Annotated in this window: 57 protein-coding genes (2 of these 57 only partly in view); 23 read left to right on the forward strand and 34 right to left on the reverse strand. The window is 70.3% G+C overall.

Annotated elements, in window-relative coordinates:
• From C8E96_RS05950 to C8E96_RS05980, 7 genes are all read right to left on the reverse strand, one after another.
• Positions 1–220, reverse strand: the 5' end (the start) of a protein-coding gene (locus tag C8E96_RS05950; RefSeq protein ID WP_166657887.1) for a sensor histidine kinase. The gene continues 1,025 nt to the left of window position 1, outside the view; 220 of the gene's 1,245 nt are visible here — the first part of the coding sequence; it begins with the start codon at positions 218–220; the stop codon falls past the left edge of the window.
• A 291-nt stretch (positions 221–511) separates the two neighbouring features.
• On the reverse strand, positions 512–1,252 hold the full coding sequence (locus tag C8E96_RS05955) for a phosphoglyceromutase (protein ID WP_091375789.1): 741 nt from the start codon (positions 1,250–1,252) through the stop codon (positions 512–514).
• 486 nt (positions 1,253–1,738) lie between these two features.
• Positions 1,739–2,692, reverse strand: coding sequence for a DUF4349 domain-containing protein (locus tag C8E96_RS05960; RefSeq protein WP_091375792.1), 954 nt, complete (start codon positions 2,690–2,692; stop codon positions 1,739–1,741).
• Between the two features lie 69 nt (positions 2,693–2,761).
• Positions 2,762–3,283 (reverse strand): type III secretion system chaperone family protein, encoded by a 522-nt coding sequence (locus C8E96_RS05965; protein WP_091375796.1) that lies wholly within the window; start codon positions 3,281–3,283, stop codon positions 2,762–2,764.
• On the reverse strand, positions 3,280–4,572 hold the full coding sequence (gene mshA, locus C8E96_RS05970; RefSeq protein ID WP_091375799.1) for a D-inositol-3-phosphate glycosyltransferase: 1,293 nt from the start codon (positions 4,570–4,572) through the stop codon (positions 3,280–3,282). Before mshA ends, C8E96_RS05965 begins: the two co-directional genes overlap by 4 nt.
• Before the next feature lie 176 nt (positions 4,573–4,748).
• Positions 4,749–5,351 carry a hypothetical protein gene (locus C8E96_RS05975; protein WP_133794204.1) on the reverse strand — a complete coding sequence of 201 codons (603 nt, stop codon included), beginning with the start codon at positions 5,349–5,351 and terminating at the stop codon, positions 4,749–4,751.
• Between the two features lie 59 nt (positions 5,352–5,410).
• Entirely contained in the window at positions 5,411–6,577 is a 1,167-nt protein-coding gene (locus C8E96_RS05980) for a L,D-transpeptidase (protein WP_407642605.1), read from the reverse strand.
• A gap of 120 nt (positions 6,578–6,697) precedes the next feature.
• On the opposite strand from C8E96_RS05980, the gene C8E96_RS05985 reads away from it, so the two are divergent.
• On the forward strand, positions 6,698–7,429 hold the full coding sequence (locus C8E96_RS05985) for an SDR family NAD(P)-dependent oxidoreductase (protein ID WP_091375810.1): 732 nt from the start codon (positions 6,698–6,700) through the stop codon (positions 7,427–7,429).
• Here C8E96_RS05985 and C8E96_RS05990 read toward each other — a convergent pair.
• Positions 7,426–8,556, reverse strand: a complete 1,131-nt coding sequence (locus C8E96_RS05990) for a UDP-N-acetylmuramate dehydrogenase (RefSeq protein WP_091376938.1) — start codon at positions 8,554–8,556, stop codon at positions 7,426–7,428. The genes C8E96_RS05985 and C8E96_RS05990 overlap by 4 nt on opposite strands.
• Here C8E96_RS05990 and C8E96_RS05995 point away from each other — a divergent pair.
• From C8E96_RS05995 to C8E96_RS33110, 5 genes are all read left to right on the forward strand, one after another.
• The gene (locus tag C8E96_RS05995; protein ID WP_091376940.1) at positions 8,543–9,040 is read left to right on the forward strand and encodes a DUF2505 domain-containing protein; all 498 of its coding nucleotides are present in this window, start codon (positions 8,543–8,545) and stop codon (positions 9,038–9,040) included. The genes C8E96_RS05990 and C8E96_RS05995 overlap by 14 nt on opposite strands.
• Positions 9,041–9,043: 3 nt before the next feature.
• A complete protein-coding gene (locus C8E96_RS06000; protein WP_091375812.1) occupies positions 9,044–9,856 on the forward strand; it encodes an SAM-dependent methyltransferase in 813 nt (270 codons plus the stop codon).
• Between the two features lie 52 nt (positions 9,857–9,908).
• Entirely contained in the window at positions 9,909–10,664 is a 756-nt protein-coding gene (locus C8E96_RS06005) for a MerR family transcriptional regulator (RefSeq protein WP_091375816.1), read from the forward strand.
• A 460-nt stretch (positions 10,665–11,124) separates the two neighbouring features.
• Positions 11,125–11,802: a maleylpyruvate isomerase N-terminal domain-containing protein gene (locus C8E96_RS06010; RefSeq protein WP_228769925.1), complete on the forward strand. Its 678-nt coding sequence runs from the start codon at positions 11,125–11,127 to the stop codon at positions 11,800–11,802.
• Between the two features lie 190 nt (positions 11,803–11,992).
• Positions 11,993–12,190, forward strand: coding sequence for a hypothetical protein (locus C8E96_RS33110; RefSeq protein WP_176926773.1), 198 nt, complete (start codon positions 11,993–11,995; stop codon positions 12,188–12,190).
• Here C8E96_RS33110 and C8E96_RS06020 read toward each other — a convergent pair.
• Positions 12,187–12,933 carry a tyrosine-protein phosphatase gene (locus C8E96_RS06020; RefSeq protein ID WP_091375819.1) on the reverse strand — a complete coding sequence of 249 codons (747 nt, stop codon included), beginning with the start codon at positions 12,931–12,933 and terminating at the stop codon, positions 12,187–12,189. The two genes, C8E96_RS33110 and C8E96_RS06020, sit on opposite strands and share 4 nt — an antisense overlap.
• Before the next feature lie 177 nt (positions 12,934–13,110).
• On the opposite strand from C8E96_RS06020, the gene purU reads away from it, so the two are divergent.
• Positions 13,111–13,986 carry a formyltetrahydrofolate deformylase gene (gene purU, locus C8E96_RS06025; RefSeq protein ID WP_091375822.1) on the forward strand — a complete coding sequence of 292 codons (876 nt, stop codon included), beginning with the start codon at positions 13,111–13,113 and terminating at the stop codon, positions 13,984–13,986.
• Between the two features lie 916 nt (positions 13,987–14,902).
• A complete protein-coding gene (locus C8E96_RS06030) occupies positions 14,903–15,757 on the forward strand; it encodes a GNAT family N-acetyltransferase (RefSeq protein ID WP_091375824.1) in 855 nt (284 codons plus the stop codon).
• Here the strand turns inward: C8E96_RS06030 and C8E96_RS06035 are convergent.
• A complete protein-coding gene (locus tag C8E96_RS06035; RefSeq protein WP_091375828.1) occupies positions 15,754–16,755 on the reverse strand; it encodes an NADP-dependent oxidoreductase in 1,002 nt (333 codons plus the stop codon). The two genes, C8E96_RS06030 and C8E96_RS06035, sit on opposite strands and share 4 nt — an antisense overlap.
• A complete protein-coding gene (locus C8E96_RS06040; RefSeq protein WP_091375831.1) occupies positions 16,755–17,195 on the reverse strand; it encodes an SRPBCC family protein in 441 nt (146 codons plus the stop codon). Before C8E96_RS06040 ends, C8E96_RS06035 begins: the two co-directional genes overlap by 1 nt.
• 43 nt (positions 17,196–17,238) lie before the next feature.
• Between C8E96_RS06040 and C8E96_RS06045 the strand changes: the two genes are divergently transcribed.
• On the forward strand, positions 17,239–18,384 hold the full coding sequence (locus tag C8E96_RS06045; RefSeq protein ID WP_091375834.1) for an LOG family protein: 1,146 nt from the start codon (positions 17,239–17,241) through the stop codon (positions 18,382–18,384).
• Here C8E96_RS06045 and C8E96_RS06050 read toward each other — a convergent pair.
• Together C8E96_RS06050 and C8E96_RS06055 are read right to left on the reverse strand one after the other, a co-directional pair.
• Positions 18,355–19,047 (reverse strand): response regulator, encoded by a 693-nt coding sequence (locus tag C8E96_RS06050; RefSeq protein WP_228769926.1) that lies wholly within the window; start codon positions 19,045–19,047, stop codon positions 18,355–18,357. The two genes, C8E96_RS06045 and C8E96_RS06050, sit on opposite strands and share 30 nt — an antisense overlap.
• A 77-nt stretch (positions 19,048–19,124) precedes the next feature.
• On the reverse strand, positions 19,125–19,667 hold the full coding sequence (locus tag C8E96_RS06055; RefSeq protein WP_091375836.1) for a YbaK/EbsC family protein: 543 nt from the start codon (positions 19,665–19,667) through the stop codon (positions 19,125–19,127).
• A gap of 118 nt (positions 19,668–19,785) precedes the next feature.
• On the opposite strand from C8E96_RS06055, the gene C8E96_RS06060 reads away from it, so the two are divergent.
• From C8E96_RS06060 to C8E96_RS06070, 3 genes are all read left to right on the forward strand, one after another.
• A complete protein-coding gene (locus C8E96_RS06060) occupies positions 19,786–20,106 on the forward strand; it encodes a protease inhibitor I42 family protein (protein WP_091375839.1) in 321 nt (106 codons plus the stop codon).
• Positions 20,107–20,237: 131 nt separating this feature from the next.
• Positions 20,238–20,843 (forward strand): RNA polymerase sigma factor, encoded by a 606-nt coding sequence (locus C8E96_RS06065; protein ID WP_166657888.1) that lies wholly within the window; start codon positions 20,238–20,240, stop codon positions 20,841–20,843.
• On the forward strand, positions 20,840–21,325 hold the full coding sequence (locus C8E96_RS06070; RefSeq protein WP_407642606.1) for a carboxypeptidase regulatory-like domain-containing protein: 486 nt from the start codon (positions 20,840–20,842) through the stop codon (positions 21,323–21,325). The genes C8E96_RS06065 and C8E96_RS06070 overlap by 4 nt, the downstream gene beginning before the upstream one ends.
• 5 nt (positions 21,326–21,330) lie before the next feature.
• Here C8E96_RS06070 and C8E96_RS06075 read toward each other — a convergent pair whose 3' ends face one another.
• The 9 genes from C8E96_RS06075 to C8E96_RS06115 form a co-directional block, all read right to left on the reverse strand.
• On the reverse strand, positions 21,331–23,592 hold the full coding sequence (locus C8E96_RS06075) for a HelD family protein (RefSeq protein WP_091375846.1): 2,262 nt from the start codon (positions 23,590–23,592) through the stop codon (positions 21,331–21,333).
• Positions 23,593–23,659: 67 nt separating this feature from the next.
• Positions 23,660–24,799 (reverse strand): CapA family protein, encoded by a 1,140-nt coding sequence (locus C8E96_RS06080; RefSeq protein WP_228769927.1) that lies wholly within the window; start codon positions 24,797–24,799, stop codon positions 23,660–23,662.
• Positions 24,800–24,908: 109 nt separating this feature from the next.
• Positions 24,909–25,958, reverse strand: coding sequence for an SRPBCC family protein (locus C8E96_RS34580; RefSeq protein WP_091375849.1), 1,050 nt, complete (start codon positions 25,956–25,958; stop codon positions 24,909–24,911).
• A 12-nt stretch (positions 25,959–25,970) separates the two neighbouring features.
• Positions 25,971–26,825, reverse strand: coding sequence for an FAD binding domain-containing protein (locus C8E96_RS06090; RefSeq protein WP_091375852.1), 855 nt, complete (start codon positions 26,823–26,825; stop codon positions 25,971–25,973).
• Positions 26,822–29,254: a xanthine dehydrogenase family protein molybdopterin-binding subunit gene (locus C8E96_RS06095; protein WP_091375854.1), complete on the reverse strand. Its 2,433-nt coding sequence runs from the start codon at positions 29,252–29,254 to the stop codon at positions 26,822–26,824. Before C8E96_RS06095 ends, C8E96_RS06090 begins: the two co-directional genes overlap by 4 nt.
• Positions 29,251–29,793 carry a (2Fe-2S)-binding protein gene (locus C8E96_RS06100; protein WP_091375857.1) on the reverse strand — a complete coding sequence of 181 codons (543 nt, stop codon included), beginning with the start codon at positions 29,791–29,793 and terminating at the stop codon, positions 29,251–29,253. Before C8E96_RS06100 ends, C8E96_RS06095 begins: the two co-directional genes overlap by 4 nt.
• 169 nt (positions 29,794–29,962) lie before the next feature.
• Complete coding sequence (locus C8E96_RS06105; protein WP_091375859.1) at positions 29,963–31,066, reverse strand: XdhC family protein; 1,104 nt, start codon at positions 31,064–31,066, stop codon at positions 29,963–29,965.
• Positions 31,059–32,144 (reverse strand): vWA domain-containing protein, encoded by a 1,086-nt coding sequence (locus C8E96_RS06110; RefSeq protein WP_091375861.1) that lies wholly within the window; start codon positions 32,142–32,144, stop codon positions 31,059–31,061. Before C8E96_RS06110 ends, C8E96_RS06105 begins: the two co-directional genes overlap by 8 nt.
• Positions 32,145–32,160: 16 nt before the next feature.
• Positions 32,161–32,460 (reverse strand): PadR family transcriptional regulator, encoded by a 300-nt coding sequence (locus C8E96_RS06115; RefSeq protein ID WP_091375864.1) that lies wholly within the window; start codon positions 32,458–32,460, stop codon positions 32,161–32,163.
• Positions 32,461–32,707: 247 nt separating this feature from the next.
• On the opposite strand from C8E96_RS06115, the gene C8E96_RS06120 reads away from it, so the two are divergent.
• Together C8E96_RS06120 and C8E96_RS06125 are read left to right on the forward strand one after the other, a co-directional pair.
• Complete coding sequence (locus C8E96_RS06120; RefSeq protein ID WP_091375867.1) at positions 32,708–36,595, forward strand: Pls/PosA family non-ribosomal peptide synthetase; 3,888 nt, start codon at positions 32,708–32,710, stop codon at positions 36,593–36,595.
• An 8-nt stretch (positions 36,596–36,603) separates the two neighbouring features.
• Positions 36,604–37,935, forward strand: a complete 1,332-nt coding sequence (locus C8E96_RS06125; RefSeq protein WP_091376951.1) for a M1 family metallopeptidase — start codon at positions 36,604–36,606, stop codon at positions 37,933–37,935.
• Between the two features lie 112 nt (positions 37,936–38,047).
• Here C8E96_RS06125 and C8E96_RS06130 read toward each other — a convergent pair whose 3' ends face one another.
• A complete protein-coding gene (locus C8E96_RS06130) occupies positions 38,048–38,920 on the reverse strand; it encodes an AAA family ATPase (RefSeq protein ID WP_091375869.1) in 873 nt (290 codons plus the stop codon).
• A gap of 100 nt (positions 38,921–39,020) precedes the next feature.
• On the opposite strand from C8E96_RS06130, the gene C8E96_RS06135 reads away from it, so the two are divergent.
• Positions 39,021–39,242, forward strand: a complete 222-nt coding sequence (locus C8E96_RS06135) for a PspC domain-containing protein (RefSeq protein ID WP_091375872.1) — start codon at positions 39,021–39,023, stop codon at positions 39,240–39,242.
• A gap of 11 nt (positions 39,243–39,253) precedes the next feature.
• On the forward strand, positions 39,254–39,544 hold the full coding sequence (locus C8E96_RS06140) for a hypothetical protein (RefSeq protein ID WP_091375875.1): 291 nt from the start codon (positions 39,254–39,256) through the stop codon (positions 39,542–39,544).
• Here the strand turns inward: C8E96_RS06140 and C8E96_RS06145 are convergent.
• Both C8E96_RS06145 and C8E96_RS06150 read right to left on the reverse strand, forming a co-directional pair.
• Positions 39,524–40,237 (reverse strand): alpha/beta fold hydrolase, encoded by a 714-nt coding sequence (locus tag C8E96_RS06145; protein WP_228769928.1) that lies wholly within the window; start codon positions 40,235–40,237, stop codon positions 39,524–39,526. The two genes, C8E96_RS06140 and C8E96_RS06145, sit on opposite strands and share 21 nt — an antisense overlap.
• The gene (locus C8E96_RS06150; RefSeq protein ID WP_091375878.1) at positions 40,234–40,527 is read right to left on the reverse strand and encodes a DUF2516 family protein; all 294 of its coding nucleotides are present in this window, start codon (positions 40,525–40,527) and stop codon (positions 40,234–40,236) included. Before C8E96_RS06150 ends, C8E96_RS06145 begins: the two co-directional genes overlap by 4 nt.
• 170 nt (positions 40,528–40,697) lie before the next feature.
• Here C8E96_RS06150 and C8E96_RS06155 point away from each other — a divergent pair, with 170 nt between their 5' ends.
• On the forward strand, positions 40,698–41,144 hold the full coding sequence (locus tag C8E96_RS06155; protein ID WP_176926774.1) for a helix-turn-helix domain-containing protein: 447 nt from the start codon (positions 40,698–40,700) through the stop codon (positions 41,142–41,144).
• A 7-nt stretch (positions 41,145–41,151) separates the two neighbouring features.
• Positions 41,152–41,814 carry a hypothetical protein gene (locus tag C8E96_RS06160; protein ID WP_091375880.1) on the forward strand — a complete coding sequence of 221 codons (663 nt, stop codon included), beginning with the start codon at positions 41,152–41,154 and terminating at the stop codon, positions 41,812–41,814.
• A 519-nt stretch (positions 41,815–42,333) separates the two neighbouring features.
• Here C8E96_RS06160 and C8E96_RS06165 read toward each other — a convergent pair.
• Together C8E96_RS06165 and C8E96_RS06170 are read right to left on the reverse strand one after the other, a co-directional pair.
• The gene (locus C8E96_RS06165) at positions 42,334–42,843 is read right to left on the reverse strand and encodes an AAA family ATPase (protein ID WP_324187077.1); all 510 of its coding nucleotides are present in this window, start codon (positions 42,841–42,843) and stop codon (positions 42,334–42,336) included.
• Positions 42,844–42,953: 110 nt separating this feature from the next.
• Complete coding sequence (locus C8E96_RS06170) at positions 42,954–43,310, reverse strand: TFIIB-type zinc ribbon-containing protein (RefSeq protein ID WP_091375886.1); 357 nt, start codon at positions 43,308–43,310, stop codon at positions 42,954–42,956.
• A gap of 123 nt (positions 43,311–43,433) precedes the next feature.
• Here C8E96_RS06170 and C8E96_RS06175 point away from each other — a divergent pair, with 123 nt between their 5' ends.
• The 3 genes from C8E96_RS06175 (at position 43,434) to C8E96_RS06185 (ending at position 47,496) form a co-directional block, all read left to right on the forward strand.
• Positions 43,434–44,195 (forward strand): 3-hydroxybutyrate dehydrogenase, encoded by a 762-nt coding sequence (locus tag C8E96_RS06175; RefSeq protein ID WP_091375889.1) that lies wholly within the window; start codon positions 43,434–43,436, stop codon positions 44,193–44,195.
• Between the two features lie 32 nt (positions 44,196–44,227).
• Complete coding sequence (locus tag C8E96_RS06180) at positions 44,228–45,556, forward strand: MFS transporter (RefSeq protein ID WP_091375892.1); 1,329 nt, start codon at positions 44,228–44,230, stop codon at positions 45,554–45,556.
• A 71-nt stretch (positions 45,557–45,627) separates the two neighbouring features.
• On the forward strand, positions 45,628–47,496 hold the full coding sequence (locus C8E96_RS06185) for a helix-turn-helix domain-containing protein (protein WP_091375895.1): 1,869 nt from the start codon (positions 45,628–45,630) through the stop codon (positions 47,494–47,496).
• Between the two features lie 77 nt (positions 47,497–47,573).
• Here the strand turns inward: C8E96_RS06185 and C8E96_RS06190 are convergent, their stop codons facing one another.
• Both C8E96_RS06190 and C8E96_RS06195 read right to left on the reverse strand, forming a co-directional pair.
• Positions 47,574–48,536, reverse strand: a complete 963-nt coding sequence (locus C8E96_RS06190) for a zinc metalloprotease (RefSeq protein ID WP_091375899.1) — start codon at positions 48,534–48,536, stop codon at positions 47,574–47,576.
• A 107-nt stretch (positions 48,537–48,643) separates the two neighbouring features.
• The gene (locus C8E96_RS06195; protein WP_091375902.1) at positions 48,644–49,978 is read right to left on the reverse strand and encodes a tannase/feruloyl esterase family alpha/beta hydrolase; all 1,335 of its coding nucleotides are present in this window, start codon (positions 49,976–49,978) and stop codon (positions 48,644–48,646) included.
• A gap of 221 nt (positions 49,979–50,199) precedes the next feature.
• Here C8E96_RS06195 and C8E96_RS06200 point away from each other — a divergent pair, with 221 nt between their 5' ends.
• A complete protein-coding gene (locus tag C8E96_RS06200) occupies positions 50,200–50,907 on the forward strand; it encodes a phytanoyl-CoA dioxygenase family protein (RefSeq protein WP_166657889.1) in 708 nt (235 codons plus the stop codon).
• 54 nt (positions 50,908–50,961) lie between these two features.
• Here the strand turns inward: C8E96_RS06200 and C8E96_RS06205 are convergent, their stop codons facing one another.
• Genes C8E96_RS06205 through C8E96_RS06220 form a run of 4 tightly spaced genes read right to left on the reverse strand, consistent with a single transcriptional unit; the run spans position 50,962 to position 54,866 of the window.
• The gene (locus C8E96_RS06205) at positions 50,962–53,250 is read right to left on the reverse strand and encodes an FtsX-like permease family protein (RefSeq protein WP_091375908.1); all 2,289 of its coding nucleotides are present in this window, start codon (positions 53,248–53,250) and stop codon (positions 50,962–50,964) included.
• Positions 53,247–53,927, reverse strand: coding sequence for an ABC transporter ATP-binding protein (locus C8E96_RS06210; protein ID WP_228769930.1), 681 nt, complete (start codon positions 53,925–53,927; stop codon positions 53,247–53,249). Before C8E96_RS06210 ends, C8E96_RS06205 begins: the two co-directional genes overlap by 4 nt.
• Positions 53,924–54,448 carry a PadR family transcriptional regulator gene (locus C8E96_RS06215; RefSeq protein ID WP_091375911.1) on the reverse strand — a complete coding sequence of 175 codons (525 nt, stop codon included), beginning with the start codon at positions 54,446–54,448 and terminating at the stop codon, positions 53,924–53,926. Before C8E96_RS06215 ends, C8E96_RS06210 begins: the two co-directional genes overlap by 4 nt.
• A 58-nt stretch (positions 54,449–54,506) precedes the next feature.
• Entirely contained in the window at positions 54,507–54,866 is a 360-nt protein-coding gene (locus C8E96_RS06220) for a VOC family protein (RefSeq protein WP_091375914.1), read from the reverse strand.
• 83 nt (positions 54,867–54,949) lie between these two features.
• Between C8E96_RS06220 and C8E96_RS06225 the strand changes: the two genes are divergently transcribed.
• Complete coding sequence (locus tag C8E96_RS06225) at positions 54,950–55,414, forward strand: CGNR zinc finger domain-containing protein (RefSeq protein ID WP_166657890.1); 465 nt, start codon at positions 54,950–54,952, stop codon at positions 55,412–55,414.
• 292 nt (positions 55,415–55,706) lie between these two features.
• On the opposite strand, the gene C8E96_RS06230 is transcribed toward C8E96_RS06225, so the two are convergent.
• Positions 55,707–56,460, reverse strand: the 3' portion of a protein-coding gene (locus C8E96_RS06230; protein WP_091375917.1) for a DUF445 domain-containing protein. Its footprint extends 449 nt past the window's final position; only the last 754 of its 1,203 coding nucleotides appear in the window; its start codon lies off the right edge, out of view; the stop codon is at positions 55,707–55,709.

Below are 56,460 nucleotides of genomic sequence, written 5' to 3' on the forward strand. Positions count from 1 at the left end.
AACCGAGTTGCTCGGCGCGCGGGTTGTAGATCACCACGTCGCCGAAGTGGTTCAGGACGACGACACCGGAGTGCGACGAGTGCACCCAGCGCTGGACGAGATCCGAAACGGTCGGTCCGGCCGGCCTGCGGGCCGGATCCCCGTGTCGGGCGCGCCCGACCAGGTATCCGACGAACAGACCGACGAGCACTCCACACGACAGTGCGATCCACGCGGCCACAGGAGGATCGTAAGCAGGTGGGGAGGGGTTTGGACCAGCCCGACAAGCCGTTCAGTGACCGTGGTGACACCTATCGGCCCGCTTGTTCGCGCCCCAGCCGACCCCCGTTCACCCATTCGTGTCCTACCCACCAGTAACCCCAGGTCAACCGCGAGTCGCCCGCCCCAGCAAGTGAGTCGCCCCTCCAGGCAAGTGAATTCAACATTCGCGAAGGTTGAACTCACTTGCCGGAAGGGGCGACTCGGTTGCCCCGGGGGGCGACTCACTTGCCGGACGGGGCGACTCGCGGGTTTAGCGGCCTTGGTTGGCCACCTTGGCGATGGCGATCTTGGCGGCTTCGGGGTCGAGGTAGAGACCGCCGGGGGTGGTGGGGGCGGCGGAGTCGTCGAGGTCGTAGCGCAGAGGGATGCCGGTCGGGATGTTGAGGCCCGCGATGTCGGCGTCGGAGATGCCGTCGAGGTGCTTGACCAGCGCGCGCAGCGAGTTGCCGTGTGCGGCGACCAGCACGTTCTTGCCCGCCTTGAGGTCGGGGACGATCTCGTTCTCCCAGTACGGCACGACCCGGGCGACGACGTCCTTGAGGCACTCGGTCAGCGGCGCGTCGATGCCCGCGTAGCGCGGGTCGCCGTCCTGGCTGAACTCGCTGCCCTTCTCGATGGGCGGCGGCGGGGTGTCGTAGGAGCGGCGCCAGAGCATGAACTGCTCTTCGCCGAACTCCTCGAGGGTCTGCTTCTTGTTCTTGCCCTGCAGGGCGCCGTAGTGGCGCTCGTTGAGCCGCCAGTCGCGCTTGACCGGGATCCAGTGCCGGTCGGCCGCGTCGAGGGCCAGGTTCGCCGTCGAGATCGCGCGCCGCTGCAGCGAGGTGTGCACGAGGTCGGGCAGCAGGTTCGCCTCACGCAGGAGGTGACCGCCGCGGGCGGCCTCGGCGACGCCCTTCTCCGAGAGCTCAACGTCGACCCAGCCGGTGAACAGGTTCTGCGCGTTCCAGACGCTCTCGCCGTGCCGGATGAGCACCAAGGTTCCAATTGCCATGCCGATGAGCCTGCCAGATCCGGCGCCCGTCGCGGCCGTGAAGGACGTCTCCCCGCCCGCCGGGGGGCGTGGGCCAGGTGTCCGCGACCGATGGGCCAGATGATGTAACCGAAACCACACTCGCGCTGAACTATGCCCCAATCGGAGTAATCAAGTGGGCAGAGCAGGGCAAGCAGCAACCGATAGTCGCGAAAGTATGAGATTCCGTGACAAAACTGTTACTTACTGACAGCTATTTCCACGATCGGCGTACTACGTGGCCTTGTGCCGGTTGCTCGGGTCTGCCAAGTTGGCTCAAGCCACATCGGGTCTGCTCCCACGCACTCCCTGATCCGATGGGGCCCCGTGCGGCTCGACTCCCCTGCCGAGCCGCACCCCCGCGCTGGGTGTCCGTGGCCTCCCCCGCCACGTGACCGGAGCGGGTTTTGGTCGCGGGGCGGTCCAGATATGCGACTCCCCCCCTCGCTGAATCGCCCCGCGACCCTCTTAAGACTCCTGAGTCACCGGCTCCTGGGCGACCGGCTGCGCCTGCGCCGGCCGGGCCGACCGCCGCCAGCGGCGCCAGAGCAGGTAGGCGGGCACGCCGAGCACCACCGCGAACGGCAGCACCAGGGCGACGGCCCGCACGACGAACGACGTGGTGTCGACGAACGCCTTCCACCCGCCTGCGAGTGCCCCGAGCAGCGTGTCGTCGTCCGCCACGGGCGCCGGCGCGCTGTCGCGGGACAGGCGCAGGGTCACGGTGGACATGGCCACGCTGCCCGCGAGTCGCTCCCGACGCTTGAGCAGCGACTCCAGGTCGGCCTCGCGGCGGGTCACCTCGGATTCGAGCTGGACGATCTCGGAGATCTGCTGGGCCCGGCCCAGCAGCGCCCGCACCCGCTCCAGGCTGGCCCGCTGGGTCTGGATGCGGCTCTCGACGTCGACGATCTGCTCGGTGACGTCCTCCGCGGCCTGGCTACGCGACTCCTCCTTGCCCAACTCGGGCGCGGACAGCTTGCCCAGCGTGTCGTCGAGCTTGTCGCTCGGGACGTAGAGGGTCATCGTCGCGCTGCGGCTGCCCACGTCGGCCTGACCGGTGTAGCCGCCCGTCGCGACCACGATCGCGCGCGCCCGCTCGGCGCTGTCGCGCACATCCGGCGTGACCAGGACAATCGTGGCCGTGCGGACGAGCTTGCGGTCGACGCCCGGCTGCCCCACCTGCGCGGCCTGTTGGGGCTTCTCGCCGGTCGCGGCCTTGTCCGAGCCACCCGAGCCACCCGAGCCGCCCGAGGTGCCGTAGGAGCCGGTGCTCGCCGCCTCCGGCGCCGCGGCCGGCCGCTCGCCGCGCATATCGGCGGCGCTGCCCGAGTCCGACGCCGACCCGCAGGCGGTCAGCCCGCCGGTCGCGGCGAGGGCGAGCAACAGTCCTGCTAATCGTCTCTGCTTGGTCGAACGCATTCGGTGCCTCCCAGTTCCGTCGTCCTCATCAGACGTCGGCCGGGGTTCCTTACGTTGCCGAAATGCTGGTCACGACTCGGTTTCGGTCAGCCCCGGCCGGTCTTTGTGCTCGGGCTGCACCAAGTGCTCGAACGCTTTGAGGTTCGCCAACGACTCGCCGCGGGAGACCCGCCAGTCCCATTCCCGCCGGATCGAGGTGGCGAAGCCGATCTCCAGGATCGGGTTGAAGTCGCCGTCGGCGGCTTCGAGGACTTGGCCGAGCAGGCGGTCGAGCTCGTCGGCGGTGATCGAGCTCAGCGCGACCCGGCCGATCAGGTAGATGTCGCCGACCTTGTCGACGGTGTAGGAGACGCCGTAGAGCTTGGCGTTGCGGCGCAGCAGGTAGCGGTAGACGTCCTCGTGCGCCTCGTCCGGGCGGCGGCAGACGAACGCCTCCACCACCAGGCCGTGGTTGCCGACGATCAGCCACGTGTTGGTCTGCTGCTTCTTGATCCCCGGCAGCGTGACCAGGAAACGGCCCGGCGCGGGGTGGTCATAGACCAGTTCGCGCTCGTCGAGGGTCTTCTGGATCAGTGTGTCTAGCTCGCTCACACCGCCACCTCAGCACGCGCGAGCGAGTAGCGCAGCGCGTGGTCGGCGTCGATGTAGCCCGCGATGAGGGCGTCGGTGGTGCGGTCCCAGGAGAAGCGGTGGGCGTGCTGGACCGCGCCCGCGGCCAACTGGGCGCGCAGGACGGGGCTCATGGCGAGCCTGCCGAGGGTGTCGGCCCAGTCGTCCGTCGCGTGGCCCGCGACAAGCAGGCCGGAGAAGCCGTCGGCCACCGCGACCGGCAGACCGCCCACGGCGGCGGCGACGACCGGCGTGCCGCAGGCCTGCGCCTCCAGTGCGACCAGGCCGAAGCTCTCGTTGTGGCTGGGCACGGCCACGGTGTCGGCGGCGCGGTAGACATCCGCGAGCGCCTCGCCCGACTGCGGCGGCAGGAACCGGACGACGTCGGTGATGTCGAGCGCGACGGCCAGGTCCTGCAGGGCGGCGGGCTGCTCCAGGCCGGTTCCCGACGGCCCGCCCGCGACCAGCACGACGAGCCGCTCGCGGGCGATCTCCCCGCGCGCGAGCAGCGCGGCGACCGCGCGCAGCAGCACGTCGGGGGCTTTGAGCGGCTGGATGCGGCCGACGAAGGCGAACACGACCGCGTCGGGCGCGATGCCCAGCCTGCGCCGGGCGGCGTGCCTGCCACCGGGCCGGAAGCGTTCGAGGTCGACGCCGGGGGCGATGATGTCGACCTTCTCGGGGTCGGCGTCGTAGAGCGAGACCAGCTGCGCGGCCTCGACGTCGGTGTTGGCGATGAGCCGGTCGGCCTCGTCGACGATCTGCTGCTCGCCGATGACCCGCTCCCGCGGCTCGGGGGTGTCGCCCGCGGCGAGGGCGGCGTTCTTGACCTTGGCCAGGGTGTGCGCGGTGTGCACCAGCGGCACGCCCCAGCGCTTGCGCGTGAGCCAGCCGACCTGGCCGGAGAGCCAGTAGTGGGAGTGCACGAGGTCGTAGTAGCCAGGTTCGTGGCGGGCCTCGGCGCGCAGCACACCGGCGGTGAAGCCGCACAGCTCGGCGGGCAGCTCGGCGCGGTCGAGCCCCTCGAACGGGCCGGCGGAGACATGGCGGACGAGGACGCCCGGCGCCAGCTCGGCCACCGGGGGCAGGCCGGAGGAGGTGGCCCGGGTGAAGACCTCGACGGCGATACCGCGCTGCGCCATGCGGGTGGCGGTCTCGGTGATGTAGACGTTCATGCCGCCCGCGTCGCCCGTGCCGGGCTGTTCGAGCGGGGACGTGTGCACCGACAGCACCGCGACCCGGCGCGGCTTGCGCAGCTGAGTGGGAGTCACCCCGGTTCACCCCTTCCGGTCCGCCGCATGGCTGGCGGAGGACGCGGTACCTCGTCGACGCGTTCGGCGAAGGGCGGAGACCCACCCGGGAGATCCAACGCGCCGACGGCCCCGGAATCTTCCCGAGTGCGGTCTTCCCCAACCGATCGGTGAGCTAAGTCACACCGACGCTTCGATCAGGTGAAGACGCACCATTTGCCGCCCTCCAGGTACACCTCCATCAGCACGGGACCACCCCGACTGATCTTGACGGAGAGGACTACGCGGTAGCTCTCCACCATGTACGGCTCGGGCAGCAGGCTGGCGGGGAGGCGGTCGACGATGGCGGTGTACGCCGGGCCCGGCCGCTCCTTCTTGCAGGTGAGGCTGGTCGCGGTCGTCTCGTCCTTCGCGTTCACCGCGGCCAGGTACCGCTCCGCGTGCGCCTTCGCCTGCTCGACCTCGGCGGCCGACACGGGCGGCGGCGTGGTCGTGACCAGCACGGACGGGTCGGCGGTCGCTGTCGAGGAGTAGGTCGGGATGGGCCCGAACTCCGTGGTGTCGGTGACCGACAGGATGGTCATGACGGCGCCCACGGCGACCACCACACCCACCACGATCAACGAGACGAGCAGGGCGGTGTTGCGCTTCGGCGGTGCGGGCGGACCGCCGTGAAAGCCCGGCCCGCCCTGGAAGCCGGGTCCACCTTGGTAGCCAGGTCCGCCGGGCGGCGGGAACTGCGGGCCGCCCTGATACCCGCCGTTGTACGGGCCCTGCGGACCACCTTGCGGCATGCTCACTGTCGATCTCCCCCAGCGTTGTTCGGACGCCGAAAAACCTAGCGTCCCGCCCGGGTGGATCAGCGCAGGGCGGACATCTGCTGCCACTGGCCCCACGGGATCAGCCAGTCGTAGACATCCGACGTCGTGGGCATGTTCGCCTGCGAGCCGGTGACCTCCACCGGGTCGCCGATGATCGCGCTGTCGAAGTACGCCTTGGCGTCGGCCTCGAAGAGGTTCACGCAGCCGTGCGAGGAGTTGACCTTGCCGATGTTGGCCCGGTTCTCCTCGTTCTCGTGGATGAACTCGCCGTGGTTGGAGAACCGCACGGCCCACTTCTTCTTGACGTTGGTGTAGCCGTAGCGCGGGTTGGAGAAGTCGCCGATCGGGTCCTTCTGCATCACGATCATGGTGCCGTTGGGGGTGTTCAGGTTCGGGTCGGCGTCCTTGCCGTTGCTCGCCGGGTAGCTCGCGAAGAGCTTGCCGTCGCGGTAGACGTTCATCTTGTGGTCGGGGGTGTTGATCTTCACGACCTGGTTGCGCCCGATGGTGAACTTCGAGGACAGATCGGCCTTGCCGTAGGCGCCGCCGCCGTAGGCCAGGCCGTAGAGCTTCGCAGTGACCGTGACCTTCGTGCCCGCGGGCCAGTATTCCTTGGGCCGCCAGTCGACCTGCTGGTCGTGCAGCCACGCCCACGAGCCCTCGACCGGCTGCGACGTCTCGACCTTGAGGGCCTTCTCCACGGCGGCCTTGTCGGTCACCTTGCCCTCGGGGAACTTGATGCTGATCGGCATCGCGACACCGACGGTGGCGTTATCGCCGGGGTTGACCGTGGCACGGGGGGTCTTCGCGGGCTTGAGGGTGGTGAAGGTGCCCTTGAGCTCGACCTTCTTGCCGTCGGTCCCGGTCGCGGACGCCGTGTAGGTGTACTTCTTGGCGTATCCGAGCACCTCGCTGGACTTCCAGCTGAGCTTGTCGGCGGCCAGTTCGCCCGCGACGGGCTTGCCGCCCTCATTGGTGAGCTCGACCTCGTCGAGGGTGCCCTCGGTGACCGAGACGGTTACCGGCTCGGTGGGCGGGACCTCCTTGGCGTCGACCGCCGGGGTCGCGACGACCTTCGCCTTGGGCGGCTCGTCGCCGCCGGTGGAACCACCGCCGCCACCCGGGGCTTCGGACGTGCACCCGGCGACCAGCGCCAAGGCCAGGAACAGGGTTCCCAGAACCACTGCCGTCCGACTGCGTCTCACCGTCTTGCCTCCTCTGTCGAGTCTCGTCCCCATCGATGGAGACGCGCCACCCACCGTCGGGGTGGGCCTGCTGTGACCGTGCTCATACATGGTTGTCGGCGGGTGGGGAAAGATTGGCCCGTGAACAACGCCATCGCGGTAGTGACCGGCGCCAGCGCGGGGATCGGCGCGGCCACCGCCCGCCACCTCGCGGCCGCCGGGTTCGACGTCGTCCTGGGCGCCCGGCGCCTCGACCTGCTCGAGAAGGTCGCCGCCGAGATCAGCGGCCAGGCCATCGAGTTGGACGTGACCGATCCCGCGTCGATCGAGTCTTTCTGCTCCCGTGTTCCAGCGTGCCACGTTCTGGTGAACAACGCCGGTGGCGCCCGCGGGCTCGACCGCGTCCTCGACGCCGACGAGGACCGCTGGCAGTGGATGTGGGACGCCAACGTCATGGGCACGCTGCGGATGACCAAGGCCCTGCTGCCCAAGCTGATCGCGTCCGGCGACGGGCACGTGGTCACGGTGACGTCCATCGCGGCGACCGAGATCTACGACGGCGGCTCCGGGTACACCGCGGCCAAGCACGCCCAGTCCGCGCTGCACCGGACCCTGCGCGGCGAACACCTCGGGCAGCCCGTGCGGTTCACCGAGGTGCTGCCCGGCATGGTGGAGACGGACTTCTCGGCCAACCGGTTCGACGGCGACCAGGAGCGCGCGGAGAAGGTGTACGAGGGCATCGAGCCGCTCACCGCCGACGACGTCGCCGAGGTGATCGCGTTCGCGGTGACCCGGTCGCCGCACGTGAACCTGGACCAGATCGTCATGAAGCCGCGCGCCCAAGCCTCAGCGACCCGAGCCCACCGGGTCTAGAGCTCGCAGTTCACGAGTACCGGCTCGGGGTGTAGGTCGACGCCGAAGGTCGCGCGGACGCCGTCGCGGACCTCGGCGGCCAGCGCCAGCAGGTCCGCGGTCGTCGCCGTGCCGCGGTTGGTGAGTGCCAGGGTGTGCTTGGCGGAGAGGGCGACGCGGCCGCCCGGTCCCGCATGGCCCTTCGCGAACCCGGCGCGCTCGATCAGCCAGGCCGCCGACAGCTTTGACGCGCCCGGCCCCGCCGGGTACTTCGGCACCGACACGTCCGGGCCGACCCGCTCGACGATGCGGGCCATGACGCCCTCGATGTCGGCGTCGGCGACGATCGGGTTGGTGAAGAACGAGCCCGCGCTCCACGTGTCGTGGTCGAGCGGGTCGAGGACCATTCCCTTGCCGCGCCGCAGGTTCAGTACCGCTTCGCGGGCGGCGGCGACCGGGACCCGCTCGTCCTGGCGGACGCCGAGGGCGCGGGCCAGCTCGGTGTAGCGGATCGGCGCGGACATGCCGTCGTCGACCAGTTCGAAACGGGCGCGCAGCACGACGGCGCGGTCGGTGCCCTTGAGGATGCTGGTGCGGTAGCCGAGGCCGAGTTCCGACACGTCGAGCGTGCGCACCTCGGTGGTCTCGCGGTCGAGCAGGTCGACCGAGACCAGGACCTGGGCGATCTCGACGCCGTAGGCGCCGACGTTCTGCACCGGGGTGGCGCCGACGAAGCCGGGGATGCCGGAGAGGCATTCCAGGCCGCCGAGCCCGGCCTCGACCGTGCCGGACACGACGGTGTCCCAGTCCTCGCCCGCCTCGACGGTCAGCTGGACCCGGCCGGGCGAGGTGCAGTCGATCTTGCTGCCGCGGTTGGCGACCCGCACGACGGTGCCGTCGAAGCCCTCGTCGGCGATCACCAGGTTGGATCCGCCGCCGAGGACCAGCAGCGGGGTGCCCGCGCTGTCGGCCGCGCGGACCGCGTCGACCACCTCGGCGGCGGTCGCGGCGGCCACGAAGTCGGCGGCCGGACCACCGAGGCGCAGGGTGGTGTAGCCGCTGAGCGGAACGTCCGTCCGGACGCCGGCACCGAGTGGGAGGCTGGTCACGAGACCCAACGGTAACCTCCTGGCCATGGCTAGCCGCATCGAGCACCGCGCCGCGTTCACCCGACCCGCCTCCGAGGTCCACGCCGCCCTCGTCGACCGGGCGTTTCTCGACGCGCGGCTGCGCGATCTCGGCGGCAAGGACGCCACTCTGCTGGACTACTCCGTCGACGGCGACACGGTCACCTTCAAGCTCCGCCAGGGCGTCGACGCCCAGCGCCTGCCCTCGGTCGTGCGCACGGTGATCAAGGGCGACCTGATCGTCGAGCGCACGGAGTCGTGGCGGCCCGACCGCGCCGCGTTCACCGGCTCCACCTCGGCGAACGTCTCGGCCGTGCCGGGCGACATCAAGGGCGCGTTCCGGCTCGCCGACACCGCGGGCGGCAGCGAGTGGTCGACCCGCGGCGAGGTGAAGGTCAGCATCCCGTTCATCGGCGGCAAGATCGAGTCCGTGATCGCCGAGCAGGTCACCCGGCTGCTCGCCGCCGAGGCCGAGTTCGCCGCGAAGTGGCTCGCCGGGAAGTAGCGCGTGGCCCGTACCCCCCGCCTGGCCGCGGGCCGAGCCCGAGCGTTGGGCAGCCCGACGCGCGGCACGACCAACCCGAACCGCTTGCGCCGGATCGACCGGTGGATGGTCGGATCACCCGAGGTGCGGGCGGCCCTGATGGCCGCCGCGGACCCGCTGGTCGTCGACCTCGGCTACGGCGCGACGCCGATCACCACGGTCGAGATGGCGGCCAGGCTCCGCACTGTGCGGGCGGATGTGCGCGTGCTCGGTCTGGAGATCGACCCCGAGCGAGTGGCCGCCGCGCTGCCGGTCGCGGACCCGCCCGCGCTGGAGTTCCGGCGCGGCGGGTTCGAGTTGGCGGGCACCCGCCCGGTGCTGCTGCGCGCGTTCAACGTGTTGCGGCAGTACACGGAGGAGGAGTCGGCGGCGTCCTGGGCGACGATGCTCGCGCGGCTCGCGCCGGGCGGTCTGCTGGTCGAGGGCACGTGCGACGAGATCGGCCGCCGCTGCTCTTGGGTCACCCTCGACGCTTCCGGGCCGAGGACGTTCACCCTGTCCTGCCTGCCGTCGGGCATCGAGCGGCCGTCGGATCTGGCGGAGCGGCTGCCGAAGGCGCTGATCCACCGGAACGTGCCGGGTGAGCGGGTCCACGACCTGCTCGCCGCGTTGGACGGCTGCTGGGCCACGGCGTCGTCGTTCGCCCCGTTCGGCCCGCGGGCGCGCTGGGTGGAGACCATCCGGGCGTTCGCCGCGTCGGGGTGGCCGGTGCTGGACAACCGGCGGCGCTGGCGGCTCGGCGAAGTCACGGTCGACTGGTCCGCCGTCGCGCCTTGACATTGACGTTGCGTCAACTTCTACCGTTGACCTCGACAGTGAGGGAGGCGGGATGAGCTGGTCGATCGCCCAGGTGGCGCGGATGTCGAAGGTGACTTCACGGACGCTGCGGCACTACGACGACATCGGCCTGCTGCCGCCGGAGTCGGTGGGCCACAACGGCTACCGCTACTACGGGCAGGAGCAACTGCTGCGCCTGCAGCAGATCCTGGTCCTGCGCGAACTGGGCCTTGGCCTCGACGCCATCGCCGAGATCCTCGACAACGGCACCGACAAGGTCGAGGCGCTGCGCAGGCACCACCGTTGGCTGCTGGCCGAGCGCGACCGGTTCGACCGGCTGGCGCGGACCGTCTCCCGGACGATTGAGGATGTGGAGGGAGGACACAAGATGACGACCGCTGAGCACTGGTTCGAGGGTTTCGACTCGCCCCAGCAGAAGGCGTTGCAGGAAGAGGCCCGGTCGCGTTGGGGAGCGTCCAACGTGGACGCCGCGACCGAGCGGGTCAAGGGCAAGGGTGCGGACTGGTGGCGTGACCAGGGGCAGGCCTGGGTGGCGGCCCTGGAGGCACTGGTCGAGCACATCGACGCGGGCCGGGACGTCGCGGACCCGGTGGTGCAGGAGACCATCGCAGGCCACCACCGGTGGCTGATGAACTTCTGGACCCCCAACCGCGAGTCCTACACCGGCCTGGCCGACGTGTACGCGGACGACCCGAGGTTCCGGGCAAAGTTCGACGCAACCGACCCCCGCCTCGCGGAATACCTCCGCGCGGCAATGGCCGAGTACGCCCGCACCCGCCTCGAGTAGCGGTCGGCGTGGAACGCCGGGTGGGCCCACGGCCTGGCCGGCCGCGGCGGGAACGTCGAGCCGGGCGAAGGTCCAGCGACCTTCCGGCGCGAACACCGAGCCGATCGAAGTCCGGCGGGCGAAGGTCCGGCGACACCCAGCGGGAAACGCCAAGCCGGGCGAGGTCCAACGGGTACGCCGAGCCGAGCCGACAGCCGACCAGTACCGGAGCGAACGTCGAGTCTGGACAGAGCTCCGGGGGCGACCCCACGGGCCCAAGGGGAACGCCAAGCCGGGGATCAGTGGCGCGACGAACCTCCGGCACCAAGGCCACGTCGGCCCGACTGGCCTGAGCGGCCAACGCCAAGTCGGTCCAAGGCCCAGCCAACCCGGCGACAGTGATCGCCGGAGTGCCCGGCAAGCCCTTGGGGACCCGGCGGGGGAGCTGCAGATCCCCCGCCCCTGGCTCTAAAGTCGGACAGTGGACCTCGCCCAGGCAGTCGACCAGATCCGACTCCACTCCGACGCCCTCCGCGCGGCGGCGGTCGAAGCGGGGCCGGATGCCGCGGTGCCCACCTGTCCGGAATGGACTGTCCACCAGCTCGTGTCGCATGTGGCTCGTGCCCAGTCGTGGCCGGGCGCGAACCAGACCGCGGCGGTCGGCAGGCCGCCGGAGGACTGGGATGAGCTCCTCGCCTGGTGGAACCCGGAGTCGTTCTGCGACACCCTGTTGGCCGCCCAGACCACCTGGCCGCCCACGACGCTGCGGTGGTGGGCCCGAAGGTCGGCCCACGAGGCCGCCATCCACCGCCTGGACGCCGAGCACGCCCGTGGCATGCCGGTGCCGCCACTGCTCTTCGACCCGGCCTTCGCCGCCGACGGCGTCGACGAACTGCTGTCGCTGATCGCCCCACGTCGCTGCACGGTGGCCGCCCCCGCCCAGATCCTCCTGCACGCCGCCGACGCCGGCCGCGTGTGGAACCTGCTGCTGGCCCCGGACCACGGCATCGAGCTAGGTCCCGACAACGACCCCGCACTGGACGTCGACGCCGCCGTGGTCGGCACCGCCGACGCCATCTACCGAGCCTTGTGGCGCCGACCGAGCGCCGCGATCATCACCGGCGATCAACTCCTGCTGAACCAGCTCAAGGCCCCCTAGGTGGGCGTGGAACACCGGCTTGTCGGAGGGGTAGGCGGCAGGCGTTGAGCCCGCGGCACGGGATGAGCGGTGGGAATGTCTGAACAGGATCGCGGAGCAAGGGACTCATAATCCCCTGGCGCTGCCAGCCCGCTCGATGGACGGCGTGTTCGTCGATGCCGTGCCGGGGGAACTTGGTCGCCGGAGCTCGGTGGGGTCGCCCCCTGGCGCCGGGGTCGGCGGAATCGCCCGCGTCGCCGGGGTCGGCGGGGTCGCCGGGATCGGCGGGGTCGCCCGCGTCGCCGGGGTCGGCGGGGTCGGCGGGGTCGGCAGAGCCACCGGAGTCGCCGGGGTCGCCGGGGTCGCCGGGGTCGGCGGGGTCGGCGGGGTCGGCGGGGTCGCAGGTTAGGCGGAGCCGGCGGGTGAGACTGTCAGGTTGGCCCGGAGCCCGTTGAGCAGTGCGTCGTCCGCCGTCAGCTGGGTCTGGGCGTAGCTGAGGACCGAGCCGTGGCGAGTGGCGAGGTTCGCCAGGAACAGGGTCATGGTCTGGGCCGGGGCTTGGCCGTAGCCAGGCCAGGTGAGGGTTTGGTCGGGATGGGCCGCCTTCCAGTCGTCGATGAGGCGGGTGGTTGCCCGCTCGGTCAGGGCGAAGTCGGCGACTACGTCCTCTTCTGCAACGCCGAGGAGGGTGAGGACGAGGGCTGCGAGCAGGCCCGTTCGGTCCTTGCCGGAGGCGCAGTGGATCACGGTGGGGCCGGCGTTCGGGGCCGCCAGCAGGGTGAGGGCCTGGTGTAGTTCGGCGGTGCCGTCCTCGGCCACCTCAGCGAAGCGGTCGGCCAGGTAGGGGCCGGGGTCGACGGTGGGCGTCAACGACGGCTGGTCGTAGGGGCGGTGTTCGATGCTGAGGTTGTGGTACTCCAGACCGTCGTAGTGCGGCACGCGGCCGGCGCGGTCGATTTCCCAGGGGTAGCGGAGATCGATGACCGTGCGGATGCCCAGTTCGGCGAAGCGGTCCCAGTCGTCGGTGCCGAGTTTGGACAGTGAGTCGGAGCGGTAGAGCTGTCCCCAGCGGACGGTGCGGCCGTCGGCGGTGGCGTAGCCGCCCACGTCGCGGAAGTTGTGCAGGCGGGCGAAATCGATGTGTCTCCTCACGGTTCGACTGTACGAGCGATCTTGGGGAGCCGGGGTCGAGCGGCTTCGTGGTGGGCGACGGATTGGGAGGGAGATTCATGTTGTTGCTGGTCAGGCGGGTACCCAAACGGACTCATCGGCTGTGAGCCCTCTCCCACCGGCCCGCGCGGGTCCAGGACCGCCTGACAGAATCGGGGGGTGCCGTCGAACGAACGTCGCTATGTGATCAAGCTCGGGTGTCCGGACCGGACCGGGATCGTGGCGCGGATCGCGTCGTTCTTGACCGAGGCGGGTGGGTGGATCGTCGAGGCGGACTACCACTCCGATCCCGACACGAACTGGTTCTTCACCCGGCAGGAAGTGCGGGCGGACTCGCTGCCTTTCGGGGTGGAGGAGTTGCGGACGCGGTTCGCCGAAGTCGCCCGGCAGCTGAGCGCCCTGTCGGACTGGAGCATCATCGACACCGGCGTGAAGCGGCGGGTGGTGATCCTGGTGTCGAAGGAAGGCCACTGCCTCTACGACCTGCTCGGCCGCGTGCACGGCGGCGAACTCGACGTCGATGTTCGGGCGGTCATCGGCAACCACACCGATCTCGCCGACATCACCCGGGCCCACGGAATCCCGTTCCACCACGTGCCCTTCCCGCCAGGCGACCCCGAGGGCAAGGCTGCCGCTTTCGCCCAGCTGAGCCAATTGGTCGACGCCGCCAAACCGGACGCGATCGTGTTGGCGCGGTTCATGCAGGTGTTGCCCGCCGGGTTGTGCGCACGCTGGGCGGGGCGCGCGCTGAACATCCATCACAGCTTCCTTCCGTCGTTCGTGGGTGCGCGCCCGTACCACCAGGCGCACAAGCGTGGGGTGAAACTGATCGGGGCGACGTGCCACTACGTCACCGCCGAACTCGACGCCGGGCCGATCATCGAGCAGAACGTGATCCGGGTCGACCACGGCGACTCCGTGGCCGACATGGTGCGCAAGGGTCGGGACATCGAGAAGGTCGTGCTCGCGGGCGGGCTTCGCGCCCACCTGCAGGGGCGGATTCTGGTGCACGGCAACAAGACCGTGGTGTTCTGACCTGACGGCCCAGGCGGATCTTGCTCCTTCCTGTAGGCGGCGACGATCCGCCCCATGGACGCGATGGCGGGGAATGACGCCGCATGCCACGTGGTGATGCCGCGCCGGCAGGCGTGGCACCCGCGAGCGGACGAGGGTGCGTTCGGCGACACCGCCGGCAGACGCTCACGGCCGATGGGCGGCTGCTCGCGACACCGACATGACAATGAGGCTTGACGGGCGGCGGCCCGCGACACGGCGGTGCGATATCGGGCGACTCCAAGGGTTGGCGATCGGGCGGCTGACGGCTAGGCGGCCAACAGCTCACAACTGATGGGGCGGCTCATCGCGACACCGACATGACAACGAGGCTTGACGGGCAGCGGCCCGCGACACGGCGGTGCGATATCGGGCGACTCCAAGGGTTAGCGATCGGGCGACTGACGACTAGGCGGCCAACAGCTCACAACTGATGGGGCGGCTCATCGCGACACCGACATGACAACGAGGCTTGACGGGCGGCGGCCCGCGACACGGCGGTGCGATATCCGGCGGCCGGCGGCTGGCGGCATCTACCAATACGGACTGCTGCGCTCGGGCACTGGGGCTTGATGGGACTTCACACTCACGACGCCGGCGGAATGACGACACTCGCGAGTGGCGTACCGCCATGTGTCGACCCCAATGTGGGCGGCGTGGCAACAGCGGGTGCGGTGGCTAAGGGTCCGCGGGTGCGTCGACAAGGAATGGCGAGAATGCTTGTGTCTCAACGGTTTTCATGGCTGGCCTCCTGACTTGACGATTCCAGGTTAGGTGGCGGGCAGCACCCTGTCATTGCCCCTTTAGCGTGGGGATGGACGTTTGACGACCAGCCTTTCGTGTGCTCCCCCGCTTAATTCGATTGCCGACCACCGCCGGGTGTCGCCATGCTTTCCCCATGACCATCCGACCCGTCGACCAGGTTCCCACCACCGATCCTCGCCCACTGTCCCTTGTGGACCTGACTGCCTGCCTCGAGCTCGCGGACAACCGCGAATGGCCGTACGAGGACCGCAAGTGGGACTTCCTGCTGCGGGTAGGCCAGGGATATGGAATCGTCGACGCGGCCGGGAAACTGGCCGCGTCGGCCGTTCTTACGCGGTTTGGCGGGGTGGCGGCGATCAGCATGGTGTTGGTGGCCGACCGGTATGAGGGACGCGGTCTCGGCAAGCGCATCATGCGGCACGTGATGGGCGAAGCGGGCGACAGCGTCGTGACGCTCTACGCGACCGATAAGGGCAGGCCGCTCTACGAAAAGCTTGGCTTCCAAGCGGTTTCCGGCTGCGAAGTTCTCCTCGGCGGCTTCACCGGGACCGCTCCGCACACCACGCGCCTGGCGACGGCGGACGACCTCCCGGCGATCCTCCGGTTGGACGCCGAGGTGCTCGGTGTCGACCGCACGCACGTCCTGGCCAGGCTGCCCGAGTACGCCGACCGCATCCGGGTCGTCGAGCGCGGCGGGGCCGTCACGGGGTACGCCGCCGCCAGCCGCGCCATGTCGACGCAGGACTACGCCCAGGTGGGGCCGGTGGTCGCCGACGACGAAGCGGACGCGCGGGCGCTCATCGCGGACCTGGCGGCAGGTGGCCGAATCCGCGTCGACCTCGACCCACGTCAGCCCGATCTGCTCGCGTGGGGCAAGGAAAATGGCCTGGAAGTCGTCTTCCAGGCCACTTCCATGGTCGTCGACGGCACACCCCTGCCAGGCGACCGCACCCGGCTGTTCGCCCCGCTGTTGCAGGCGATCGGCTAGACCAACCGCACCAGCATCTTGCCCGTGTTGCCGCCGCTGAGCAGCGACAGGAACGCCTCCGGCGCGTTGCGCAGGCCCTCGACCACCGTCTCCGTGTAGCGCAGTTCACCGGAGCGGACCCAGCCGCCGACCTCGCGGATGAAGTCCGCACGGCGGCCCGCGTGGTCGCTCACCAGCATGCCGCGCATGGTGATGCGCTTGCCGACGAGCTGCATGAGGTTGCGCGGCGCGGGCGTCGGCTCGGTCGCGTTGTAGAGCGAGATCATTCCGCAGACGGCGATGCGGCCGTGCACGTTCATGGCCGAGATCGCGGCTTCCAAGTGGTCACCGCCGACGTTGTCGAAGTACACGTCGATGCCGTCGGGCGCCGCCGCGGCCAGCTGCTCGCCGATCGGCGCGGCCTTGTAATCGAGTGCCGCGTCGAAGCCGAGGTCCAACAGGTGCTGGACCTTCTCCGGCCCGCCCGCACTGCCGATGACCCGCTTGGCACCGCGCAGCCGGGCTATCTGACCGACGAGCGACCCGACCGCTCCCGCGGCGGCGGAGACGAAAACCGTGTCACCCGTACGAAATTCCGCGACGTCGAGCAGACCGGCGTACGCGGTCAGGCCCGGCATTCCCAGCACACCAAGGTAAGCACCCAACGGTGCGACAGCCGGGTCGACCTTGGCGACCGCGTCCGCCCGGACGATCGCGTGGTCGCGCCACCCGAATCCGTGCAGCACGAAATCGCCCGGCACCAAAGAATCCACAGTGGACTCAAGTACCTCCCCCACCGCCCCGCCGTGCATCACCTCGCCGAGCGCATACGGCTCGGCGTAAGACTTCGCGGCGCTCATCCGTCCCCGCATGTACGGGTCGAGACTCATCACGTGGTTGCGCACCAGGACCTCACCGGCCGCCGGAGCGGGCAGTGCGGTCTCGACGAAGGCGAAGTTCTCCAGCCTCGGCACGCCCTTGGGCCTGCTGGCGAGATGCACTTCCAGGGCGGTGGTCATCAGCCCTCCAGTTCCCGCTTCAGGTTCGCGAGAAGCTCACCGTGGATGCGGCGCAGGCCCGCGGGGGCGAAGATCCGCTCGAAGAACCCGCCGACGCCGTTGGCGCCCTCCCACGTCGTGACGACCCGCACGGTGCTCGTGTCCCCGGACCCCTCGACGGTCCAGGTGCTGATCAGCGTGGAGTTCTTGTCGGCCTCGACCAACACGTCCGGCTGCGGCGCGCTGACCTCGACCAGGACGTCGCGGACCCGCTTCGCGGTGGCCTGCAGCGTCCAGTGCACGACCGTGCCCGGACCGGTGCCGCCGGAGCGGACCTCGTAGTCGCGGTAGTGCTCGGTGAGGATCTTCCCGCGCACGCCCGCGTAGTCCGCGACGGCGGCGCGAGCCTGCTCGACGGGGACATTGATCACCTGTTCGGCGACAGCCTGGACCTGGTTCATCGTTCTCCGTACCTCGAATCGGCGACGCCCGTACGCTACTCGCGTGCGGACTGAGATCACCGACCTGGACACGCTGCGCCGCCACCGCGCGGAGAACCGCGACCTGCGGGGAGTCGTGCTCGTCCGGCTCGACCTGACCGCCCGCGCGGACGACGCGCTGCTGCGCACAGCGCTGGACGGCGCCCTTCTGCTCGGCTGCCTCCTCACCCCGGAGGCCGCCAGGCGGGCCGAGGCGGCGGGCGCGCTGGCGTTCCCCGCCGTGCCGGACCTGCCCTACGACATGTACCGGTCGACCCTCTACACCGCCACGGAACTGTTCGACGGCTTCGACCCCGCCCGCCCGGAGTCCTACGCGGACACCCCGGACGCGCGAATCTACCGGCACACCAGGGAAACCAAGCTCGACCCGCTGCACGCGCTGACCGAGCGGCTGCACGACCACAGCATCTCCGAGGCGCTCGCCGACGCCATGACCGGCCACCCGGTGGCGGTGATGGGCGGCCACGCCCTGACCCGCGATTCCCCCGGTTACCGCGACGCGGTGGAACTCGGCGTCACCCTCGGCCAAGAGGGTTTCACCGTCCTGACCGGCGGCGGCCCGGGCGCGATGGAGGCCGTCCCGCTGGGCGTGCGGCTCTCCCACATGTCCTCTGTGGACTCTGTGAACGACGTGGTGCGCTCGCTCGCCATGGCGCCGAAGTTCGCGAGCGGCGCCACGGTCGACGCGAGCGAGATCGGCACCTGGCTGGCCGCGGGCCTGGCGGTCGACCTGCCCATCGACCACACCCCGCGCACCATCGGCATCCCCACGTGGTTCTACGGCCACGAGCCGCCCAACCCGTTCTGCGAGCTGCACGCGAAGTACTTCGCCAACTCGGTGCGCGAGGACGGCCTGCTGACCATCGCCACCGGCGGCATCGTCTACACGCCGGGCAGCGCGGGCACGGTCCAGGAGGTCTTCCAGGACTACACCCAGAACCACTACTCGTCGATCGGCCCACCGGCGCCGATGATCTTCCTGGGCAGCCGGTTCTGGAACGAGGACGTGCCCGCCGCTCCCCTGGTCCGCAAGCTCGCGCGCGGACGCGAGGCCGAGCCATGGATCATGGTCACCGACGACATCGACGAGGCCGTGACCCTGCTGCGGAGCTACGCCGAGTCAGTCCAGCAGGCCGGCGCGCTGCGCTAGGACCGCCGCGGTGACCCGGTTCGAGCAGCCGGTGGCCGCCAGGATCTCCGAGACGTAGCCGCGCACCGTCGAGTCCGACAAGCGCAGTTCCTCGGCGATCTCGTTGTTGCTGCGTCCCATGCCGACCAGCCGCAGCACGTCGCGCAGGCGCGCGGAGAGCCGGGCGACCTCGGCGGCGGCGCCGATGCGGTCGAGGTGGTGGGAGGCGAGGTGGCCCATCAGGTCGTGCGTCAGCGTCGGGTCGAGCACGGCCCCGCCGCGCGCCGCGACGCGGACCGCGCGCACCAGCTCGGCCGGGTCGACGTGCTTGAGCAGGAAGCCCTTCGCGCCGAGCCGCAGCGCGGATGCGACCGCCTGGTCGGCGTGGAACGTGGTGAGCACGACCACAGCGGGCATCGTGGGGAGCCTGCGCAGCTCGCGGAGCGCGTCCAGGCCGTCCATCCGGGGCATCTTCAAATCCAGCAGCAGGACGTCGAGGTCCTGGGTGCGGGCCAGCTGCAGCGCCTCGCCGCCGTCGGCTCCCTCACCGACGACCTGCAGGTCGGGGGCCGAGCTGAGGATCTTGGAGACGAACGCGCGCGCCATCGGCTCGTCGTCGACCACGCCTACGCGCACGGTGGCCCGCTCCGCGGTCAGACCGTCCACATCGAACTGCGCCGTCACGGCACGCCCCTTTCAAGGTTCTCTGGCAAATAGGACCTGACCAGGCATGTTCTCGGCTACCGACGTTCGTAGGTTCTTCAGCGGGCGAGGCCCTCGATGACCTCCGCGCCCGGCAGCGCGGCGAGCACGTCGCCGGGGACGAACAACTTGCTGCCGCGGATTCCGCTGCCGATGACAAGCTCGGGCGCGGCGGCGACAGCGGCGTCGATGAGCAGCGGCCAGTCGGCGGGCAGGCCGATCGGGGTGATGCCGCCGTAGGCCATGCCGGTCGCCTCGACCGCGCGGTCCATCGGCGCGAATGAGGCCTTGCGCACGTCGAGCCTGCGCCGGGCGACGCCGTTGACGTCGGCGCGGGTGGTGGCGAGCACCAGGCAGGCGGCGAGCCTCTCGTCGCCACCGCGCTTGCCGAGGACGACCACGCAGTTGGCCGACGCGGTGAGCGGGGAGCCGTAGGCGTCGCAGAACGCGGCGGTGTCGGCCAGGTCGGGATCGATGCGGGCCACGCCGACGCGGTCGGCGCCCGGCAGTGACGCAAGCGCTTTCGCGACCGGTTCGGCGAGCAGGTCGGCGTGGTCGAGGGCGGGGACGACGGTCAGGCTTCCGGCGATGTTCCAGCTCACGACTCCACATTAGCCACGGGCGTGGAGACGATCGGAAACCTGGGATGTATCCACCGGGCGGGAGCCGTCTCTTAGTAGTTGTGCGTAGAAACACTCAGCATGTGTAGAGGAGCCATTGATGGCACTGGTTCACCTGTCGGCGACGGACGCCGACGGGCCGACAGAGCTGCGCCGTGGCGACACGGTGGAGCTCCGGTTGCCGGAGTCGCTGAGCACCGGCTACCGGTGGCGCTGGCGACTGCCGGTGACGCTGCGGATGGTGGCCGACGAGCATGTGACGCACGCGGGCGCGAAGGTGGACATAGCGGGTTCGGCGGGCGTGCGCAGGCTCGCGTTCGACGTGACCGCGGCGGGTTCGCACGAACTCCGGGCCGAACTGGCCCGGCCATGGGAGGGCGAGGCGCAGCAGGCGCTCACCTTCATCCTCCACGCACTGTGACGAATGTCCGGGATGGGTTCATCAGTTTGGGTGAGGCGAATCTGGATGCGACGCATCGGCCCACTTCACAGCGATGTAACCATTGGCACGAGAATGCACAACCCCGGCAGACGGAAGATGGGGTGGGAGCGGTGACCGAGCTCCGCACGGTAGGGACCAATCCGCCCTGGGAAGGGCTGGAAGGGTCAGACCGGCACGCGGCCTGCATGATCGCGGCACGCGACGGCAACAAGGGCGCACTCGACGTTCTCGTGGCCGAGCTGACTCCGCTGGTCTGGCATGTGGCGCGCGGAACGGGCCTTGACCGGGCCGCGGCCGAAGACGTTGTGCAGACGGTCTGGCTGGCGCTGCTGCGTCACGTCGACCGCCTGCTTGAACCCCGCGCCCTGGTGGGCTGGCTCATCACGACCGCCCGCCGTGAGGCGAACCGGACCCGGCAGCGCGGGAACGGCCAGATCGAGCTGTCGCCGGAGATCGCCGAGCACGTGCTCAGCACCGAGCCGATGCCCGAGGCCGAGGTCCTGCGCGGCGAACGCGACAACAAGCTGTGGGCGGCTTTCCGCAAGCTCCCGCCGCGCTGCCAGGAGCTGCTGCGTCTGACGGTGCTGGCGGGCCGGGCCGAATACCGAGTGGTCGCCGACCGGATGGGGATGCCGCACGGCAGCATCGGCCCCACCCGCGGTCGGTGCCTGAACTCGTTGCGCGACATGTACGACAATGGGGACGGGGTCAAATGAGAACCAAGGACGAGTACGAGATGGAACCGGCCGAGCGGGACTACTGGCTGGCCCAGGTCGCCCATCTGGTCGATGACCTGGACCCGGTGCCCGTCGGTCTCGTCGAGCGGGCCCAGTTCGCCATCGCCATCGAGGACATCGACGCCGAGGTCGAGCTGGAGGCCGCGCGCTGGGCCGACCAGCGGCCGCTGGTCGGGGTGCGCAGCGGGGCGCCGGGGACGATCACGTTCTTCGTCGGCGACCTCACCGTCATGGTCAACGTGACCCGCACCGGCGAGCGTCAGCGCATCGACGGCTGGCTGGTGCCCGCGGGCGAGCACGGTGTCGAGGTCCGCGTCGCCGACCACGGGTCGACGGCGACGACCGCGGACGAGGGCGGCCGGTTCGTGCTGACCGAGGTGCCGCGTGGGACCACGCAGATCCTCGTGCGGATGAACGGCGGCAAGCCCCGCACGGTGGTCACGCCGACGGTCGTTCTCTGACTCGTCTATGACAGCTTGACCAGCGACGGTGGCAGCTCGTCGGCGTGGATCACGCCGACCTGCTGCGTCGCCCGGGTCAGCGCGACGTAGAGGTCGTTGAGGCCGCGCGGGGACTCGGCGACCACTTTCGCGGGTTCGACCAGCAGCACCGAGTCGAACTCCAGGCCCTTCGACTGGCGCACGGTCAGCACGACGACCTTGTTCTCCAGGTCGGGCTGGTCCCCCACCGCCGCGTCCGGCACGGACGCGACCACGGCCGCGCCGATCTCGGCGACCAACGACTCAGGAGCGAGGACGGCCAGCGTGCCGGGCCCGACGTTGTCGGCCGCCAGTCGCGCCACTGTCTCCGCTACCGCGTCGGCGTCGACCTTTCGCGTCCACGGCGGCACACCGGTCTCGCGGACCGAGCGCGGCGGCTCGACGTCGGCGGCCAGTTCGGCGAGAACGTCGGCGGCGACCGCCATGACCTCCGCGGGCGTGCGGTAGTTGACCGTCAACTCGGCCAGCCGCCAGCGGTCCTCGACGTACGGGGCGAGGGTGTCGGACCAGGAGTCGGCGCCTGCCAGGTCGCCGGTCTGGGCGACGTCGCCGACCAGCGTCATCGACCGCGAGGGACACCGGCGCATCAGGACCCGCCAGGCCATGGCGGAGAGTTCCTGGGCCTCGTCGACGATCACGTGGCCGAACGTCCAGCTGCGGTCCGCGGCGGCCCGCTCGGCGGCGGTCCGGTGGTCCTCGTCGTCGTGGCGGGCGGCGAGCCTGCCCGCGTCGATGAGGTCGTAGGCGGTGAGGATGTCGGGGTCGGCGTCGTCCTCCATCTGCAGGATGTCCAGGACGCCCTGGGCGTAGTCCTGCTCCTCGCGGCGGCGGCGGGCGGCCTCGGCTCGCTCGGCGGCGTCGTCGACACCGAGGAGTTCGGCGGCCTCGTCGAGCAGGGCGGCGTCGGCGGCGGTCCAGCCGAGACCGGGGTCGCGAAGCAGCAGGTCGCGCTCGGGGACGTCGGGCATCGCGGTGGCAAGGCGGTCGGGGCTCGCGTAGAGGTCGGACAGGAACTGCTGCGGGCTGAGCTGCGGCCACAGCTGCTCGATGGCGTCCCGCACCGCCTGTTCCTCGCCCAGCTCGCGGCGGATGTCGGCGAGGTCGGCCTCGTCGAGGAACTCGGCGCCGAGGCGTTCGGCCTCCTGCCGGGCCAGCGCGGCGATGATCTCGCCCGCGAAGATCGGACGGGCCTCGTTGTGGGTTCGCCGGGAGCGTCTGGCGCGGTTTCGGGCGGCGGCGACGGTGTCGCGGTCGAGGACCATCTCCTCGCGTTCGACCACCAGGACCATCGGCTCCTCGGGCAGCTCCTGGCGGTCTTTGACCGCTCGGCGCAACGCGTCGACCATCGTCAGGCGGCCCTTGATCTCGGCCGCCTCGGCGGGCTCGGGGCGGGTGCCGTTCTCGCCGGGGTAGAGCTCGCCGACGGTCTGCAGCAGCACGCCGGTCTCACCGAGGGACGGGAGCACCTGGCCGATGTAGCGCAGGAAGGTCGCGTTGGGGCCGATGATCAGCACGCCGCGGCGGGAGAGCTGCTCGCGGAAGGTGTAGAGCAGGTACGCGGCACGGTGCAGGGCGACCGCGGTCTTGCCGGTGCCGGGGCCGCCCTGGACGACGAGGACCCCGTTGAGGCCAGAGCGGATGATCTCGTCCTGCTCGGCCTGGATGGTCTCGACGATGTCGCCCATCCGGCCGGTGCGGCTCGCGTTGAGGGCGGAGAGGAGGGCGACCTCGCCGGTCACGCCCTCGTGGAAGTGCTGCTCGCCCGCGCCGAGGTCGAGGACCTCGTCGTCGACGCCGGTGACCTTGCGGCGGCTGGTCCGGATGTGGCGGCGCCTGCGCACGCCGTCCGGGGAGGCGGCGGTGGCCAGGTAGAACGGCCGGGCGGCGGGGGCGCGCCAATCGAGCAGGAGCGGCTCGTAATCGTCTTCCTCATCGAAAAGGCCGATGCGGCCGATATAGCTGCGGCTTTCATCGGAGAAGTCGAGCCTGCCGAAACACAGGCCGTTCTCGACGGCGTTGTAATGCGCCAGCCGCTCACCGTAATGAACGGTGGCGGCGTCGCGCTGGGTCATTGCCTGCGGATTGCTGCTGGTCTCACGCAGGGTCTTGGCCAGGCGGGTGTCCGCGTCAGCGCGGAGATCGTCGAGGTGCGCGTAGAGCAGGGATACGTATTCCTGCTCACCGTCGATCTCGGTTGACAAACGCCCTCCACTTGCCATATAATTCATTTCATCGGCACCCTTATGGGTGCCATTCTTGTGCGAACGTCAAATATAGCGTGACTATTCCGCTATTTCAGCCGCCGGGTCGGGTCAATCCGTCCGTGGCCGCGTCCCGGCTCAGCACGACACCGTCGGTGCGTTCGATCGCTTGTTCCTTGCGCGCGGCCGACACCTCAGTGTCGCTGGTGAGGTCGCGCAGCCGGATCGGCGGTCCCAGGTCGACCAGCGTCGGCAGGTACTCGGCCTTGTCGACGGTCCAGCCCTGGGCCGACTTCACGAAGCGGAACCGGGCGAGGACGCCTTCCTCGGTCGTCCCTTTCGGCTCCTCGTGCTTGGCGACCTGGTTGCCGAGGCCGTAGGTGACCCACTTGCCGTTGATCCGCTCGAACGGCTGCACCACGTGCGCGTGGTGGCCGATGATCACGTCGATCGACGGGTCGCCGAGCAGCCGCTGGGCGATCTTGCGCTGGTCGGCGTTCGGTTCGTGCTTGCCCTCGGTGCCCCAGTGGATGCTCGCGACGACCACCTCGGCGCCGGCTTCCCGGGCCCGCTTGGCCTCGGCGATGACCGCCGCGGGGTCCAGGAGGTTGGCCATCCAGGGCGTGGGGCGGGTCGTGCCCTTGTTGAAGGCGAAGGTGTAGGACACGAAGCCGACCTTGACCCCGGCGACGTCCCGGACCAGCGGTTTCGCCGCCTCAGCGGCCGAGCGGGCTGACCCGGTGTGCGCGATCTTGGCTTCATCGAGGGCGTCGAGGGTGGTGGCGACGCCCTCGGCGCCCTGGTCCATGGTGTGGTTCGAGGCGGTCGAGCAGACGTCGAATCCGCTGTCGGCCAGCCCGGTGGCGACCTCGGGCGGGGCGTAGAAAGTCGGGTAGCCCTTGAACGGCCCCTTGGCGGTGGCGATGGGGACTTCGAGGTGGCAGAGGGCGAGGTCGGCCTGGTCGAGGACGGGCTTGATCCCCGCGAAGAGGGGCGCGTAGTCGCGCTTGCCGTTGCCGTCCTCGGTGGCCTGCTCGGTGAGGGCGGGGTGGATGAGCACATCGCCGCCTGCGATCAGGGTGAAGGAGTCGACGGGAGCGGCCGCGGACGTCGTCGGCCGAGGCGCGGACGAAGGGGCGGAGGCCGCGGAGGGGACGGGGGCGACCTCGGTGCACCCGGCCACTGTGAGCAGGGCACAACTGATCAGGCCAGCGGTGACTCGGCTCCTGCGCACGGTCGGCACGGTACTGGACCTGTGGTCGCGGCGGACGAACGGCTGGGGGCACGCGGGCACGCTCGTGTGCCCAGCCTGCTCGGGTTGGCGCGGCGCGCAGTGCGGATGGTCAGCGTCTGCGGCGGAGGATCACCACCAATGCGACCACCAGCGCGGCGACCGCGGCGGGGAGCAGGCGTTTCTTCAAGGAGTGGGTTGCGATCTCCATGAGGTCGATGGGTTCGGTCTCGAACTCGGGGACCGCGCGCAGCGTGCGGGATGGGGTTGGTTGGGTGGGAATCTCTGGGGCTTCTCGCTCGTCGGTCTTCGTGGGGGATGAGGTGGCGGCGGTGGGCCGCGGTTGACCGGTCGCGGATGGGGTGGCGACGGTTGAAGGTCGGTTGGGGGCGGATGGTGCAGTGGGGATGGTGGCGGATACCGGCAGGTCGGCGGGCTGGGCGGGCTGCCCAGCTTGGGCAGCCTGCGTGGCTTGTCCGGAGGGCTGCGCGGATCGGGAAGGCTCCCCGGATCGGGTGGACTGCCCGGCCTGGGCGGGTTGGACGGACTGGACGGGTTGGGTGGACTGCCCGGCCTGGGCGGGTTGGGCGGACTTCCCGGCCTGGGCGGACTGGACGGGTTGGGCGGACTTCCCGGCCTGGGCGGACTGGACGGGTTGGGCGGACTTCCCGGCCTGGGCGGGTTGGGCGGACTGCCCGGCCTGGGTGGGCTGTGCGGGTTTGGGGGCGAGCTTTTTCGCGAGGCAGTCGGCGAAGGTGTTGAGGATCTTGGTGCCCACCTCGGAGATCAAGCCTCGGCCGAACTGGGCGGGCTTTCCGGTGATGGCCAGGTCGGTGCGGACTTCCCCGTCGGTGTTCGTTCCGTTTTCGACGAGGGTGACCGTGACGGTCGCCGTGGCGGTGCCGTTGCCCCGGGAGTCCTTTCCGGACGCCTTGATGGTGGTCCGGTGGGCGTCCTCGTCCGTCTCGACGAACTCGCCCGATCCCTTGTACAGCAACGAGATCGGGCCCACCTTCACCTTCACCGTGCCGGTGAAGGTGGTGCCCGAGTACTCGGTCAGGGTGGCGCCCGGCATGCAGGGCGCCACCCGTTCGGGGTCCATGAGGGCGGCCCAGACGGTGTCGATGTCGGCTGGGACCGTGAACCGGTGCTCCAACTGCACGAGACTTTCCTCCTAGACGCCCGCTGCGGCGGTCAGGGCGCGCGAGGTGAGGACGCGCGCGAGGTGTTGGCGGTAGGCGGGATCGGCGTTGCCGTCGGTGGTGGGTGAGGTGCCTTCGGCGGCGTGTTCGGCGGCTGCCTTGAGGTTCTCGGCGGTGGCCTGTTTGCCGATCAAGGCGTCCTCCACCGCGGTGGCGCGGATCGGGACCGACGCCATGTTGGTCAAGGCGATGCGGGCCTCGGCGATCTTTCCCGCCTCGGCGCGGACCATGGCGGCGACGCCGACGATGGACCATGCCTGGGCCACACGGTGGAACTTCTCGTAGTGGGCGGTCCAGTCGGTGTGTTTCGGGACGTGGACCTCGACGAGGATTTCGTCCTGGTGCAAGGCGGTGGTGAAGAAGTCGACGAAGAAGTCGGCCGCAGAGACCGTGCGTCGACCGTCCATTCCGGACACGATGAAGCGCGCGTCGAGGGCCAGCGCGGGGGCGAGCAGGTCCCCGGCCGGGTCGGCGTGGGCCAGTGACCCGCCGAACGTGCCGCGGTGGCGGACCTGCGGGTCGGCCACCGTGTCGGTGGCGAGCTTGATCAGTTCGGCGTGTTCGGCGACCAGTGGATCGCTCTGAATGTCGTAGTGGGTGGTCATCGCGCCGATCACGAGGTGGTCGCCGCCGTCGCGGACGCCGCGCATCTCCGGGATCCGGCCGAGGTCGATGAGCTTGGTCGGCGCGGCCAGGCGCATGCGCAGGACGGGCAGCAGGCTTTGGCCGCCCGCGATCACCTTGGCCTCGTCGCCCGCCTCGGCCAGGGCGCGCACGGCGCTGTCGACCGTGGTGGGTGCGACGTAGTCGAAAGCCGCCGGGATCATCGCGAACCTCCAGCCGTGTCGATCGAGCCGAGCCCGCCGCCCGCTTCGCCGCGGATGCCGCTCTCGGCCGTGGACGCGCCGTGGATCGCCGACCAGACGCGCATGGGGGTGCAGGGCATCGGGATGTCGCGGACACCCAGGTGCCGGACGGCGTCGATCACGGCGTTGACCACCGCCGGTGTCGACGCGATGGTGCCCGCCTCGCCGACTCCCTTGACACCCAACGAGTTCGTCGTCGACGGGCTCACCGTGCGGTCGGTGACGAACGACGGCAGGTCGGCCGCGGACGGAACCAGGTAGTCGGCGAAGGTGCCCGTGGTGAGGGTGCCGGTCTCGTCGTGGATGGCCTCCTCGTAGAGGGCCTGCGCCAGCCCTTGGGCGAGACCGCCGTGGACCTGGCCGTCGACGATCATCGGGTTGATGACCTTGCCGATGTCGTCCACGCACACGTACTTGCGGATCTTCACGTGCCCGGTCTCGGTGTCGACCTCCGTGGCGCACAGGTGGGTGCCGTGCGGGAAGGAGAAGTTCTCCGGGTCGAACGTCGCTTCCGCGTCGAGGGACGGTTCCATGCCGTCGGGCAGGTCGTGGGCGGCGAACACGGCGAGCGCGACGTCGGTGATGCCGGTGGACTTGGCGGTCCCGCGGACGGTGAACTGGCCGCCTGCGAACTCGAGGTCGTCCTCGGCGCACTCCATCAGGTGGGCGGCGATCTTGCGGGCCTTCGCGATCACCTTCTCCCCCGCCTTGAGCACGGCCATCGCGCCGACGGTCAGCGAGCGGGAGCCGTAGGTGTCCATCCCCCTGGCCGAGATCTGGGTGTCGCCGTGCAGCACCTCGATGTCGTCGAACGGCACGCCGAGCTGGTCGGCGACGATCTGGCTCCACGCCGTCTCGTGGCCCTGGCCGTGCGGCGACGAGCCGGTGACCACCTCGACCTTGCCGCTGGGCAGCATGCGGATCGCCGCGTGTTCCCAACCGCCCGCGCCGTAGGCCAGCGAGCCGAGGACCCGCGAGGGCGCGAGTCCGCACATCTCGGTGAACGTCGACGTGCCGATGCCGAGCTGGACGACATCGCCGCGGCGGCGCCGTTCCTGTTGCTCGGCGCGCAGGCCGTCGTAGTCGAAGAGTTCCTTCGCGCGGGCGGTCGCCGCCTCGTAGTCGCCGGAGTCGTACGTCATCCCGGCGACGGTGGTGAAGGGGAACTCGTCGTTCTTGATCCAGTTCTTCTCGCGGACCTCGATCGGGTCCAGGTCCAGTTCGGCGGCGAGTTCGTCCATCAGGCGCTCGATGGCGAAGGTCGCCTCCGGCCTGCCCGCACCGCGGTAGGCGTCGGTCGGGGTCTTGTTCGTGAAGACGTTGGTGCAGGCGAAGTGGTATGCCGGGATCTTGTAGATCGCGTTGAACATGAACGCGCCCAGGATCGGCACGCCCGGCGTGACCAGGCGCAGGTAGGCGCCCATATCGGCGAGGAGTTCGACCTTGAGGCCGGTCACCGTGCCGTCGCGGCGGGCGGCGAGGGTGAGCTTCTGGAGCTGGTCGCGGCCGTGGTGGGCCGACACCAGTGATTCCGAGCGGGACTCGGTCCACTTCACCGGCTTGCCCAGCCGCTTGGCGGCGAGCAGGCAGACGACTTCTTCGGGCGTGACCTGGAGTTTGCCGCCGAAGCCGCCGCCGACGTCGGGGGCGATGACGCGGATCTTGTGCTCGGGCGTGTTCGTGGTCAGCGCGAGCATGAGCCGCAGGATGTGCGGGATCTGCGTCGAGGACCACATCGTGAGCTGCTCGCCGGTCGGGTCGACCACGACCGAGCGCGGCTCCATGAACGACGGGATCAGCCGCTGCTGGCGGAAGGTGCGCTCGATCAGCACCTCCGCGCCGGCGATGGCCTCCTCGACGTCGGACCCGGTGCCCGCCTCGGCCGAGTCGAACACCCACAGCGCGGACTTGTTGGTGTCCAGGTCCGGGTGCACGAGGTCGGCGTCGTCGATGGCGGTGGCCAGGTCGAGCACCACGGGCAACTCGTCGTAGTCGACGTCGATGACCTCCAGCGCGTCGTGCGCCTCGGCCTTGCTGCGGGCGATCACCACGGCGACCGCCTCGCCGGCGAAGTTGACCGTGTCGACCGCCAGGGACGGCGCGGGCGGCGCCTTCTGGTCCTCGGTGATCGGCCACGCGCACGGCAGGCTGCCCTGCTCGTCGGCGATGTCCGCGCCGGTCAGGATCGCGATGACGCCCGGCTTGGACTTGGCGGCGGCGGTGTCGATCGACGCGATTCGCGCGTGGGCGGAGGTGCTGCGCAGGAAGGCCACGTGCAGCAGCCCGGGCAGCGTCACGTTGTCGGTCCACCGGGTGCGGCCGGTGATCAGGCGGGCGTCCTCTTTGCGGAGGCGGGACCGGCCGACCTCCGGTTCGACGGTCGCGGTCATCGCTCGCCTCCGGAGACCTGGCTCTTCGTGCGGCTGACGTGCGGCTCGGAGACCCGCTCGACGTCGGGTCCGGCGCCCGGCCGCATCTGGTGGGCGGCGTCGCGGACGGCCTTGACGATGTTCTGGTACCCGGTGCAGCGACACAGGTTGCCTTCGAGGCCGTGGCGGACGGCGGCTTCGTCGGGGTCGGGGTTGTCGGCGAGGAGGTCGATCGCCTGCATGATCATTCCGGGCGTGCAGAACCCGCACTGCAGCGCGTGGTTGTCGTGGAAGGCCTGCTGGACCGGGTGGAGCTTGCCGTCGCGGGCCAGCCCTTCGATGGTGGTGACCTCGCTGCCGTGGGCCTGGACGGCGAGCACGGAACAGGACTTCACGCTGTGGCCGTCCAGGTGGACGGTGCAGGAGCCGCAGTTGCTGGTGTCGCAGCCGACGACGGTGCCGACCTTGCCGAGCTTGTCGCGCAGGTAGTGCACGAGCAGCTGGCGGGGCTCGACGTCGTCGGCGTACTCGATGCCGTCGACGGTGACGGTGATGCGCATCGTGCCTCCAAGCGAACACGCCCGCTGGGGCTGGGCTGGCGGAGAACGGACCGAACCCAGATGTGCGTGACTGGGCTCACATCCGAGCGTGCCCCTCTTCCCTGCGCCTCACAACCCCACCTGGCCTGCCTGTGGACAACTCCGCCCGCCGTCACCGGATCGAGGTGACTTAGTGGATGCGCCCCGACAGCTCGGCGAGGCGCTGGCCCTGCCTGCCCCAGCGCAGCGCGATGATCTCCGCCGCGATCGACACCGCCGTCTCCTCCGGGGTGCGGGCACCGAGGTCCAGGCCGATCGGGGACGACAGCGCAGACAGCTCGCTCTCGGTCAGGCCCGCTTCGCGCAGCCTGTTCATCCGGTCGTCGTGGGTGCGTCGGGAGCCCATGGCCCCGACATAGGCGAGCTTGCCCCGGAGAGCGACCTCCAGGACCGGCACGTCGAACTTCGGGTCGTGGGTCAGGACCGTGACCACGGTCCGCGAGTCGACCCGGCCCGCCGCCAGCTCGGCGGCGAGATAGCGGTGCGGCCAGTCGACGACGACCTCGTGCGCGCCCGGGAACCGGGTCGTCGTGGCGAAGACCGGGCGGGCGTCGCAGACGGTGACGCGGTAGCCGAGGTAGGTGCCGAGCCGGGCCATGGCGGCGGCGAAGTCGATCGCGCCGAAGACGAGCATGCGCGGGGGCGGCTCGAAGGAGTTCACGAATACCGACAGGCCCTCGCCGCGCCGTTCGCCGTCGGTGCCGTAGACCAGGGTTCCGCTGCGGCCGCTGGCGAGCAGCCCTCGCGCGTCGTCGGCGATGGCGTCGTCGATGCGCGCCGACCCCGTGGAACCCGCTACGCGATCCGGCCAGATGACGATGCGCGCGCCCACGAGAGTCGGGTGGGCGACCACAGTCGCGACGGCGACCGGCACCTCGGCGTGGACGGCCTCGGCCAGCGCGGGCAACTCCGGGAAGCTGTCCCGGTCGATCCGCTCGACGTAGATGTCGATGATCCCGCCGCAGGTCAGACCCACGGCGAACGCGTCGTCGTCGCTGACCCCGTAGCGCTGCAGCATGGGCTGACCGGTTTCCAGCACCTCGCGGCCGACCTCGTAGACCGCGCCCTCGACACACCCGCCGGACACGCTGCCGGTGACCGTGCCGTCCGCGGCGACCATCATCGACGCCCCGGCGGAGCGGGGCGCGGAGGAGAACGTGGCCACCACGGTGCCGACGGCAACCGCCTCGCCCGCCTCGTAGCGACGCATGACCTCGTCGAGCACGTCACGCACGGCGCACCTCCTGGAGCAGACGGTCCAATGTGGCCAGGCTATGTCCCGCGAGCAACCGGTGGACATGGGGCAGCGCGACGGCGATCCCGGACTGCACGGGCTGGTACATGTCCGCGCCCGCGTGCGGGTTCACCCAGAACACCCGGTGCGCGAGCCTGCCCAGCCGCGCCATCTGCTCGCCGAGCAGCCGCGGATCCCCGCGTTCCCAGCCATCGGAGAACACGACGACGACAGCCTGCCGGGCAGCACCGCGCTGTCCCCAGCGGTCCAGGAACGCCCGGAGGGTCTCGCCGAGCCGGGTTCCGCCCGCGAAATCCGGCACCGCGCGAGCCGCCGCGGCCAGGGCGAACTCGGGGTCGCGCTGGCGGAGTTGCCTGGTCAGACGGGTCAGGCGGGTGCCGAGGGTGAAGACCTCCACCGGGGAGCGCCGGGCCATCGCGTGGGCGAAGCGCAGCAGCGCGTCGGCGTAGGGCGACATCGAACCGGAGACGTCGATCAGCAGGACGATCCGGCGCGGTCGGCTGCGCCTGCGTTTGCGCGCGAGGCGGACGGTCTCCCCACCGGCGGCCCGCATCGCGCGAAGCGTGCGGTGGCTGTCGATCGGGCCGCGCCGGTCGGGCCGCCAGCGCGCCGCCCGGCGCAGCGGCGGGTCGGGCCGCAGCAGGGCGATGAGTTCGCGCAGGTGGGCGCGTTCGGCCGCGGTCAGTTCGGACACGTCGCGGTGGCGTAGGACCTCGGTGTCGCTCGCCGTGCGGTCGACGTCGCGGACCTCCGAGGAGGAACCCGCTCCTAGATCACCCAGCGGACTGAGACGGCTGCGCTGGATCGCGGGCGGGCCCGGCGCGCGCGGGCGTGGGGCGGCCCCGGTGAACCAGGCGTGGAACGCGGCGTCGTAGCGCGGGAGGTCGTCCGGCTCACCGCACAGGGTGACCCGGCCCGCCCAGTAGAGCTGCCCGACCTGCGCGGGGTCGAGTTCGGCGACGGCGTCGAGGTAGGCCCGGACCCGGCCAGGACCGCAGGCCACACCGGCCTCGCGCACCGCGGCGGCGAAGCCGACCAGCCCCGGAAGTGGGTCCACCCACCCAGTCTGCGCCTCAGGCGACCTCGGCGACGAGGCCGGTGAGGACGTCACGGCAGTCGGCGAGCACCTTCTTGCCCCGCTTGGTGGTCCGGTAGAGCCGCACCCGCCTGCCGTCGGCGATCTCGCCGCGCGACTTCAGCAGGCCGGCTTCCTGCATGCGGTGCAGCAGCGGATAGAGCGTGCCGGGTGAGACGCGGTAGCCGTGGTTGGTCAGTTCGGCGGTGAGCCAGGCGCCGTGCACCTCGTCGCCGGCGGCGTACTGGAGCACGCGCAGCCGCAGCGCGCCGTTCTTGAAGTCTCGGACCACATCCATCGGCTCACGATATCGCACCTCGATATCGGAATCCGACTTTTTGGCGATCTGCGTTGGCAGCAAGATAACCAGCCTTGAAATCGTGATCCGATATCAGAACCCGAGTACTGAATCGTTGACACGACGGTGTGAAACCCGCCACGCGGAGGAGTTAAGAACGCGCGGAAAGTTGGTCACCGCGCGTAAAGTACCCAGGTCACAGCCTCGGCGAAAGGTGGAAGATGCGTCCGACCAAGCGGTGCGAGAAATGACGCTGGCCGACCACTCCCCACCCCTGCACTACCCGACAGACCCGCTCGCCGGCGCCGCCGTGCGCGGGCTGGCTGTGTTCCGCGCGGGCCCCGAGAGCGCTCCCCGCACCCTCATCGACATCCTCGACACGACCGCCGCCCTGCACCCGGACGCCCCCGCGCTCGACGACGGCACCACGGTCCTGGCCTACCGCAAGTTGCTCGCGGAGGTCGACACGCTGCGTCGCTCACTCAACGACGCGGGCATCGGCCTCGGCGACCGGGTCGGCGTGCGGGTCCCGTCCGGCTCGGTCGACCTGTATGTCTCGATCCTGGGCGTCCTCGCCGCGGGCGCCGCCTATGTCCCGGTCGACTTCGACGACCCGCACGAGCGCGCCGACCTGGTCTTCACCGAGGCCGACGTCGCCGCCGTGCTCGGCGAGGGCCGCGCGTTGACCCCGCGCGGGACCCCGCTGGGCCACCTCGGCACGCCGTCGCCCGACGACGACGCCTGGATCATCTTCACCTCGGGATCGACCGGGAAGCCGAAGGGCGTCGCGGTCAGCCACCGCTCGGCCGCCGCGTTCGTCGACGCCGAGGCCGACCTGTTCCTGCCCGACGAGCCGATCGGCCCGGACGACCGGGTGCTGGCCGGACTGTCCGTCGCGTTCGACGCCTCCTGCGAGGAGATGTGGCTGGCCTGGCGCAACGGCGCCTGCCTGGTCGCGGCACCCCGCGCGCTCGTGCGCACCGGCGTCGACCTGGGCCCGTGGCTGGTCGAGCGGGAGATCACCGTGGTGTCCACGGTTCCCACGCTCGCCGCGCTCTGGCCGTCCGACGCGCTCGACGACGTCCGGCTGCTGATCTTCGGGGGCGAGGCCTGCCCGCCCGAGCTGGCCGAGCGCCTCGCGGTGCCGGGTCGCGAAGTCTGGAACACCTACGGGCCGACCGAGGCGACCGTGGTGGCCTGCGGCGCGCGGATGACGGGCGAGGGCCCGGTGCGGATCGGGCTGCCGCTCGACGGCTGGGAACTGGCCGTGGTCGACGCCGACGGCGAACTGGTGCCGATGGGCGGCTCCGGCGAGCTGGTCATCGGGGGCGCGGGCCTGGCCCGCTACCTCGACCCGGTCAAAGACCAGGAGAAGTTCGCACCGCTGCCCACCCTGTCCTGGTCGCGCGCGTACCGAAGCGGCGACTTGGTCAAGGCCGAGCCCGAGGGCCTGCTGTTCCTGGGCCGGGCCGACGAGCAGATCAAGCTCGGCGGCAGGCGCATCGAGCTGGGCGAGGTCGACGCGGCACTTCAGGCGCTGCCCGGGGTCGCGGGCGCCGCGGCCGCCGTGCGCACCACGAAGGCCGGAAACCAACTGCTCGTCGGTTACGTCGTGGCGGGCGAGGAGTTCGACCAGAGCGCCGCGGTGGAGCGCCTGCGCACCGCGCTGCCCGCCGCCCTCGTGCCGTTGCTCGCGAAGGTCGACACACTGCCCACGCGCACGTCCGGCAAGGTCGACCGGGCGGCGCTGCCCTGGCCGCTCCCGGCTCTCGACACCACCGCGGTCGACCTGGGGGCGATGTCACCCACCCAGGCCTGGCTCGCCGGGCTGTGGACCGAACTGCTCGGCATCGGCATCGGCGACCCGGACGCCGACTTCTTCACCCATGGCGGCGGCAGCCTGTCCGCCGCTCGACTCGTGTCCCGGATTCGGGAGACGCACCCGACCATCTCGGTGTCCGACGTCTACCAGCACTCCAGGCTGTCCGCGCTGGCGAAGCTGATCGACGCCACCGCGGGCAGCGTCCGCGACGAGCGGGTCGTGGCCCCGACACCGCGCAAAGCGCAGGTCATCCAGGTCCTCGCGACGATCCCGATGCTGTCGGTGGTCGGCGCGCGATGGGTGGTCACGCTCGCCGCGCTGAACAACCTCATCCAGCTCCCCTGGGCGCCCACGGTGTCGTGGTGGCTGGTCTTCGCGGGCTGGCTGGCGTTCCTGAGCCCGTGGGGCCGCATGGCGATCGCCGCGGGAACCGCGCGGCTGCTGCTGCGGGGCGTGCGACCCGGCCGCTACCCGCGCGGGGGCGGCGTGCACCTGCGGCTGTGGGCGGCCGAGCGGATGGTCGAGCTGAGCGGCGCGACCAACCTGGCGGGCGCCCCCTGGATGGCACACTACGCGCGCGCTCTGGGCGCACGCGTCGCTGAGGACGTCGACCTGCACTCGCTGCCGCCGGTCACCGGCCTGCTCAAGCTCGGCCGGGGCGCGGCGATCGAGCCGGAGGTGGACCTGTCCGGCCACTGGCTCGACGGCGACGTCCTGCACATCGGCCGCATCCGGGTCGACGCGGACGCGACCGTGGGCTCACGCAGCACGCTGTTCCCCGGCGCTCGGATCGGCAAGCGTGCCGAGGTGGCGCCCGGTTCCGGCGTCCAGGGATCGGTGCCCACGGGCCAGCAGTGGTCCGGGTCGCCGGCGACTCGCACGGGCAAGGCGTCGCATCGCGCGACCCGGCCGCCTCGGCGCAAGCGCTGGGTCGCGGCGTACGCGGTGGCGTCGTTCGCGCTGAGCCTGCTGCCGGTGGTCGCCGCGGTGCCCGCGCTGCTGATTCTGTCGTCGTTCGTCTCCGGCACGGCCACCCTCAGCGCGGCGCTGGGGCAGGCTCTGCTCGCGGTGGCGCCCGCGACGCTGTCCTGGCTGGTGGCGTACGCGCTGCTGATCCTGGTGTCGGTGCGGGCGCTGAGCATCGGCCTGCGCGCGGGTCGCCACCCGGTGCACAGCCGGATCGCGTGGCAGGCGTGGGCGACCGAGCGGCTGATGGGGATCGCGCGGGTCGGGCTCTATCCGCTCTACGCGAGTCAGCTGACCCCGGTCTGGCTGCGTGCGCTGGGCATGAAGGTCGGCCGCGGTGTCGAAGCGTCGACGGTTCTCGCGCTGCCGAGCCTGACCACGATCGACGACGGCGCGTTCCTCGCCGACGACACCATGATCGGGTCCTACGAACTCGGCGGCGGCTGGCTGCGGATCGCGGCCGCACGGGTCGGCAAGCGGGCGTTCCTGGGCAACTCCGGCATGACCGCGCCCGGGCGCAAGGTGCCCAAGCGCGGCCTGGTCGGCGTGCTGTCGTCGACCCCGAAGAAGGCGAAGGCGGGCTCGTCCTACCTGGGGATGCCGCCGATGAAGCTGCCGCGCACGGTCGAGACGGGCGATGAGAGCACGACCTTCGACCCGCCGACGCGGTTGAAGATCGCGCGGGGGCTGGTCGAGCTGTGCCGGATCGTGCCGGTGATGGCGTCGCTGGCGCTCGCGGTGCTGGTGGCGGCCGGGTTCGAGGCGCTCGCCGCTTCGACGGGGTTCGGCGTGGCTTTGGCGCTTAGCGGGGTGTTGCTCTTCGGGGCAGGGATCACCGCGTGTGCCGTCGCGATCATGGCGAAGTGGGTCCTCGTGGGCCGGTTCACGGCGATCGAGCGTCCGCTGTGGAGCGGTTTCGTGTGGCGCGACGAGCTGGCGGACACGTTCGTGGAGATGCTCGCGGTGCCGTGGTTCGCCACCTCCGCGCAGGGCACGCCGCTGCTGACCGTGTGGCTGCGCGGGTTGGGCGCCAAGATCGGCCGCGGCGCCTGGGTCGAGACGTACTGGCTGCCCGAGTACGACCTGGTCCGCATCGGCGACGGCGCCACGGTCAACCGGGGCTGCGTGCTGCAGACCCACCTGTTCCACGACCGGATCATGAGCATGTCGGCGGTGACCGTCGGCGACGGCGGCACGCTCGGCCCGCACGGCATCGTCCTGCCCGGCGCGTCGATCGGAGACCAGGCCACCGTGGGCCCGGCGTCGCTGGTCATGCGGGGTGAGTCGGTGCCCGGCGGGAGCCGCTGGCTGGGCAACCCGATCGCGGCGTGGCCCGGCTGCTGTTGAATGGGGCCATGAGCGCCAAGGCTGATCCGGCTCGCGCCGGGGAGCCCGGCGCCACCACGTCGGCCGACGCCTATCTCCCGCAGCACGGCAACGGCGGCTACCGGGTCACGCACTACGACCTCGAACTGGACTACCGGGTCGGCCCTGGCAGGCTCGACGGGCTGGCCCGGCTGACGCTGGCGCCGACGCACGCGCTGAGCCGGTTCAGCCTCGACTTCGGCAAGCTGCGGGTCACCAAGGTGACCGTCGCAGGCAAGGCCGTCCGCTACGCCCAGCGCGGGACGAAGCTGCACATCACGCCCGCCCGGCCGCTGCCCGCGCTGAGCCCGGTGGCGGTGGAGGTCCGCTACGTCGGCTCGCCCGAGCCGGTTCCGACGGTGTGGGGTGAGCTGGGCTGGGACTACCTCGACGACGGGGTCATCGTGGCGAGCCAGCCGATCGGGTCGCCGTCGTGGTTCCCATGCAACGACCACCCGAGCGACAAGGCCACGTACCGGATCGCGGTGACCGTGGCGTCGCCGTACCAGGTGGTGGCCAACGGGGTGCTCGAGTCGCGGCGGACGTCGGCGTCGACGACCACCTGGGTGTACCGGCTGGCCCAGCCGACTTCGGCGTACCTGATCAGTGTCCAAATCGGACGGTATGTGCTCAGCGGCGCCGGGACCGTGCACGCGGCGGTGCCCGCGCGGCTGATGGTGCCCTTCCAGTACGACTTCGGCAGGCAGCCGAGAATGCTGGCGGAGTTCGGCGAACTGTTCGGCCCGTACCCGTTCGACCGCTACGGCGTGGTGGTCGTGGACGCGGAGCTGGACGCGCCGGTGGAGGCGCAGGCGCTGTCGATCTTCGGATCGAACCACGTCGACGGTAAGCGCGGCTCGGAGAACCTGGTGGCGCACGAGCTGGCGCACCAGTGGTTCGGCAACAGCCTCACCGTCGCGGAGTGGCGGCACATCTGGCTCAACGAGGGCTTCGCGACGTACGCGGAATGGCTGTGGTCGGAGGTCTCCGGCGGGGACAGCGCCGACGCCCACGCCCGCCGGTCCTGGCGCGAAGTCGTTGCCCAGCCACAAGATCTGCGGCTCGCCGATCCCGGCATGCAGAAGATCTTCGACGACCGTGTCTACCTGCGCGGCGCCATGGCGCTGCACGCGCTGCGGATTCGCTTGGGGGACGGCGCTTTCTTCGCGTTACTGCGCGAATGGACGTCCACCCACCGACACGGCGTGGTCACCACGGAGGCGTTCACGACGATGGCCCAGCGGCACACGCCGTGGCCGCTCACCGAGCTGTTCGCCAGGTGGCTGTTCGACGCCACTTTGCCGCCGCTGCCGAGTAAGTAGCGGAGCCGCCTCACCGAGCGGCTCCGCTCCACATCCCATTCGACGCCGCCACTCGTCGTCCGGGCTGGCCTGGGTCAATGGTGCGCCGGCGGGTGCCGTGAACGCGAGCGAATTAGGACGAGAGCAGCGCGTCGAGCCCGGCTGCGACGACCCGGTCGGCGTCCTCGCGGTACTTGAGGACCGCACCGAGGGTGACGGCCGCGCTCGCCGCGTCGAGTTCCGTGCGGTTCAGCGCGAGCAGCGCCCGCGCCCAGTCGATCGACTCCGCCACACCGGGCGGCTTCAGCAGCTCCGCCGCCCGCAGTTTCCGCACCGCGGAAGCGACCTGTGTGGACAGACGCTCGCCGATGCCCGGCACCCGGCGGCGCAGGATGGCGACCTCACGCGCCAGATCCGGGTGCTCCAGCCAGTGATAGAGGCACCGCCGCTTCAGCGCGTCGTGCACCTCACGGGTGCGGTTGGAGGTGAGGATCACCAGGGGCGCCACGGATGCGCGGATCTCGCCGAGCTCCGGGATGGTGACCGCGTTCTCGCTGAGGACCTCCAGCAGGAACGCCTCGAACTCGTCGTCGGCCCGGTCGACCTCGTCCACCAGGAGCACGCACGGCGCTTCCTCCAGAGCCCGCAGCAACGGCCGCGCGAGCAGGAATCGGCGGCTGTACAGCGACTTCTCCGCTTCGTCGGGGTCCAGCCGACCGGGGGACGCGGCCTCCAGGGCCCGCAGGTGCAGGAGCTGGCGGGGGAAGTCCCAGTCGTAGAGGGCCTGGGTGGCGTCGATGCCCTCGTGGCACTGCAGCCGGATCAGCTCGACACCCAGTGCCTCGGCCAGCGCGGTGGCCAGCGACGTCTTGCCGGTGCCGGGCTCGCCCTCGCAGAACAGCGGGCGGCCCATCCGCATGGCGAGGAACGCCGCGGTGGCCAAACCCTCGTCCGCCAGGTAGCCGACACCGTCGAGCGCGGCGGCGACGTCACGCGGCTGCTCCATCCAGCCACAGTATCCGCGCGGGCACCCGGGGACGACCCCGAGACGAAAACCAGGGTCGTTCCCCGATGTCCGGGCGGCCGCGGTCGAGCAACCTTGAGGTATGACGAACTACAGCGATGGACACACCAAGACCACCCGCACGCTGCGCCGCAGCCGGACCGACAAGATGGTCGCCGGTGTGTGTGGCGGTATCGCGAAGATGCTCGGGATCGACGCCGCCCTGGTGCGGATCGGCCTCGTCGTGGCCACGATCCTCGGCTTCGGCACCGGCGCGCTGATCTACCTGGCCTGCTGGATCCTGATGCCGGAGGAAACCGCCTAAGATCTCGACGCGTGACCGACCGCACGGGAACCGCCAAAGTGCTGGTCCTGATCGCCTCCGCCGTGCTGTTCGCCTCGGCCGGGGTGGTGTGCTTCCTGGTCGCGCTCTTCGCGCCCACGATGCGCGGCTGGCCGTACTCGGGAGCGGTCGCCTTCATGGCGATCACGGTGCTGACGGTGGCGCTGGCGATCTTCCTGACGCTGCGGGCGCGGACCGCTCAGCGGGTGGTCCTGGGCGGCTGCGCGACGCTGGTGATCGGGGCGGCCATAGCGGTGGGGACGCTATTGGTGCTGATCACCTAGGAAGCCGGTCAGCAGCGCGCGGAGCTCCTTGCGGTGCGTGACCAGCGGATACGCCGAGGGCAGGACCTCGAGTCGGGAGTTCGGGAAGGCCTCGGCGGCTTCGTGGGCGACTTCGAGCGGGTGCAGCGGGTCGTCCTCGGCGGCGATGATCAGGACTTCCGCCCGGACGTTCCGCAACGCTGCCGGGTCAGGCACGGGGACCTGCGTCGCGACGGCGTGCAGGGCCGGGCCCAGGCGCATGAGTGCGTCGGCGCGGTCTTCGAGGTAGGAGCCCGCGCCCGGGAGGACACCCAGCAGGTCGCGCAGGCCCGCGCGGTCACCGGCGTCGACGGCGGCGGCCATCGCCTCGACGAGGTGCGCGTTGGTCCGGGGGCGCGACAGGGCGGCGGGGAACATCAGGACGAGCCGGTCGAAGCGGTCCGGCTCGGTGCTGACCAGCGCGGCCAGCGCGGCGGCGCCGAGCGAGACGCCGACGGCCTGGGGCGCTTCGGTCTGGCCGATGGCCTTGGCCAGCGTCGGGTAGGTCCAGTAGTCGGCACGCGGATCGGGGGCGTCGGCGTGGCCGGGCAGCGTCAGCACGATTCGGGTGCCCGGCAGGCCGGACGCGGGGATGCGCGCCTCGCCCGCGGTGGCGCCGAGGCCGGGCACGACCAGGGTGACCGGGTCGCCGGACCCGTAGGCCCGGCGAATCACCAGCGTGGGCCGCGCTGGACCTCGATGAGCTTCGGGCGCACGTCCACCAGGTAGACCAGCGCGGCGACCAGGCCCGCCATCCAGAAGATCCAGCCTCTGCCCGCGAAACTGAACAGCAGCAAGGCGACCGTGGCGGCGGCGGTGATGCCGACCCAGGCGACCTTGGTCATCCGGTCGGCGGCGGAATAGGCGTCCGGCCGCTGCATCAGCGCGTGGACGAGCGCGAACACACCGACGGGGACGGCGGCCCAGTCGATGACTCGCAAGATCCAGAAAGCGGTCTCCGGCACGTGCCCAGCCTACGTGCGCGACCGGCCGCTCCACCACACACGTGTCTGTTAGCGCTTCGCGCTAGTTGGGTAACCGGTAGTTGTGACAGACCGCACGGACCAGTTGCAAGCAGAGTGCTTGCAACTGCTAGCGGTAGCGCGTAGCGTCGGAACTGTCACAAGGAGGCTGGATGGACGAGGTCGGAACCGGCGAGGCCAGGGCGATCGACAAGGTCGCCGACCTCGGACGCGACATCGGTGAATACATCAAGCACCAGCGCAACTCGGCGAAGATCTCGCTGCGGCAGCTCTCGAAGCTCGCTGGTGTGTCCAACCCGTACCTCAGCCAGATCGAACGTGGTCTGCGCAAGCCCAGTGCCGAGATCTTGCAGCAGATAGCCAAGGGGCTTCGGATTTCCGCCGAAGCGCTCTACGTCCAGGCGGGGATCCTCGATCTCCCGGCGGGCGGCCCAGTGGTCGACGCCGTGCGGGCAGCCGACGAGCTGACCGAGCGGCAAAAGCAAGTCCTGCTTGACATCTATGAGTCATTCCGGCGCGAGAACGCCAACCAGTCCACAGTGGAGGGGTCTGATGTGGACGACGAAACTCTCAAGACGGACCCCACCTTCAAGGAGTGAGTTTTCCATGACCAAGAGCCCTGACGTCCGCAAGGCCGGCGAGCAGGCCGCCGCCGCGGTGAACACCGCCGTCGAGCAGGTCCGCACCCCGCTGCTGGCCGCCCTGGGCGCCGGTGACCTGGCCGCCAAGGCCGTCGCCGACGCGGTGAACAAGGCCAAGGTGCGTGCCGAGTCCACCAAGACCGCCGCCGCCGACCTCCCGACCGAGCTCTCGGGCCTGCGCGAGAAGCTGGACCCGGCCGAGCTGCGCAAGCTGGTCGACGAGTACACCGAGGCCGCGGTGAAGCTGTACCAGAAGCTGGCCGACCAGGGCGAGGACGCGCTGGACAAGCTCAAGGCGCAGCCGCAGGTCAAGAGGGTCGTCGAGCAGCTCGAGGAGGCCATCGAGGCCGCCCAGCACCGCGCCGGAGACGTCGCGGGCGACGCCCGTGCGCTGGCCGAGGACATCCTGGCCAAGGTGACCCGCAAGACCCGCTCGGTCGGCGAGAAGACCGCCGTGCGCACCCAGAAGGTCGCCGCCGAGGTCGCGGAGGCCATCGAGGAGGCCGGTGACGAGGCCGCTTCGGAGGTCCGCAGCACCACCCGCCGCGTGGCGAACAAGACGGCCCCGGCCCGCAAGCCCGCCGCCCGCAATACCACGACGGCTTCCACCACGAAGACCACCAAGTAAATCCCCCGACGGCAAGGCCCCGGTTCGAGAAATCGAACCGGGGCCTTGACGTCTGTGGGCACTTTTCAGCAGCCCACTGATGCGAGCGTGGATCGCCCGCCCGCACCGACCCTGAACAAAGTCCCCACCCACCACGGGGGGCTGCCCTTGGCCAGTCGTCGTCGTAGCCCTGCATTTTCACCGGGGCCGAGCCGCCGTCGCCGAGTTCGGCCACCATCACGCCGCACTCGTGGACAGCACAGCTCACCCGCGTCGGCGTGGCTGTTGGGGCGGACTGGACGGCCGACGCCACTTGGTCCAGCGCGGTGTCGATGAGGCGTTCTCTATCGGGGGTGGGGGTGTGCGGGGCGGGTGTGCGGAATGCTGTGGATAACACCCTCCAGGCTGTGGATAACCTTGGGACTGCTGTTGACAGCGGGGCGGAAACTGTGGGCAACCAGCGAAGATGGTTGTGGACAGGCTGGGGGCACACCTGTGGGCAACTGGGGTGGATCTGTGGATAACTCTGGCCCGGGCCGGTCAGGGCAGGCGGGCGAGTAGCCAGTCGGCGACCGCGGCGGTCGTTTCCTCGACGGTGGCGGTGGTGGTGTCCAGGAGGTCCATCGGCGGCGAGGTGGTGGCCGCGTTCTCCTTGACCCAGGTGTTGAAGCCGAGCATGTCGGTGATGCGCTGCTCGTCGTCCCAGCCGCGCCAGGACGGGCGGGCTCGCAAACGCTTGCTCAACACGTCGTCATCGGCTACCAGCGACAGGTAGTGGATCTCCGAGAACAGGACGCGTTCCGGGCGGTGTTCCAGTTGTGGGGGCGCCACCGTGCCGCAGAGGACGACCGGGCGGCCGCTCTGGTGGATGGTGGCCGCCATGCGCAGCCAGATTCGCCGGAAGGAGGCGTAGTCGTCTTCGGGGTCGTGGAGGGCGTCGACCCAGAGGAGGTCCTGCTCGAGCACCACCGCGCGGTCGCCGAGCAGTTTCGTGAGACCCCGGCAGACCGTCGACTTGCCCGTCCCGCTGGGTCCGGTCACGGCGAACATCGGGAGCCGCCGGAACGGCTCCCGATGCCCACATCGCGCACAGACGAGGACAGAGTCTTCGACCGCGGGTGCGTCGGCCCACTCACCGCAGGCCGCGCAGATCATCGGGTTCAGTCGAAGAGCTCTTCGAGGAAGCTCTTGCGCTTCTTCTTGTAGTGACCGCCGTGGCCCCCGTAGCCGGCGTGGCCGTACCCGGGGGGCGAGTCACGGTATCCGGGAGGCGAGTCCCGGTAACCGCCGTGCTGCTGCACGGGCGGCGGGTAGTGCTGTGCGGGTGGCACATGCGGAGCAGGCGCACCCTGGTAAGGCGGCGGGGCCGCAGCCGTCGTGTATCGCTGCTCGGCACCGACGATCTGCTCGAGCTCGCCGCGGTCCAGGAAGATCCCGCGGCAGCCGTCGCACTGGTCGATGTGGATGCCGAGACGATCCACCGTACGCATCGCGTTCTGACACTTCGGACAAATCACGTCGCCAGCCTACGCAAAGTCGCATGCCGGTGTCCGCATAGCTTGATCAGACATCCGAACGTGGCGCTTTGTGGCCTGCTCGCACATGGTCCGCCCCGGCCGCCGAACCTAACGTCGGCACCCATGAGCAGTGATCCCCTTGACCCCCTCGACGGTCGCTCCGCGCTGGTCACCGGCGGGGCGAGCGGGATCGGCCGGGCGTGCGCGCGGGCGCTGGCGGCGGCGGGCGCGAAGGTGCACGTCGTCGACCGGGACCTGCCGGGCGCCGAACTGGTGGCCGCCGAGGTCGGCGGCTGGGCGCACGGGGTGGACCTGTCCGACCCCGCCGCGCTCGACACCCTGCCGACCGACGTCGACGTCCTGGTCAACAACGCCGGGCTGCAGCACGTGGCCGCCCTGCACGAGTTCCCGCCGGAGCGGTTCGACCTGATCCAGCGGGTCATGGTGACCGCGCCGTTCCTGCTGATCCGCCGGTCCCTGCCGCACATGTACGCCCGCGGCTGGGGCCGGATCGTCAACATCTCCAGCGTCCACGGCCTGCGGGCCAGCGCGTTCAAGTCCGCCTACGTCGCGGCCAAGCACGGGCTGGAGGGGCTCTCGAAGGTCGCCGCCATCGAGGGCGCCCCGCACGGGGTGACCAGCAACTGCGTCAGCCCCGGCTACGTCCGGACCCCGCTGGTGCAGAACCAGATCGACGCCCAGGCCCGCGAGCACGGGATCGGCGCCGACGAGGTCGTCGAGCGGGTGCTGCTCGACCGCGCCCCGGTCAAGCGGCTGATCGAGCCCGAGGACGTGGCCGAACTCGTGCGCTGGCTCTGCGGACCGCACGCGGGCCACCTGACCGGGGCCTCGGTCCCGGTCGACGGCGGCTGGACCGCGACCTGATCCCCATAACCTCCGGAAAGAGGTGACTCCCCTTGGCATCCGACAAGTCGTTCGTGCGCATCGTGAGCGCGAGCCTGATCGGCACGACGATCGAGTGGTACGACTTCTTCCTCTACACCTCCGCCGCGGCCCTGGTATTCAACAAGCTGTTCTTCCCCAACACCGATCCACTGACCGGCACCCTGCTGGCGTTCCTCACCTACGCGATCGGGTTCCTGGCCCGGCCGATCGGTGGGCTGGTGTTCGGCCACTTCGGCGACAAGATCGGCCGCAAGCAGCTGCTCGTCGTCAGCCTCCTGCTGATGGGCGGCTCGACGTTCGCGATGGGTCTGCTGCCCACCTACGCGGCCATCGGCGTGGGCGCGCCGATCCTGCTCACGCTCCTGCGGCTGATCCAGGGTTTCGCGCTGGGCGGCGAGTGGGGCGGTGCGGTGCTGATCGTGTCCGAGCACGGCGACGACAAGCGCCGCGGGTTCTGGGCGTCGTGGCCGCAGTGCGGCGCGCCGGGCGGGAACCTGCTGGCCACCGCCGTTCTGGCGGTGCTCGCCGCGGTGCAGACCGACGAGGCGTTCATGTCGTACGGCTGGCGGATCCCGTTCCTGCTCTCGGGTGTCCTCGTGGTGATCGGCCTGTGGATCCGGCTCACCGTCACCGAGTCGCCGGTGTTCCTCGCCGCGCAGGCGAAGGCCGCGGAGCGCGAGGAGAAGCACGTCCCGGTGGTCGAGGTGTTCCGCGGCCACTGGCGGCGGGTGCTGATCGCGATCGGCGCGCGGATGGCGGAGAACGTGTCGTACTACGTGATCACCGCGTTCATCCTGGTGTACGTGACGACCGGTCTCGGCATGGCCAAGGGCGTCGGGCTCAACGCGGTGCTGATCGGGTCGGCCGTGCACTTCGTGTCGATTCCGTTGTGGGGCGCGCTTTCCGACCGGATCGGCCGCAGGCCGGTGTACCTGATCGGCGCGGTCAGCATGGCGGTGTGGAGCTTCGCGTTCTTCGCGCTGCTCGACACCAAGTCCCCCGCGACGATCATCCTGGCCGCCACCGTGGGCCTGGTGCTGCACGGTGCGATGTACGGGCCGCAGGCCGCGTTCTTCGCCGAGCAGTTCCCGACGCACGTGCGCTACACGGGGATGTCGGTCGGCAGCCAGCTGTCCTCGATCGCCGCGGGCGCGGTCGCCCCGCTGATCGCGGTGGCCCTGTTCCGGGAGTACAAGAGCACTATTCCGGTGTCGCTGTATGTGGTCGCGATGTGCGTGATCACCACGGTCGCGGTCCTCGCGGCCCGCGAGTCCAAGGGCGAGTCGCTGGGCGAGCGGGCCGGGGGCACGGCCCGCGAGCCGGTTCCGAGCGCGTCCTGACCAGCCCCGGGGCCATCCGCCACCACGGGTGGCCCCGGGGTTTCCACCTGGGGATTGCGTGAGGTGCGACGATGGCGACCGTGATGGCCGACGACGCCGTGCGCACGCTGCTCGACCTGCTCGCCCGTGGGGCGGGCGGGGAGCAGCTGGCGCAGGTGGCCGCCACCGCACGGGCCTCGGGCCTCGACGGCGCCGACCTCGCGCTCATCGAGCAAGCCACCGAGAACGCGCTGCGGGTGCGGCACACCGTCGCCGAGCACCGGCGGCGTGAGGCCGAGCTGACGGCCCTGTTCGACACGGCGAGCGACCTGGCCCGGCTGCGCGACACCGACGCGGTGCTGCGGTCGATCGTGCACCGGGCGCGGATGCTGCTCGGTGTGGACGTCTCGTACCTGACGATGAACGACGAGGTCGCGGGCCGCACATACATGCGAGTCACCGACGGCTCGGTGTCGGCGCTGTTCCAGCAGGTCACGCTGGCCATGGGTGAGGGTCTCGGCGGACTCGTCGCGCAGACCGCCCGGCCGTACGCGACCCGCGACTACTTCGCCGACGAGCGCTTCCGGCACACCAACCCGATCGACACCTCCGTGCGTGACGAGGGCTTGGCGGCGATCCTGGGTGTGCCGCTTCTGTTGGGCAGCAAGGTGATCGGCGTCCTCTACGCCGCCGACCGGACACCGCGTGACTTCGCCGCGGAGGAGGTCGCGCTGCTGGCCTCGCTGGCCGACCACGCCGCGATCGCCATCGACAACGCCCACCTGCTCGACGAGACCCGGCTCGCGTTGGCGGAACTCAACGGCGCCAACGAGACGATCAGCGCGCACAACGCCGCCATGCGCCGGGCCGAGGAGGCCCACGACAAGCTGATGGACGTCGTGCTGCGCGGCGGCGACGTCCCTGATGTCGCCGCCGCGGTCGCGGAAGTGCTGCACGGCGGCATCGCCGTGTACGACGCCGCTGGAGTCGAGCTGGCCCGGGTTGGCGCGGGATCGGCCCGGCTGTCGGCGAAAGCCGTGGGGAAGTCCCGCTCTTCCGGCCGGGCGGTGTCCACTCAGGACAACTGGGTCTGCGCGGTGCACGCGGGCCAGGAACTGCTGGGCAGTCTCGTGCTCACCGGCAGGCCCGAGTTGGCGGACGCGGACCGGCGCCTGTTCGAACGCGCGGGCGTGGTGACGGCGCTGCTGCTGATGCTGCGCCGGTCGGTGGCCCAGGCCGAGGACGAAGTCCGGGGCGAGCTGCTGACCGACCTGCTGACCGCCCCCGACCGCAATCCGGGCGCGTTGTTGGCCCGTGGCAGGCGATTGGGCGTCGACCTGACCGAGCCGCACGCGGTGCTGGTGGCCACCGCCGACCAGGTTCCGCGCCGCCGGCTGGCGCTCGCCGCCGCGCGCTATGGCGCGCTGGTGGGCGTGCACGCGGACCAGGTGGTCGTGCTGAGCCGGGAATCCGCGCCGGGGAAGCTGGCGGCACGGATGGCGACCGTGCTCGGGTCCACTTTGGACACCGACGTCACGGTGGGCGCCGCTGGTCCGGTGGCGGGCGTCAGCGCCCTGGTCGAGGCGCACGCGGAGGCGGCCAGGTGCCTGCGGTCGCTGCTCGCGCTCGGCCGGTCCGGGCAGGGCGGGTCGATGGCCGATCTCGGGTTCGTCGGCCTGCTGTTGGGCGAGGCCACCGATCTCGACGCCTATGTCCGATCGACCCTCGGCCCGGTCCTGGACTACGACGAGCGGCGGGGAACCGAGCTGCTGCGGACCCTGCGGGCGTACTTCTCCAGCGGCTCGAACCTGACCAAGGCCAAGGAGGTGCTGCACGTGCACGTGAACACCGTGGCGCAGCGGATGGAGCGGATCGGCTCACTGCTCGGCGATGACTGGCAAAGCCCGGAGCGTTCGCTGGAAATCCAGCTGGCCCTGCGGTTGCACGACGTCATGCCCTAGACAGCCCGGAGGGGCCCGTCACAAGACGAGCCCCTCCGGAAACAACCGGCTGCCTCACACAGCCGACCGTCAAAGCACTACTTGCCCGCGCGGTAGGCGGCCCAGGCGTTCGACATGCGGGTCGACTGGCCGGGGGTGAACTGGTTGTAGCAGTCGTCGTAGGAGTAGTCCATGTAGTTGTGGATCGGGTCCAGGCCCGGCAGGTTGCAGGAGTCACGGCCGGTCGGGCAGCCCGAGGTGGAGCTGGACTGCGCCGGAGTGTCGGCGACCTCGTCGTTGGTCGAGGTGCAGCCACCCTGGAAGGTGTGCCACAGGCCCATCCAGTGACCGGCCTCGTGGGTCAGGGTCTTGCCCTTGTCGAAGTTCGTCGCGCTGCCACCGGGAACGCTGGCGTAGTCGATCACGACGCCGTCGACGGTCGGGTTGCTGGAGTAGCTGGACGGGAAGGTGGCCCAGCCGAGGCCGCCGATGTCGGCCGACCACACATTGAGGGTGCTGGCACCGCCGACGCGGGTCGCGGACTTCATCTGCTTCTCGACGTTGGACCGGTCCGCCCTGGTGAACCAGGTGTGGTTCGACCAGCGCTTGGTTTCCTGCAGGGTGAAGGTGAAGCCGGTGTTCGCCGCGACGCCCGGCGCCTCGGCGCCCGCGAAGCCGTCGTTGAGGACCTTGATCTGCGCGGCGACCGTGGCGTCGGACATCGAGCCGACGCCGCCGTTGCCGGTGATGATGTGGAACACGACCGGGATGGTCGCGCCCGCGGCGTAGGCGCCGTTCGCCTTGAGCGAGGCGACCTTGAACCGCAGCTCACGGTTGATCCGCTGCGCCTCGTCCTGCGTGATCTCGTTGCGCTCGACGCCGGGGGCGGTGCCGGGCTTCACGCGGTCGGAGGAAAGCGTGCCCGCGCACAGTTCCGGGCGCAGTGCGGCGGTGGGGGTGCCGGTGTCGGCGACCGCGCCACCGGCCAGGGTCAGGCCACCGAGCGCGAGCGTCGCCGCGAGCATCACGGTGCGCGCACGCAAAGAACGATCCTGAGTCATATGTCCTCCATGCAGGGGAGTGGGACGCCTGGATCCTCACCGGGGCCGCATGCGCACTGGGGCATTTGTGACCTGGGTCACCTATTAACGTATTCCCATATATTGGTTCATTCTCGGGAGTACCCGCAGGTAGAAGCCGATATCGAAACAAGAGTTCCGGTCGGCGGGGTGCCATCCAGCCAACCTTCCAGGGCGTCGAACGCGGTCCGGAAGCACGGGCCGAGGGGGCGAAGCTTGTCGGGATAGACGTCGTAGAGGCCGTCGACGTGGGTCCCGCCGTCGATCCGGTAGTAGCGGTGCAGCGCGCTTCGGTCCTGTGTGGTCACAAGATCCGCGTAGACGTCCGAGCTGCGCGAGATCGGCAGCAGGGCGTCGAGGGTGCCGTGCAGCGTGATCAGTGGCTTGTGGATCCGACCGGTCAGCGAGATCCGTTCCACCGCCCGGTGCACCGATTTCGGTCGCGCGGCGTAGTCGTAGTCGGCGTCGCAGTTCGGGGTTCCGCTGACGCAGAAGGGAATACCGGCTTGGAGGTCGCCGTCGAAAGCGGGGTCGAACTCCTCGCGGTAGATGCGCTGGGTGAGATCCCAGTAGACCTGGTGGTGGAACGGCCACAGGAACTCCGAGCCCGGCGCGAAGCCCGCGTCGAGAATCGCTTGGTGCGCCGCGGGATCACCCGCCGCGTAGGCCGGGTAGTGGCGGATCGCGGCGGGGAGCGAGGTGAACATGTTCGGCCCCTCCTCGGTCCACAGCGTGCCTTCCCAGTCGACACCGCCGTCGTAGAGGCCGGGCCGGTTCTCCAACTGCCAGCGCACCAGGTACCCGCCGTTGGACAGCCCGGCCATGAGGGTGCGCGCCGGAGGACGGCCATAGTGTTGCGCCACAACGGCTTTCGCCGCGATCGTCAGCTGGGTGACCCGGGTGTTCCACTCGGCCACCGCGGCACCGGGCCGTCGGCCGTCGGTGTGGAAGCCGGTGCCGGTGTTGCCCTTGTCGGTCGCGGCGAACGCGTATCCGGCCGCGAGGACGTGGTCGGCGATCGCCCGGTCGTTGGCGTACTGCCTGCGCACCCCGGGGGCGCCGGAGATCACGAGCCCGCCGTTCCACCGGGCGGGCATCCGCAGGACGAACTGGGCGTCGGAGTTCCAGCCGTGGTGGGTGTTGCTCGTGGAGGTGTCGGCGAAGTGGCCGTCGAGCTGGACTCCGGGCACGGCCGCGGGCCTGGGCAGGCCCGCCGAGGTCAGCCCGGCCCAGTCGGCGGCGACGGTGTGACCGGTGACCGAGGTGCCCGCAGTGGTGAGGTCGTCGAGGCAGGCGGCCAGCTGCCGCTGCGCGCCGGGCACGCGCAGCCGGTCGGCCGCGCAGTGTCCACTGTGTTCAGTCGCGGCGGCGGGCCCGGCGGTGAGAGCCAGGCAGACCGCGGTCAGGGCGATGCGGGCGAACATCGGGAGGCCTCCACGTCGTCGGGGTGAAGGCCAACGTAGGGAGCGGGCGAGGGCACCGATATCCGGGTGATCCACACAATCCGGCCGCCAGATGTAGTGGTGATCACCGTGAGCGTCCGGTCAGCCGAAAGTGTGGTCCCGGACACAGAATGACCTTGGGCGATGGAGCCAACAGGTGAATCCGGTGGCGGGGCGCCGATCGCTGGGCTACACCTGAATCCGTGCATGAGGTGCTCGCCGAACTGGGAGTCCGTGCCGACCTGCTCGCGCCGCAACAGCTCAGCGAACTCGACGAACTCGGCTACTGCCGGTTCGACCGATTCCTGTCCCCGGTCCAGGTCGCCGCGGCGCTCGCCGACGTCGAGGTCCGGCTGCGGGAAAGCGGCACCCAGGGCGGAACCCTGCACCTGCGCGGACTGCTCGAAGCGGGCATGGTGTTCGACGCGTTCTGGCTGCGCCCGCACCTGCTCGCGGCGGTCCGGCACCTGTTGGGGCCGGAGTTCCGCATCAGCGAGATGCACTACCGGGCGAGCACCCCCGACCACGGCGGCCAGGCGCTGCACATCGACACCATCGACCGCGCGGGCCCTGGCCGGTGGCAGGTCTGCAACGCGGTGGTCGCGCTGACGGACTTCACGGCGGACAACGGCGCGACGCGGGTGGTCCCCGGGTCGCACCTCGACTACGGCTTCGTGGCCCCGCGTGGGCACGAGGACCATCCCGACCAGGTGGTGCTCGTGGGCCCGGCGGGGACGTGCTGGCTGTTCAACTCGCACCTATGGCACTCGGGGACGAAGAACCAGACCGGCCAGGTCCGCCACGCGGTGCTGACCAGGTTCCAGCGTCGAGGTGTCGCGGCACTGCTGGACACCTCGCCGTCGGACGGCACCATCGAGCGACTCGGCAGCGCGGCGTACCTCTTGATGTGAAAAATGTCAGCTGGGGACCGCCCCCGAAAACGGTCCCCAGCTGACAACCCCCGGCTATTCGGTTCGCATGGAGCTCAACCTGGTGGCGCCGCGCAGGAACGGCAGCGTCAGCAGGGAGACGAGCAGGCCCAGCACGGCCGCGGCCAGCGACATCGTCGCCACCCCCGCCCAGTCGACGATCAGGGTCGACGACCCCGCGAGGCGCATGACCAGAGCGGCGAGGACGACCCCGATCGCCACCGCCAACACCATTCCGAGGCCGATCGGCACCGCGATCTGCCAGAGCAGCGACCGGGCCAGCGCCCCGGTGGGGACACCACTCGCCGCGAGGATCGCCAGCGGGCGACGCCGTTCCCGGATGTGTTCCAGCGCCAGCACGAGCAGGCTGGTTCCGGCCAGCAGCAAGGTGAACAGCGACCCGATGAGCAGCCCGCGCCGGGCCGTCACGAACATCTGCTGGTTGGGATCTTCGTAGCGGGTGGAGGTGTAGGACGACATACCCACCTCCCAGCGCGCCAGTGCCACCGCCGTCCGAAGTCGTTCCATCGACTCCGGCGAACTGGTGTCGACGCCGATCCCGGAAGTCGACCCGACGGGTGGCGCGGCCGGACCGGAGGCGGGGGTGGTGATCAGCGCCCAGGACAGCGTGCTGGGCCAGTATTCGAGCACCCTGCGCGTCGGGGGCACGGTCCAGGTGCCGTACACCTTCAGCGCGCCGCTTTGGTCGTGGTAGACGGTGGAGAGCACTCGGCCCGGGGTCATGCCGTCGTCCGGCCGGTCCGCGCCCGGATGGACGAAGACCTGACCATCGGCGCAGTTGGTGATCTTGAGTTGGCGTTCGATCGTCGGGCAGTCGACGACTCGGACGGCCGTGGTGGACTCGCTGTCCGGGAACTTGACCTCGACTTCCCGGAACGTCGCGACCGACTGAGCCGGGTCGTGCCGCCGCAAGTTGTCGACCACCTTGTCGATCCCCGCGGGAGTGCCGATCACGGTCGCGTGGGACGGGACGGACGGCCCCCCATGCTCCCGGGGCACGTCGAACGTGACGGACAGAGACATGAGAACCGACTGCAGGGCGATCGCGCCCGCGAGCACGACCGCGACACCGCCGACGACCCTGGCCGACGTCCCGCTGTCGAGTTGCAGCCTGCGGATCGCCAGCTGCCACGAAGACGGACCGCCGCGCAACCCCGCCACCGTGCGCTCGACGACCCACGGCAACAGCAGCGGCACACCGATGAGGACAAGTGTGGCGCCGGTGGCGATGACGTAGGACCAGAGTTGGCTGTTGGCGCTGAGGCCATCGGCCGCCAGCAGGAGCGCGACCCCGGCACCGACTGTGGCGAACCGCCACACCATCCGGCGCCGGACCGGCTTGCTGAACCGCACCACGCCCAGCGGCTCGATGATCGTGCGGCGCAAGGCGAACTGCGCGGTGAGCACAGCTAGGACCGGGATCGCCAGCACGACCAGGACGACCATCCACCACACGGGAATCATGTCCGCCGGGTACACGCTGACATCCATCAGGCGAACGCCATCGGCCAGCTGACGGCCGACCAGGAACAGTCCCGCGCCGACCACCAACCCGGCCACGGCGCTCACCAGGCTCTCGGCGGCGGCGATGCGCCGGACTTGGGCACTGTCGGCTCCCACCAGCCGCAACGCGGAAAGCCTTCGATCCCGTTCCGCGCCCGCGATCCTGGTGCTGGACGCCACAAAGATGAACACCGGAACGAGCAGCGCCACGGATCCCAAGAGCAGCAAGAGAAGCAGGCCCGGGTCGAGCGGGACACCCCCCAGGCCAACGCCGAAGCCGTACACCTCTCGGCCGTTGCCGACGATCTCCGGTCCGACCCCGACATAGGCGCGGGCGTCACCGGGATCGGCCACCGCGGACGCGTCGATCAATCCCGCCGTGTGGTACGGAAGTCGCTCGCGCAGCAACTCGGATCCAGGCGCCGACAACAGGTCGGCCAGTCCGGGCGTCACGTACATCTCGCCCGCGAGGGGCACCGACGGCAGGCCAGGCGGCACCGGCGAAGTGGGACCGCTCGGCCACACGTAGCTGATCTCGATGAACCGGTCACGGAATTCGGTGCCGCTGTGGGCGTGGACCAGCGGGTCGACGCCGTCGATCTTGGGGAATTCGCGGGCCTGGGCCGCTTCCACCCGCTCGTAGCGGGCGTCGATCATCGGGCCGACCGAGGATGCCAGGAGCAGGACCGCGACGGCGATCCCGATGCCGACCGTGCTCAGGACCAGCCTGGCCACCGAGGTCCGGCCGCCCCCGACGGCCAGCCGGACCCCGATGACCAGGTCGTTGAACCAGGCCTTCACTGCACCATCTCCACCTGGCGGGCGCGGCCGTCGCGGACGATGACCTCACGGTCGGAGTACGCGGCGACGCGCGGCTCGTGGGTGACGAGGACGATCGCCGCGCCGGTCTCCTTGGCCGTGTCGATGAGCAGGCGCATGACCTGCTCGCCGTTGAGCGAGTCCAGGGCGCCGGTCGGCTCGTCGGCGAAGATCACCTTCGGGCCGGTCACGAGCGCCCTGGCGACAGCGACCCGCTGCCCCTGGCCGCCGGAGACCTCACCCGGACGCTTGTCCGCCGTGCCGTCGACCTCCAGGCGCGCCAACCATTCCCGGGCGGACTCCTCGGCCTTGGCGCGGGCCAGGCCGCCGAGACGCAGCGGGAGGGCGACGTTCTCCAGGCAGGTCAACTCGGGGACGAGCTGGCCGAACTGGAACACGAAGCCGAACTCGGTGCGGCGCAACGCACTGCGGTCCTTGTCGGACATCGCCGACAACGTCTGTCCGTTGTAGACAACCGTGCCGGACTCGGGCGCGACGATCCCCGCCATGCAGTGCAACAGGGTCGACTTGCCCGAGCCGGACGGGCCCATGACCGCGACGATCTCCCCCGCGCCGACAGTCATCGACGCGCCGTCGAGCGCCGCGGTCTGGCTGTAGGTCTTGCGGAGATCGGTGCCGACCAGGACCGGCTCGGTCACGAGGCCACCTGCTTGCCGAGGTCGGCGAGCCTGGCCGTGGTCAGCTCCAGCCAGCGCAGGTCCGCCTCGAGGTGGAACAGCGCGTGGTCGCAGATGAGCTGGTCGGCCAGGTCGCCGCGCTGCTTGCGCACGGTCAGCTCGCGCATCGCCCGCAGGTGCGCGACGCGCTGGGCGTCGAGCACGTCGGCGGCGTTGCGGCCGGACATGAGAGCCAGGATCACCTTGGTGTAGAGCGCACTCTGCAGGTAGATCTCCGGCTTCTCCGGCGTCACGAGCCACTCCGCGACATCGGTAACGCCCGCGTCCGTGATCGCGTACCGCTTGCGTTCCGGACCGCCCCCAGGTTCGACACCGCTCTCCTCCACCAGTCCGTTGCGCAGCAGCCGCGAGAGCGTCGAGTAGACCTGCCCGTATGCCAGCGGGCGGTCGGCGCCGAAGTGCTCGTCGTAGGTGCGCTTCAGGTCATATCCATGCCTGGGTCCTGTTTCCAGGAGTCCGAGCAAGGCGTGTCCGATTGACATGACCCGAACTGTACCGCATGTGTATACACACTGCGAATAGAGGACTGACCTGCGGAGATCAGCAGGCGCAGAGGCAGAACGGGTGCCCGGCGGGGTCGGCGTAGACGCGGAACGTCTTCTGCTCGTCGAGCAGCTTGGCACCGATCTCGACCGCCCGCTCGTGCGCGGCGGGCAGGTCCTCGACCTTGAGGTCGAGGTGGAACTGCTGCGGCCGCTCGCCCTCCGGCCACGTCGGCGCCTCGTAGTTCGCCACCGCCTGGAACTCGATCAGCGTGCCGCCGTTGCCGATCGTCGACCAGGAGTTGTCGGCGGCGGCGTCGGGCTCGGGCCAGTCGAGCAGGCGGGCATAGAACTTCGAGAGCTCCAGCGGGTCGGGACAGTCGAGGACGACCGAGCCGAGTGTGGGTACAGACATGATTTCCTCCCAGATGCGTAACCGGTGATATGAGCATGCCGGTTAGGCGCGGACCCGTCAACCGGTAAAGGGCCTACAGTGGTTTTGTGAGTTCTACCCACGACGTGGAGTTGGTCCTCGACTTCCTGAACACCCTTGACGTCGAAGAGAACGCCGACCTGCTCGACGACGACCTGAAATGGCACGCCTGGCTGGCCTCGCGCGGTCTGACCGCGGGCGACCCCGCGCAGGTTCGCGCTGTCCGCGATGGGTTGCGGGGGCTGATCGGCGGTGCGCCGGCGGCGGCTCCGCCTGATGCGGAGGTGCGGGTGTCGGTGGTCGGGGGCGTGCCGAGGGTGTCGGCTGCGGACGTTGCCGGGGCGGTTTTGGCGGCGGCTAGTCGGCTGGCGGTGCTTGGGGAGTGGGAGCGGGTGAAGATCTGTCCGGCTGATGAGTGCCAGTGGGCATTCTTCGACCGGTCGCGGAATCGGTCTCGGACTTGGTGCTCGATGCAGGTTTGTGGGAATCGGGAGAAGGCTCGAGCGTGGCGGGAACGTTCGAAGCTTGGTTGATCCCTCGGGGGCGTCTCCCTCTGGCTTGATTGTTTAACTCTCGATCGGCGGTATCAAGGGCGGCCGTAGACGGCCGTCGCTGCGCGATCGGCAAGCCGACCCTTGATACCGCCGATCGAGAGTTAAAGGCGGCCAGGACGAGGGAGCAGGGGGAAGTGCAGGGATTAAGAGCATCGCTTGGGTGCTCTCGTCCGGGGTGGGGCTGTGGGGATTCGGTTGGGCTGGCCCGATCAGTTCGGGGATTGGGTTCGTGGGTGGTGGGGCGGGGCGGTGTGGGGCGGCGGAGTGGTCTTTAGGTGATTAGTTGGGCGATTGTGTAGATCGCCAGGCCTGCCAGGGCACCTACCACCGTGCCGTTGATGCGGATGAACTGCAGGTCGCGGCCTACCTGAAGTTCTACCTTGCGGGCCGTCTCGTCGGCGTCCCAGCGTTGCACGGTGTCGGTGATCAGGGTGGTGATCTCGTCGCGGTAGTTGAGGACGATATAGGCGGCGGCGCCCTCGACCCAGCCGTCGGCCTTGGTGCGCAGGGACTCGTCGTTCATCAGGCGGGTGCCGAGGGTCATCAGGCCCGCGCGGACGCGGGTGCGCAGTTCGCTCGACGGGTCCTCGGCGGCGTCGAGGAGCATCTTCTTGGCGGTGGTCCAGGCCGAGCCGATGAGGGTCTGCACGTCCGGGTGTTCGAGGACCTGGTGCTTCACCTGCTCCGCGCGTTCCATCACGCGGGGGTCGGTCTGCATGTCGCCCGCGAACTCGGTGAGGAACTTGTCCAGGGCGAGCCGCATGGGGTGGTTGACGTCGGTTTTGACGTTCCACGCGAAGGACAGGACCTCGCCGTAGACCTTGTCGGCCACCAGGGCGTCGACGAACTTCGGCGACCACGTCGGCGCGCGGCCCGAGACGACGCCCAGGACCTGGGCGTGGTTGGCCTTGACCCAGTCGTAGGCCTGGTCGCACATGAGGTCCACCAGCTTGTGGTGGGCGCCGTCGCCGATGACCCGTTCCAGCAGCTTGCCCATGGGCGGTCCCCACGGCGTGCCGACGATC

Origin of the sequence: Actinokineospora alba (assembly GCF_004362515.1) — a bacterium.
GTDB classification, from domain to species: domain Bacteria; phylum Actinomycetota; class Actinomycetes; order Mycobacteriales; family Pseudonocardiaceae; genus Actinokineospora; species Actinokineospora alba.

Bases quoted from the DNA above. Each gene is read 5' to 3' on its own strand.
- C8E96_RS05955 (WP_091375789.1), bottom strand. From the start codon at position 1,252: ATGGCAATTGGAACCTTGGTGCTCATCCGGCACGGCGAGAGCGTCTGG.
- C8E96_RS05960 (WP_091375792.1), bottom strand. From the start codon at position 2,692: ATGCGTTCGACCAAGCAGAGACGATTAGCAGGACTGTTGCTCGCCCTC.
- C8E96_RS05995 (WP_091376940.1), top strand. From the start codon at position 8,543: ATGGCTAGCCGCATCGAGCACCGCGCCGCGTTCACCCGACCCGCCTCC.
- C8E96_RS05990 (WP_091376938.1), bottom strand. From the start codon at position 8,556: ATGCGGCTAGCCATGGCCAGGAGGTTACCGTTGGGTCTCGTGACCAGC.
- C8E96_RS06005 (WP_091375816.1), top strand. From the start codon at position 9,909: ATGAGCTGGTCGATCGCCCAGGTGGCGCGGATGTCGAAGGTGACTTCA.
- C8E96_RS06030 (WP_091375824.1), top strand. From the start codon at position 14,903: ATGACCATCCGACCCGTCGACCAGGTTCCCACCACCGATCCTCGCCCA.
- C8E96_RS06035 (WP_091375828.1), bottom strand. From the start codon at position 16,755: ATGACCACCGCCCTGGAAGTGCATCTCGCCAGCAGGCCCAAGGGCGTG.
- C8E96_RS06040 (WP_091375831.1), bottom strand. From the start codon at position 17,195: ATGAACCAGGTCCAGGCTGTCGCCGAACAGGTGATCAATGTCCCCGTC.
- C8E96_RS06060 (WP_091375839.1), top strand. From the start codon at position 19,786: ATGGCACTGGTTCACCTGTCGGCGACGGACGCCGACGGGCCGACAGAG.
- C8E96_RS06070 (WP_407642606.1), top strand. From the start codon at position 20,840: ATGAGAACCAAGGACGAGTACGAGATGGAACCGGCCGAGCGGGACTAC.
- C8E96_RS06075 (WP_091375846.1), bottom strand. From the start codon at position 23,592: ATGAATTATATGGCAAGTGGAGGGCGTTTGTCAACCGAGATCGACGGT.
- C8E96_RS06090 (WP_091375852.1), bottom strand. From the start codon at position 26,825: ATGATCCCGGCGGCTTTCGACTACGTCGCACCCACCACGGTCGACAGC.
- C8E96_RS06095 (WP_091375854.1), bottom strand. From the start codon at position 29,254: ATGACCGCGACCGTCGAACCGGAGGTCGGCCGGTCCCGCCTCCGCAAA.
- C8E96_RS06100 (WP_091375857.1), bottom strand. From the start codon at position 29,793: ATGCGCATCACCGTCACCGTCGACGGCATCGAGTACGCCGACGACGTC.
- C8E96_RS06115 (WP_091375864.1), bottom strand. From the start codon at position 32,460: ATGGATGTGGTCCGAGACTTCAAGAACGGCGCGCTGCGGCTGCGCGTG.
- C8E96_RS06120 (WP_091375867.1), top strand. From the start codon at position 32,708: ATGACGCTGGCCGACCACTCCCCACCCCTGCACTACCCGACAGACCCG.
- C8E96_RS06125 (WP_091376951.1), top strand. From the start codon at position 36,604: ATGAGCGCCAAGGCTGATCCGGCTCGCGCCGGGGAGCCCGGCGCCACC.
- C8E96_RS06130 (WP_091375869.1), bottom strand. From the start codon at position 38,920: ATGGAGCAGCCGCGTGACGTCGCCGCCGCGCTCGACGGTGTCGGCTAC.
- C8E96_RS06135 (WP_091375872.1), top strand. From the start codon at position 39,021: ATGACGAACTACAGCGATGGACACACCAAGACCACCCGCACGCTGCGC.
- C8E96_RS06155 (WP_176926774.1), top strand. From the start codon at position 40,698: ATGGACGAGGTCGGAACCGGCGAGGCCAGGGCGATCGACAAGGTCGCC.
- C8E96_RS06160 (WP_091375880.1), top strand. From the start codon at position 41,152: ATGACCAAGAGCCCTGACGTCCGCAAGGCCGGCGAGCAGGCCGCCGCC.
- C8E96_RS06165 (WP_324187077.1), bottom strand. From the start codon at position 42,843: ATGTTCGCCGTGACCGGACCCAGCGGGACGGGCAAGTCGACGGTCTGC.
- C8E96_RS06175 (WP_091375889.1), top strand. From the start codon at position 43,434: ATGAGCAGTGATCCCCTTGACCCCCTCGACGGTCGCTCCGCGCTGGTC.
- C8E96_RS06185 (WP_091375895.1), top strand. From the start codon at position 45,628: ATGGCGACCGTGATGGCCGACGACGCCGTGCGCACGCTGCTCGACCTG.
- C8E96_RS06190 (WP_091375899.1), bottom strand. From the start codon at position 48,536: ATGACTCAGGATCGTTCTTTGCGTGCGCGCACCGTGATGCTCGCGGCG.
- C8E96_RS06195 (WP_091375902.1), bottom strand. From the start codon at position 49,978: ATGTTCGCCCGCATCGCCCTGACCGCGGTCTGCCTGGCTCTCACCGCC.
- C8E96_RS06215 (WP_091375911.1), bottom strand. From the start codon at position 54,448: ATGTCAATCGGACACGCCTTGCTCGGACTCCTGGAAACAGGACCCAGG.